Consider the following 52,655-nt stretch of genomic DNA (forward strand, 5'->3'; position numbering starts at 1 on the left):
TTAACCAAAGAAGGCGAAGACGGTGAACTACTGGAAGGGGTTGTATTCGAGCTGCAAGATGCGGAAGAGAATACAATGCAAGAAGGACTGGAAACAAATGCAGATGGAAAACTGCTTATTGATGATCTCACTCCTGGTTCCTATCAGTTAGTGGAGACCGCAACGATTCCAGGTTATGAAATGGATACAACACCTATTTCATTTGATATTGGACTTGGGCAAACAGAAGTTACAGAGGTCAGCTTTGAGAATCCGCTAAGTACAGGTTCTGTAGAATTAACAAAAGTAGGTGAAGAAGGAGATACACTAGAAGGTGCTGTATTCACCTTAGTTGATGAGGAAGGCGAAGAACTAGAAACAGGCCTTACCACCAACGAAGAGGGAATACTAGTTGTCGAGGATTTGAAGCCAGGCAATTACGCATTCATTGAAACGGAAGCTCCTTTTGGTTATCAGTTAGATGCGACACCTATTGAATTTGAAATAGCGTTTGATCAACAAGAAATGCTTTCAATGGAGATGGAAAATAGCTTGACAACCGGTTCTGTTGAATTAACAAAAACAGGCGAAGATGGCAACAACTTAGAAGGTGTAGTCTTTGAGTTACAAGATGCTGATGGAGAAATGCTTCGGGAAGATCTTGTGACCGACGAAAATGGTATTCTAATCATAGAGGATCTTAAACCAGGTAATTATCAGTTGGTTGAAACAGAAACAATTGCTGGCTATGAATTAGATAGTTCACCAATACCGTTTGAAATTGAAGTCGGTCAAACAGAAGTGACAGAAATCAGCTTTGATAATCCATTAAGTACAGGTGCAGTTGAGCTGACTAAAGTAGACGAAGTTGGAGAAAGTTTAGAAGGTGCAGTGTTTGATCTCATGGATGAATCTGGAAATATACTTCAAACGGGATTAACAACAAATGAAAACGGGAAACTGAAAATCGCAGACTTACAACCAGGCAATTATCAACTTGTAGAGACTTCAGCACCTTTTGGTTATACATTAGATAATAAACCAATCCTTTTCGAAATTGACTTTAATCAACAAGCACCATTAACTGTGAACGCTGAGAATGAACGTACAACAAGCTCTGTTGAACTAACAAAAGTTGATGATGAAACAGGGCAAACACTAGCCGATGTGGTCTATCAAATAAGTCAAGATGGAGAAGTGATAAAAGAAAATCTGGTAACCGATGAGAATGGTCAGATATTTGTGGATGGACTCAAACCAGGAACCTATCAATTTATTGAAACGGAAGCGGCTGATGGGTATACGTTGGATCCTACACCAATCGAATTTACGATTGATCTTGGTCAAAGTGAAACCTTAGCTTTATCAACTGATAATTCGATTATCAAAGGAGATTTTGTGTTAACCAAGGTTGATTTTGATAACGCAGAGTTACCTTTAGCAGGTGTAATGTTTGAATTGCAGGATGCTGATGGTAATACGATAAGAGAAGGTCTTCAAACAGCCGAGAATGGGAAACTGATAATTGATGATTTACGCCCTGGTCAATATCAACTTGTTGAAACTGGTCCGTTACCAGGTTATCAAGCACATCCGCCCGTATCGTTTACAATCGGAAAAGGACAACTAGAAGCAAAACAAATAACGATTACGAATAAGCAAGATCGTTCCGGAGTAGAATTGATTAAACTGGATCGTGATAATGAAGATAAAGTCTTGCAAGGTGCGGAATTTATGCTGCAAGATGAAGAAGGCAATATCGTGGCACAAGGCTTGACAACCGATCAAGATGGAAAATTAATCGTGGATGGTCTGAAACCTGGTGTCTATTCCTTCATCGAAACAAAAGCACCCGAAGGCTATATATTGCAAGAAAGCCCGATTGAGTTTACCATCGAGCTAGGGCAGTCTGAACGAACCAAAGTGACAGCCTACAATCAAAAAGAACAGGTAAGTAACGATAGTGATGATGTTAATCAGGAAGAGAGCAACCTCCCGAGCACAGCAACAAACATGTTCAATTATGCATTATTTGGCGGGTTGTTAGTGATTGGCGGAATCTTTGTATTAATGTTCTATCGACGCAGGAAACAATAACTAAAACATACTATCATTAGTAGTACAGACCAAGGACATGGTTTGTACTACTAATTTTTTTATAGAAAAGAAAGTTAAACGGAGATGTATAGTTCCGAGAGCCCAAAAATAGGAGAGTTCTCGAGAGTGCTCTGCGATAAAGAAGAATTGCCGACTGGTGAAACAAGAGGCTTAGTCGCCCTTATGCCCATGAGCGAATATCATCATCGGCTCGTAAACTCACCGTGATTCCTCTATCTCAGTTGGTTCTGAGCCACTACGTTTCTAAGCGGGTGCTTTACTTATAAAGAGAAAGACAATCATCCACAACCCGTGTTACGAACCTATATACCGAAAGCTGAAGCGTAAAACGTCTTCTTGTTGAATGACATCATCAAAATTCACAAAAATTTAATATTTCAATGTAAAGTTCACCTAGTTCATATTCTATAGTGTATGAAAGAAAGCGCATTCAACCAAGGCTTATACTGCATCCACTCAATTTATTACTTCATCAATTTATGGAATTATCAGTGAAATTTTGATCGCACCCGGTTCATTTATAGAACTTTAAACCTATTAAAATTATATCGATGTTATAAATTGTTTAAGAATATGTTAAGTATTGGCCTTTATAATCCAAATTTAGGTAGTGCGACTAACTATATCCTACATGCTTAATAAGTCATAAAATGCTTTATTGTTAGACATGGTGTAAAGATAATGTACTACATTTTTCATGTCAATCATACAATAAGTAAAGTAACTTCTAAGTGTTAGATGCGGAAACATACCGGTTTCGTTTTACAAGTCTGATATGTAATATGTTACCACATAACTTAAGCGTGCTTTAAGGAAAATAGTGATAGTCTTCGCTACCATCAAGCTCATGTGGAGATAGATATGCTTGATATGTATCTTCATTTTGATCAAATCTAGGTGTAGAAAGGAGTTTAATCGTTTAATGACAAGGAAAGTAAGTATTGCTTTATTAGTCGTATTAATGTTTCAGACATTAACAAGTAGTTTCATGTTGCCTTCACAGGCTATCTCGTCTGAAGACACGTCTATCTTTAAAAATATAAGCGTTGTCGATGAAGAAGGCCATTCAGTTGATGCGGAAACAATGCCAGGCAGCGATGTAGAAGTAAGTATAGATTGGTCTGTAGCCGACCTAGATGTAGAAGCTGACAGCACAGAGACAATCACACTTGATTCTGACATTGTTGTACAACAAGAACAAACTAGTAATCTACTTTTTGAAGAGCAACAAGTAGGTAATTATACAGTTGGTACGGATAATACGGTCACGATAAGTTTGAACAAAGTGATCGAAGAATATCCTGAAGCGAGTGGTAATTTTGTTATTTCAGCTGTCACTTCCGATGAACAGCAGGTAGTTAACTCTGAGGAAGAGGTTGTTGAGTCAAAAGGAGAGGAACAAGAAGCTACCACCGATGACAAAGTAACTGAAGAGAAGGACAGTCCAGCGGATTCAGAGGTGTCAGAAGAAGACGCTGAAGAAGAGCAACATGTGACAGCAAACGAGGAAGAAAAAACAGAAAATGCCTCTTCTCCAGAAAAAGAGGAAGAGTCTAAGTCTGAGGAAAATGACACAGATGCTTCGTCTACCTTTGCAGCTTCCAGTGTACAGCCTTTTGCTAATTTAGGTAATATCTTTACCTTTGATTATCTTAAAATTAATGATGAAGACATTAATGATGGAGATATTATTGAAATAGGTGAAGGTACTAAAGCACAACTAGGATTCAAGTGGGATACACAGGGGCTTAATGCAAAAGCTGGCGATACAGCTGAAATACCTCTTTCCGACGCTTTTGAAATGGTTAATACTCCAGAGGCAGACATTATGGTTGATGGAGAGGATGTAGGAACCTATCATGTTGCGGATGGTGTACTAAAATTTGAATTCAATGAAAACATTGAACGTGATAATGTCAATAATGGATTTGTCAATATGGAGTTAGACTTCAATCTGGATAAATTCAGAGACAATATCGAACAAGAGATTAACTTCAATGATAGTGAAGACAATTCGTTAACGGTTATCGCAAAACCAAATGGAGAAGTTAGTGGCATTGATAAGGAAGGACACCCTGACGCTGACCAGGATGCAAGAGAAATCACGTGGACAGTTGATGTTATCAATACGAATGAGGAAGAGATAACCGGTGCAACACTAGCAGACAGCCTTCCCGAAGGTTTAGGCGAAGCTAGAGATTTTGTCATCAATGAGTTGAACATTGGCTATGATGGAGATAAAACAGTTGGTGCTGAAACGTCACAATCAACATCTGTAACTGAAAATGAATTTGAAGTGGAATTGGGCACTATCGCACCTTATGAAGGTTATCGCATTCAATATACTACAACTATTGAAGATTACACTAAAGAGTCGTTTACCAATGAAGCAACATTTAACTATGGCGACGAAAGCTTACCAGCAGATGCTACAGTTGGCGGATTGGAAAGAAGTAATCCAATTGAGAAAGCCGGCTCGCAAATTGGTAACGAGGATAAAATTCAGTGGAGTATAGATGTTAATAAAAATGGAAGTATAATTAGCGATGCTCGTGTAGAAGACAACTTACCTGACGGGTTAACAGTAGACACGGATACTATCGATGTTGTTGAAATTAATCAAGAATGGGGTAATTGGATAGAAGGAGATTCTCTTGAAGGTGAATTTACTGAATTCCCTATCAACTTGGGTGCATTGGGACAAGAGGATGCCTACAGAATTAATTTTGAAACAGATGTTAATTGGGAAGATGTAGAAGATGGCATCTACCAAAAAGACAATGGTTTCTTAAATACGGCAACACTCTATGATGGTGCGGATGAATTAAATGATGATGATGCAACGGTTAATATCGTCAGAGCTCCTGTCCTGCGAAAAGAAGGGACATCCAATGTAGATTATGACGACAAAACAGTTACTTGGACCATTCATGTGAATGAAGCAGGACACCCTGTTGGAGGAGCTGTGTTAACGGATTTAATTCCAGACGGCTTAGCCATTAGTGAAGATGATATTGTTATCACGAACGAAAATGATGAGACGTACTCTCCTGATAACATCAATATTAACCCTGATGCTGATGGTGGAACGGGTGTTGAAATTGATTTAGGAAATGTAGGAACTCAACAGCTTACCGTTACTTATAGAACAGAAATTACCGATTTTACGGTTAATTCTTTTAATAACGGTGTTGGCATGACAGGTGATGGTATCGGTGAGGGTGGAGTGACAAGTGATGCTACAATCCATCCGGCAGGTAACACATATGGTAAGAGTTTTACAGGAATAGACTACGGTGAGAAGACTATCGATTGGCATTTAAATGTCGATCCAAGAAGAGAAGCAATTAACGAATTAGTAATAGAGGATACCTTCCCAAATAAAGGGATGATTTTACTTCCAGATACAGTAGAAGTTACCCATCTAGAAGAACCTCTAGAAGAAGGTATAGATTATACACTTGTACCTAGAACGGAAGATGGTGATGAAGGCTATAATAAAGGATTTACCATCGAGCTTCTAAGTGAGGCATTACCATTAGATGGCAGTCAACTAGAAGTTACGTACCAGACTTCTTATGATCCACAGAAGGAAGTAAATGGTAATACACTTGATCCGTATGTAGGTGATGAACAGGATAGAGTGTATAATAATCACGCTAATTTTACAGGGCAAACCGAAAATGGTAATACTATTGATCAAGACAGAGAAGCAAATACAACTGTAAGAGAGGACTCTTGGAACAGTGGTAAAAAAGAAGGTCAACTCGTACATGATGATGGTGAAGGGAATTTAGTGAATGGTTGGGAAAGCGGATTTGAAAGAAAAATCGCTTGGCAGCTATATACGAACTATCAAGAACAAGATCTTGGATCAGATGTTACCATAACAGATACGTTAGCTTATGAAGGAGAAATCGATGAAAGTAGTATCCAAGTATCTGTTTATAACGTAAATGCTGATGGATCTACTGATATTACAGGACCAGTACTAGACCCAAGCAACTATTCGTTAGAAGTTGATGGTCAACAATTCACCTTAGCTTTTACAGATGGATTTGAAGTAACGGAAAGATATGTTGTAGAATTTACAACCTCCGTACCAGATATTTCACAACCAAATTATACGAATGACGCAACGGTTTCGGTTGGAGATGTGGATTATCCTTATTCATCCACTCTTAACTATGATGAACATGACGACTTCTTAGCAAAAGAAACAGTCGGTGTTGATGGAGATAGTGTTTTCACAGGTGATGAATTAGACTGGGAAGTTAAAGTGAACGAAAGTCTATCAAACATTAAAGAACCTATCATTACTGATACCATTAGTGCAGGGCTTGTTTACGTAAATGACAGCCTTGAAATTGTCAAGTTAGAAGGAACAGAAGAATCCTCTCTAGAAGAAGGGGAAGATTATACGCTTGATGTAACTACAACAGAGAATAATGAGAATGTTTTAACTATTCAACTTACTGATGAATTGAAAGACACCTTAATCTTAAGATATTCAACCGTCGTAACAGAAAAGGACGGTGAAGTTAACAACGCAATCTCATTAGAGGGAAATGCTATAGAAGACAAATCTGTAGAGTCTGCTAGTATGCAAGCAAGAGAATTCTCTAGTGTAGGTGGAGAATGGGCTACGGACAGAGGGGCATTAAGAGTGACTAAAGTCGACTCTGAGGCAGAAGAAGTAATAGCCAACAATGAAGCGACCTTTACCCTTGAATTCGACCTAAATGGTGAAAGACAACAATATGGTGAGTACACGACTGAAAATGGTGTGTTAGAAGTTGGAAATTTACCACTTAGAACCTATTATCTAAAAGAAGTGACGGCACCAGATGGCTATGTTCTATCTGAAGAAGAGAAAGAAATAGTTGTTGACGAAGGCTACGACAATAATGATGAGAATATTGTGAAAGTAGACTTTGAGAACACCAAAGAAAAAGTGGATATCACGGGAACAAAAATGTGGGAAGGCGGACCAAAACCAGCCATTGATTTACAATTGTTTAGAAATGGTGAAGCATTTGGAGAGCCTGTAACTTTGGAAAAGGGCACAACAGAATACACTTGGTCAGATTTAGATCGAACAGATATCGATGGTAATGAGTATGCGTATACAGTAGACGAAGTGGAAGTTCCTGATTATTATGAGAAGACATTATCAGACGATGGTCTAACGATTACAAACAACTTTACAGTGGAAGATAAAAGTATTGACGTAGTGAAAAACTGGAACGATGCTAATAACCAAGATGGTCTTCGCCCAGACTCAATCACAGTTAATTTACTGGCAAATGGGGAAGAAACCGGCCAAGAATTGACTTTAAATGAAGCTAATAACTGGGAAGGAACATTTACTGAATTACTACCAATCGATCAGACTGGTGAAGAGATTGAATACAGCATTGAAGAAGTAGGCGTAGAAGGTTATGAAACAGCAATAACTGGAAACCCTAACGATGGCTATGTGATTACCAATAGCCATACACCAGAGCTGATTGATCTAGCTGGAAGCAAGACATGGGATGACGCTGAGAATCAAGACGGCAAGCGTCCAGAATCTATTACCGTTCGTTTATTAGCGAATGGTGAAGAAGTGAACGATGTGGACGTAACAGCGGAAACAGATTGGGACTTTGCGTTTACCGATCTACCCAAATTCGCAAACGGTGAAGAAATCAATTACACCATTCAAGAGGATGAGGTAGCAGATTATTCAACTGCCATTGACGGTATGAATATTACAAACAGCTACACACCAGAACAAACTAGTATCAACGTAGTGAAAAATTGGGATGATGCTGATAATCAAGATGGTATTCGTCCAGGTGCTATCACAGTAAAATTACTAGCTGATGGGGAAGAAACCGGCCAAGAACTGACTTTAAATGAAGCCAACAACTGGCAAGGCGACTTTACAGAACTGGATGTATATGTAGATGGTGAAGCAATTGACTACAGCATTGAAGAAATAGGTGTAGAAGGTTATGAAACAGCAATAACCGGAACCTCTGACGACGGTTATGTGATTACCAACAGTCATACACCAGAGCAGATTGATCTAGCTGGAAGCAAGACATGGGATGATGCCGACAATCAAGACGGCAAGCGTCCAGAATCTATTACCGTTCGCTTATTAGCTAATGGTGAAGAAATAGAGGATGTTGAGGTAACAGCGGAAACAGATTGGGACTTTGCGTTTACCGATCTACCCAAATTCGCAAACGGTGAAGAAATCAACTACACCATCCAAGAAGATCAGATAGAAGATTATTCAACTGCCATAGATGGTATGGATATTACGAACAGCTACACACCAGAACAAACTAGTATCAACGTAGTGAAAAATTGGGATGATGCCAACGATCAAGATGGTATTCGTTCAGGTGCAGTCACAGTGAAATTACTGGCTGATGGGGAAGAAACCGGCCAAGAAGTGATTTTAAATGAAGCAAACAATTGGCAAGGCGACTTTACCGAACTGGATGTATACGTAGATGGTGAAGCAATTGACTACCGTATTGAAGAAATAGGTGTAGAAGGTTATGAAACAGCAATAACCGGAAACCCTAACGATGGCTATGTGATTACCAATAGCCATTCGCCGGAGTTGATTGATCTAGCCGGAACGAAGACATGGGATGACACCGACAATCAAGATGGCAAGCGTCCAGAGTCCATCACTGTTCGTTTATTAGCGAATGGTGAAGAAGTAGAGGATGTTGAGGTAACAGCGGAAACAGATTGGGAGTTTCCATTTACCGATCTACCCAAATTCGCAAACGGTGAAGAAATCAATTACACCATTCAAGAAGATCAGATAGCAGATTATTCTACTGCCATAGATGGTATGGATATTACGAACAGCTATACACCAGAACAAACTAGTATTAACGTGGTAAAAAACTGGAACGATGCCAACGATCAAGATGGTATTCGTCCTGAATCGATCACGGTGAATTTACTGGCTGATGGGGAAGAAACTGGCCAAGAACTGACTTTAAATGAAGCCAACAATTGGCAAGGCGACTTCACTAAACTGGATGTATATGCAGATGGTGAAACAATTGACTACAGCATTGAAGAAGTAGGCGTAGAAGGTTATGAAACAGCAATAACCGGAAACTCTAACGATGGCTATGTAATTACCAATAGCTATACACCAGAGCGTATTGATTTAGCTGGAAGCAAGACATGGGATGACGCTGAGAATCAAGATGGCAAGCGCCCAGACTCTATCACTGTTCGCTTATTAGCTGATGGTGAAGAAGTAGAGGATGTTGAGGTAACAGCGGAAACAGATTGGGAGTTTGCATTTACCGATCTACCCAAATTCGCAAACGGTGAAGAAATCAACTACACCATCCAAGAAGATCAGATAGAGGATTATTCAACTGTAATAGATGGTATGGATATTACGAACAGCTATACACCAGAGCGTATAGATTTAGCTGGAAGCAAGACATGGGATGACGCCAACAATCAAGATGGCAAGCGTCCAGACTCTATCACTGTTCGCTTATTAGCTGATGGTGAAGAAGTAGAGAATGTTGAGGTAACACCGGAAACAGATTGGGAGTTTGCGTTTACCGATCTACCCAAATTCGCAAACGGTGAAGAAATCAATTACACCATTCAAGAAGATCAGATAGCAGATTATTCAACTGCCATAGATGGTATGGATATTACCAACAGCTATACACCAGAGCGTATTGATTTAGCTGGAAGCAAGACATGGGATGACGCTGAGAATCAAGACGGCAAGCGTCCAGAATCTATTACCGTTCGTTTATTAGCGAATGGTGAGGAAGTGAAGGATGTGAACGTAACAGCGGAAACAGATTGGGAGTTTGCATTTACCGATCTACCCAAATTCGCAAACGGTGAAGAAATCAACTACACCATTCAAGAAGATCAGATAGCAGATTATTCAACTGCAATTGACGGTATGGATATTACGAACAGCTATACACCAGAACAAACCAGTATTAATGTAGTGAAACAATGGAACGATGCGAATAATAAAGAAGCACATCCAGAGTCCATCACTGTTAATTTATTAGCTAATGGAACAGAAGTGGATTCAGTAGAATTGAATGAATCCAACAATTGGCAAGCAGACTTTGTTGCATTAGACATCTATGCAGATGGAGCAGAAATTGACTACACTGTTGTCGAAGAAGAAGTTCACGGCTATGTAAGTTCCATTGATGTAAAAGATAAAAACAGTGTTGTCATTGTTAACAGCCCTAAAAAAGTAAGTGTGGGTGACTATGTATGGTTTGATGAGAATAAAGATGGTCTTCAAGATGACACGGATATTCACATCCAAGGCGTAGTTTTAACGATTGAAGATGAAGATGGCAACCCTGTAACAGATGTTTACGGTGATCCAGTTGGACCAACAACAACAGATGAAAATGGTTGGTATACATTTGATAACTTACCGATTGACAATACGTATACCGTAAGAATTGACAGGGAAGCATCAGCCAAAGCCTTAGAAGGGTATGTACCAACCCTGCCTGAAGCAGGAGATGAAGGTGCAAATGACTCATCTACTTGGTTGGCGACATCTCGTTATCTAACAGAAGATGAAGAACGTGATCCAACGCTAGACTTTGGGTTTGTGAGAGAAGTATCTGAAGAACCAGGAAAACCTGATCCACAAGAGCCAACAGAATCTGAAGACTCAGATAAAGTAGACTCAGCTGATTCAGAAAAAACAAGTAAAGATAAATTGCCTGACACAGCAACAGATACCTTTAACTTGTTAGCAGCTGGCTTCATTCTACTATTCTTAGGCGTAATGTCTATAATCGTAGTTAGACGCAGAAATCAGTCATAAGATCGAGATTACAAAAAGCTCTCACCGTTTTGGTGGGAGCTTTTTAAAAGAAAAAATGTTACCACTGCCAAGGTATTTTTAATGAAATCGCATTATTAATCATTGGATTAGTACAAGTTTTTAAATAGAATCCTACAGCTGAAAGATGTAAAACAAGGTTTTTTTCGTATTGGTGGAGATGACTATCTTAACAAAGAATATACTGAAAAGGTAGCTGCATCGTTGCTAAAAAACAAGGAAAAAATCAAATAGTTTATTATAATAATTTGAAAGAAGTTCAGGGGAGCCCTGTTTGACCGAAATGGCGGTAACTATTAGGAGACACACTATTAAGTGGTCAGTTTAGTCTAACAATAATGGCTAGGTCTAAAGTATATTACAAATGGAAACCTGAACATGTATTTGACAAAAAAATTTATAAAACAGCAATCTTTTTTTGCCTGTCCCCCTCTACAATCAAATACAGCGGATTTTCAGGTGAACAAATAGAAATGCATCTAAAAATGATAAGGGATACATGAAAACAACTTCTTCAAGATTTTGTGGGAATAGATGAACGTAAATTCCTGTAAATGAGGAACTTTTTTAAAAAAAGGTGAAAAATGTTTATTATTGTATTATATTGACAAAATATCATTATTTAGTTACTGTAGAGGTGAATTCACTTAATTAGAACATATAGTACTTGAGTGTTATTACTTCTATACTCCATAATCTATCATTCAAAATTACTATATATTACTTTCGACATATATTGTCAAAAAGCCTTTTATTCAATAGGGGGATAATATAGTTTCTATTTTAAATTGTAGAGAAATTGCTAAAGAGATTACATAAGAAGAAACATGGAACAATATCTCTGGATTAAAGGACAAGGAAAAATGTAGGGATCTTCACATTTTTTCTTTAATCCTACAAAAGTATAAAAATTTTAGTTGTAAATTATTGTGCTACTTTATATGAAATTAGCACAAATAATAATAATATAATTATCGTACGATAATAGCAAAACCACTGAAAAGTGGTGACGCAAAGCTATAGGGGCTAAGGTGAAATATACTCACTATGCCTGCCAGTTGCCGAATACGACGGAAACTCCGTCTATTTTGACGGAGTTTTTGTTTTTTCGGAAGGTATTATTTTAAAGGTGGTGAGAAATATTCGTCTAACTAATAATATCGTTCCAAAAACGTAAAACAAGATGTGAGGTTTTCTTCTTTGGTTTGAGTAAATCGATCTGCAGTTTTCATAATTAATTATATGAAAAAATAGGAGGTTTGATATTAAAAAATTATTCTAATAGTCATATAGAATAATTTTATCTCTATACACCCTTTGAGACATGGTTAAAATAGATTGTTCGTGTGAAATTTGTCTGAATTCATAGAACCTTAGTATCATGATTCCTGCTAGAGTAGTAATATGAAGCTTATTTATTGTGAGTAAATATTAAAGGAGGTAAATTTATGAAAAAAACTTTATCAATGTTTTTAATTGTATTAATGATGTTTTCTCAATTGTCTTCAACATCGGTTCTCTTCGCGGAAAGTGATACGCAAAATCAAGAGAGCTTTGAAATTAGCGTTGGAGAGGGGGCGTCTATCAAAGAAAGTATCATAAATGTAATTTCCCAAGAAAGCATCTATGATAATTTAGAAATCACGTTACCCAAAGATACTTCCTTTAACAAAGAGAAGACAGAAGAGATAACGGAATCAGACGTTGATATATCTTATAATTCTGATTCTCATACTGTGTTAATGGATAATAAAACTAATGCGGAAAAATTAACTAATAAATTAGTACTAAATGATGTACAAGAATCACAGAATAATATAGTTGTAAAGGGCTTTAAGAATGATGAAATGATGGCAAGTCAAGCATATACATTTTCTATTAATCAAAATGATGAAAGTAACCAACAAGAAGAACAATCAAATGAAACAGATAGTACAGACACCACAATTAACACACAATCTGAAGAAGATAGTGAGAACAACGTAAATAATGAAAGTAACTCAAAGGACTCCAACACCCAAGATACTAATGATAAAAAGGTTTCTGAAAGTGAGAAGCTCTCAGAAAATATTGTCACTCCTTTCTCTGGGAATCTAAATGTCGATATTGACATTACACCAAAAAATCCAACCATTTTATCTGGCGATGATGCTAGCTATACACTTACTCTTAAATTTACAGGATCACGCACAGAATACACAGATGCTGAAGTAATGGTAGATTTGCCTATTACAGAATTTTCCGATTTCACACAGGATGTAAGCGAATTAGCTATTGATGGAGTAGTACCAACTTATGATACTTCTAATCAACAACTGATCTACTCCTTTGATTCGATTGACACAGGACGTTCTTATGAGCGATTACTGAAAATTGATACGGAAAATGGCTTTTCACCAAATGGTCATGAATTAGCAGCACAAGCTACATTCCAATCCAATGAACAACTGCCAGTGTCTGATGATGCGATAGTTACCATAGAATCATCCAGTTCAGCTAGTGTCTCGAAACAATATCTAAGTGTTCAAGGGAATGATAACAATATCCCAACACCAGGATCGAAAACTTTATGGGAAATTAAGTTGGAAATTCCTAAAAAAGACATTGGACAGATGTTTCTTAAAGAAGGGTCACAAATTACCATAACTGACCTGTTACCTGATGGTTTATCATATGATTCGATGGACTCAGGACCAAATCCAGTACAGAACGAAGACGAGTTAACTTGGCAATTTGATGCACCTACTATTGAAGAGCAATCTTCAGCAGATACATCATTGTATACCCAAACCCTACAAGTTTGGTTGACAGTAGATCAAGGAACGGCTGATACGACGCAAAATAATCAAGTAGATGTAGATACGACGTATATTGATGATTCTACGTCGACAACATCTGGACAACATGAAGTTGATATAGTAGCTTCAGAAGATGCAAATGGCGAAATTGAGGGTACTTGGTATGTCCCTGTAAATGTTGGACCATCAGATGGTAAAGGTAATATTGCACCAAATGATGATAAAAATCCAAATCCGGTTGTATATGATGATGCACTATTAGGATTTAGTCATGGTATTGCTCCATTACCTGAAAGTGCACAGGGTGATTTTCAAGGGTATACTACTATTTATAGGGTTGATTCCCATTTAACTCTAGAAAAGCTTTCGACTCCTGGAGGATTTGTGTATAGACCAAGTGCTGATTTTCCAGCAGGAATACCATTGGATCAACAACCTCAATTTGATATTTTAGCATCCGTAAATGGAGAAGAAGAAATGCTGATGGAAGATGCGGAGCAAAATCAAACATACACAAGAAATGATCTAGGATTGGAAGAATCAGACCGCGTTAACTATATTAAGTATGATTTTACTTACGCACCGTCAGGTATGTTGAATAATGGCCGACCTAATTATTATTTTGGGGTAGAAGAAGGCTATACCGGTGAAGTAGTGAATAGCTTTAATGTGTATGGAGTAGATGCGGATGGCAATTCTTTTAATTATCGATATCATGAAGATGATAGAGATACGATAGCCGGTCCTCGTAGTGCTACTATTGCACCAATTCCTGATGATCAACCACCAATTGCTTATGTTGATGTAGGATTACTTGATCAAGATGGAGGGGAAATCGTTACAGGAAGCAATCGAATGGAAGTCAAGTTAACGAATTCCAATAGCTCTATTTTAGCGATGCAACAACGACTAGAGACGGTTGTTCTTATGCCACCAGGGGTAACGGTAAATGATAGTCCTAACCCAGAGTATATAGATAAAGATGGATTGTCGACTCAAAATTCTTCCGCTGCGGCTGGAGGTTCTTATGACATATTAAGCAATAACTATAATGATAGTGGTCGGCAACTTGTGGGTATTACGTGGAATGATCATTTATTACGACCTGACAGCAATTTAGCTGCTGAATTAGATGTTACCATTTCAGAAAACACACCTAATCACCTTTCATTTCAAGTGTACGGTTTTTCAGGAGATGAGCAACTAGCGGTACCCGATGGAGAAGGTACTTCGGTTACTGATACGACGCTTGAGACAGATACAGAAGATATAAATGATAGTGGTACATCAGATGAACCAAGATTGAAATCTGGAAATAATTATTATATGCGTGGAGAATATCAAATTGAATCCGAAAAGTTGGTAAAAGGTGAACTAGATGATGCATTTTCATTATTTGGTCAAACAGTACCAGGAGGTGCTATTGACTATCAGTTAACTTTCACCAATGTAAGTGGCAAAGATATTTCTTCCATGACTTTGATAGACGTTTTACCATCTGTAGGGGATCTAGGTATTACAGATAATGTGGACAGAGGAAGTCAATTCACACCTACTTTAACCAGTGAAATAACTATTCCAAGCTCATGGACAGATAGAGTAGATGTAGTATACAGTACGGCGGAAAACCCAAAACGTGATGACCTAATAGAAAATACGAATTATCCTGAAACAACGGAACAACTTAACAATCCTCCAGAGGCACAAGATCCTAACTGGATGGAAGCTAGTGAAGTTAATGATTGGGCGAATATACATTCATTTAAAATTCAATCTAAAAATGATAATGACTGGCTAGATGGAGAAAGTATATCTATTTCATTTTCGATGGAAGCTCCACCTGCCCAAGAAGTATCTGAAGACGTCTTAGATAGAAACATTGAACCAACTTCCCGTGCTGCATGGAATTCTTTTGCTATAGCAACTGATAATGGTCAACCTGTAGAGCCTTTACGTGTAGGAGTTTATATGAACTATACCAACTCCGTTTCTCTTCTTAAAGTAGCAGAAGATGGCACTGCATTAGAAGGAGCAGAATTCAAGCTTCTAGATGAAGCAGGGAATGAACTAGAAACAGGGCTAGTAACTGATGAGAACGGTGAAATTGTTGTAGAGGACCTATTTTTAGGGAACTATGAGTTTGTGGAAACACAAGCACCAACAGGATACCGTCTTGATAGCACACCAATTTCATTTAGTATCGATGTTACACAACAAGATCAACTTGAAATAGTTGCAGAAAATACTCCTGTTCCAGGTTTAGTAGAGCTTTCAAAAGTAGGAGAAGAGGGAGAAGCTTTAGAAGGAGCAGCGTTTACGTTATTAAATGAAGAGGGAGAAGAACTACAAACGGAACTTGCAACCGATGAGAATGGTCAATTGCTAATTGAAGACTTAACGCCAGGTAATTATCAATTAGTAGAGACGCAAGCACCATTTGGCTATGAATTAGATGATACACCGATTCCGTTCGAGATTGACTTTAACCAACAGGAAACCTTGGAATTGACCATGGAAAATGAGCAGTCAACTGGTTCAGTAACGTTAACGAAATCGGGAGAAAATGGGAATTTATTAGAAGATGTGGTATTTGAACTGCAGAATACAGAAGGCGATGTATTGCAAGAAGAACTAACAACGAATGCCGATGGTCAACTGGTAATCTCTGATTTAAAACCAGGTAGCTATCAATTCGTGGAAACTAGTTCTATTACTGGTTATGAATTGGATAATACACCAATCCCATTTGATATTGAACTGGGCCAAACAGAAATGACCGAAGTATCATTCGAAAATCCATTGACTTCTGGTTCTGGGAAATTAACCAAAGTAGGAGAAGAAGGAGAAGCTTTAGAAGGAGCAGCGTTTACATTATTAAATGAAGACGGAGAAGAACTACAAACGGAACTAGTAACCGATGAGAATGGTCAACTGCTAATTGAAGACTTAACGCCAGGTAATTATCAGTTAGTAGAGACGCAAGCACCATTTGGCTATCAGTTAGATGACACACCGATTCCGTTCGAGATTGTCTTTAACCAAGAGGAAACCCTACAATTAACGATAGAAAACAGTTATACGCCAGGTACGTTAGAATTAACCAAAGTAGGGGAAGATGGCGAGCTATTAGAAGGTGTTGTATTTGAACTACAGGATGTAGATGGAAACATCCTGCAGGAAGGATTAACAACGGATGCAGAAGGAAAAATTATCTTGGATGAATTAGATCCGGGTAGCTATCAATTGGTTGAAACTAGTTCTATTCCTGGTTATGAATTGGATAATACACCAATCCCATTTGATATTGAACTGGGTCAAGCAGAAACGACCGAAGTATCATTCGAAAATCTATTGACTCCTGGCTCAGTAGAATTAACGAAAATAGGGGAAGAGGGAGAAGCTCTAGAAGAAGCAGCGTTTACGTTATTAAATGAAGAGGGAGAAGAACTACAAACGGAACTCGTAACCGATGAGAATGGCCAACTGCTAATTGAAGACTTAACACCAGGTAATTATCAGTTAGTAGAGACGCAAGCACCACTTGGCTATCAATTAGATGACACACCGATTCCGTTCGAGATAGTTTTTAACCAAGAGGAAACCCTACAATTAACGATGGAAAACAGCTATATGCCGGGTACGTTAGAATTGACCAAAGTAGGGGAAGATGGTGAGCTATTGGAAGGTGCTGTGTTCGAACTACAGGATGTAGATGGAAACATCCTGCAGGGAGGATTAACAACGAATGCAGAAGGAAAACTTATCTTGGATGAATTAGATCCGGGTAGCTATCAATTGATTGAAACGGAAACTCTTCCAGGTTATAAACTAGATACAACGCCGATTTCGTTTGAGATTGGCTTAGGAGAAACAGAAAGCACACAAGTAGAATTCACTAACCTATTAAGTACAGGTTCAGTAGAACTAACCAAAGTGGGAGAAGAAGGAGAAACTCTAGAAGGAGCAGAGTTCACATTATTAAATGAAGAAGGAGAAGAACTACAAACGGAACTCGCAACGGACGAGAATGGTCAACTGGTTATTGAAGACTTAACGTCAGGTAATTATCAGTTAGTAGAGACGCAAGCACCATTTGGCTATCAATTAGATGACACACCGATTCCGTTCGAGATTGTCTTTAACCAAGAAGAAGTATTAACAGTAACTACGGAGAATAGCAGATCCACCAGTTCGGTTGAATTAACAAAAGTAGATGAGGAAACTAAAGAAACATTACCAGGTGCAGTCTTTGAGCTTAGACAAAATGGAGAAGTCATACATGAAAACTTGACAACAAATGAAAATGGAAAATTATTTGTCGATGATTTAAAGCCTGGAACCTACCAGTTTGTAGAAACAGAAGCTGCTAATGGATATACTTTGGATAGTACACCAATAGAATTCACTATCAATCTTGGCCAAAGTGAGACCTTAGTTTTATCCACTGATAATGCTATTGTCAAAGGAGATTTTGAATTAACAAAAGTTGATTTTGATAATGAAAATCTACCATTAGCAGGCGTTGGGTTTAGTTTGAAAGATGCTGATGGTAATACGATAAGAGATAGTATTATAACAGATGCAGATGGTAAACTCTTGATACAAGATTTACGTCCTGGAAAATATATACTAATGGAAACCGATCCATTACAAGGTTATAACTCTCATCCGCCAATCGAGTTCACTATAGATAGTGGGCAACTAGAAGCTAAAAAAATAATGATCACGAATAAACAAACTCGATCTGGTGTGGAACTAATTAAGCTAGATAGTGATAATGAAGAAAAGGTTCTGCAAGGTGCAGAATTTGCACTTCAGGATGAGGAAGGTAATACGATCACACAAGGTCTTACAACAGATGAAAATGGTCTGATCACCGTTGATCAACTAAAACCAGGAGTATATTATTTTGTGGAAACAAAAGCACCTGAAGGTTATGTACTGGATGAATCTCCAATTAAGTTTACTATTGACAAAGGGCAATCTGATCGAACAGAAGTGAATGCCTTTAATCAATTAGAACGTATAGAAGATGAATCTAATAATGATAGCTTGCCGGCTACAGCTACTAATATGTTCCGCTTTACATTACTTGGTGGCATGTTAGTTATTGGAGGAGTTATCGTGTTAGTATTTTATCGTCGTAGAAGATACTAATCGTAAAAGTCCATAACCCTGAAACCTGACCTAATGAGACAAAAAAGCACCTCTAAGTCACATAAGTGACTGTTGGAGGTGCTTTTCTCATAAAGTGAGACTTCCTATTAGATGTTTAGTTCCATGAATAAGGAAAGCTTTTGCTATAATTAAATGGCAAAAGCTTTTTTCTTTCATCTAGTCCAATCCTACGTTTGTTTAGAGAAGTTGGTCATTGTTGTTTAGTAGTGTTTTTCCATTTCGAATACCAATCTGCAATTTGTGGATCTATTTCCAAGTTTAATTCGGATAAACTTTTTTGTATTTCTTTATATTGATAATCTACTAACATTCGATAATGTAAGGAAGCATATATTTTCATTAATGAAAAGGCAGCATGTTCATCTTCGGGTCTGTTTTTAATAATAGTTAGATACCAGGAAATGGCTTTTTCAAATTGATTGGAAAAGTTATAACAATCTGCAATTAGCTTTGATCGATGTAACCACATCTCTTCGAGTTCAAACCTTTCTCCTTGTAACCAGATATAATCATGTATATTTAAATAACTACCTGCATACAATTGCATGATTTCTTCCTGTTCTTCTAGTGTATCGATGGTAATTTCAGGATTTTCTAATAATTGATTTTTCCATTCTTTTTTATCTAAAATGACATTATGTAATTTTAATAAATAACCATCTCCAATGTTAGTAATTTTGATATAATCGTTAAACATTCGAAGAGAATGGCGAATATTATAGATACTAACATATAGGTGAGAGTATAATTTATCGATGTCTATTTCATTCCAAAGTGCCTCAACTAATTCTGATTTTAATACAACTTTGCTTTCATAATGAAGTAAATATAAAAACAATTCTTTCGATTTTGCAGTTCGCCAACGAATGTCTTCAGGTTTTGTTTTATCACAAAATTGGAAGGTTAGTTCCCCTAAAACATTCACTCGAAGCTTAGTGGAAGGATCACGCAAGTTGCTTTTTATACTAACATTCGTAGTGTTTATTCTTTGAATCGTCTTCTTTAATCGATCAACTGTGACAGGTTTTAGTAAATAGTCTAAAGCATTCATTTCAAAAGCTTCAATGGCGTATTGATTATGGGCTGTAACAAATACGATATGTATGGAAGGATTATATTCTAGTATTTTTTCAGCCAGTTCTAATCCGTTCATTTCTAGCATTTCAATATCTGAAAATACAATATCAATGTCTTTAAGCATATGTTCATGAATGAGAGGTTCAGTTGATGTAAAAAGCACGTCCATATTGTCTAATTGACTTAGCTGATGCGCTAAATACTCTAGTGCTAGTGGCTCGTCATCGAATATACAAACTTTCATAGTAACCTCCTAATGGAATGGTTCTTTAATAGATCAATAAACAACAGAAATTGCTCGAATGTTCTGTGTAGGAAATGGATTAACATTATTGTAATATGATTATTGGTGATTGTATGTCTATTGATAAATCAAATTAAATAGAAAAAAGGTATTTTAAGAAAGGCTATTTAATAGTTGTTGTAATAAGATGAAGAATTCGAGTAGTCAAAACAGCTAGTTGTAGGTAGAGACATTAAAGATAAAAAGGAGATAGAGGCCAAGAACAAAAAGACAAAGGGTTTGAAGTACCAATGGAACCAATTTCACCAGATGGAAAAAGCACTCTACACTTATCACGGTGCTAATCATCCGTAAAACCCTCACTTCAAGGTTCGAGTAAATCAAAGAAGCTAGTGGGGGATAACGGACGCTAACATTCTAATAAGTTTTGCTGAAGTCTCACTTTATATAAGCTAAAATGATTTTCAACTTTATTTCCCTTTGGATGACTTCCAATCATGATACCATTTGTCGATGTCTTTATTAACCGATAAATTAAATTCCTCTAAAGATTTTTTTAGTTGATTATATTGATGTTCAACTAATACTCCATAACCCTTCCATGCATAGATCTTCATTAAAGCAAAATTAACACTTTCATCTTCTGGAACCAAATCTGAAAGTTGAATAAACCAAATCGCTGATTTATCAAAGAAATGGTGCTTATAGTAATAGTTTGCAATTTTGAATGCATGATTCACCCATATTGTTTCTAACCTATATCGTTCTCCCTCAGCCCATAGATAATCATGTTTTTTTAAATAAGTCCCTTTATAATAACTCATGATTTTTTCTTGTTGATCTAATGTTTTTATATCGATTTTGGGAGCTTTATCGAGTTCGTTTTCCCAGACTTCCTTATCGATACTTGTATTATCCAGCTTTAAAACGTAGCCATTTTGAATACTCCGAATCGATATGTATTTATTAAACTCTGATAGTGCTTGTCTAACTTGATAAATGGTGACATATAAGAGAGAGTTAGCCTTATTTACATCCATGTTAGGAAAAAGTAATTCAACTAATTCAGATTTTGAGACAATTTTACTATGATGATGAAGTAAATATAAAAACGTTTCTTGAGCATTAGTGGTGCGCCAAGAGATTATTCTTGTGTCATCACTGTTCAATTGAAATGTAAATTCTCCCAATACGTTAATGGTCAAATGTTTCGCAGATTCGTATGGATTTATACTACTATTTTTTATATATGATTCAATCCGTTTAACCGTCTTTTTCAATCTATTTAATTGAACAGGTTTTAATATATAATCTAATGCATTTAATTCAAAAGCCTGAATTGCATATTTATCATATGCAGTGACAAAAACAATTGGTAAATCAGGCTTTATTTTTAATATGGTTTCTGCTAATTCTAATCCATTGAGGCCTGGCATTTTAATATCAAGAAATATAACATCTGATTTTTTTATATTTTCTGAAACAGCCTCAACATTAGCGTGTGAATATTTACCTATAACATTTACGTTTCTTACTAAATTTAATTGATGCTCTAAAAAATCTAGCGCAAGTGGTTCATCATCAAAAAGTACTATATTCATCTAATAACCCCCAGAATTCTAAAAAAACAGTACTATTAACCTAAACAATAAAAGTTGTTTAGAAATTGTATAGTTTCTAAAGTTACAATATCTTTTGGTTGGTAAAATAATGCTTATTTAGGGGGTTATAGTTATATCATTCAAAAAATTCCGTTATCTGTACAGTGATTATATTACATGATTATTGTCGTTAAATCAAAAAATATTATTATATTTATTGATTCTATTAGAACAGATTTCTGGTTGATTAGTTTTTTGAGGCTAAGCAAAGAACTAGTAAGAAAAGCGCAGAGCCGCCCGTCTAAAAAAAATGTAGCGACTTCAGAATCAACTGAGATAAAGGAATCACGGTCAGGAAGTCTTTTTTATCGTGTGAAGTCGTCTAGTTTCCGGTCGTTCGGAGCTAGACACCTGCGCAAATTTTATGCTTTCTTGTCTAATTAAAAAACCTTCATGTTTATAAACATGAAGGCGATTGGTTGTTCTCTAAGAAATCCTTTTTGGTATAGTCATACTTACTTTTGTACCTTTGCCTTTTTCACTAGTTATTTGTATTCCTAGTCCAAATAGTTTTTCTAATCTTTTATTGGTATTCACTAAACCAATTCCGTTTTCTTTCCCTTCTTGATTCATTATGTCTATTAATTTTGTATCAGACATACCTTCGCCGTCGTCTATGATGTTAATTCGGTATTCCTTGTCAGAATTAATACCTTCAATTTTAATAGTTCCGCCCTTACTTTGCTTCAAAATGCCATGTTTTAGTGCGTTTTCTACTATTGTTTGTATAGATAGAGGTGGTACCTGAATCTCTTCATTTTCTGCTATTTCCCATTCAATCTCAATCCTATCTTGGAATCGTTGTTGATTAATGTAAATATAGGATTGTACTAAATCTAGTTCCTCCTTCAAAGGTACTAATGGCAATGTATTTTTTATATCAAAGCTTTTATATAAATAGTTTCCAAATTCATTTAATAAGGATGTCATTCTATCAACATCTATGATACTTAAAGATGCAATTGTATTTAATGTATTAAAGATGAAATGTGGTTTTATTTGAGCTTGTAACCAAGCTGCTTCCATGCGTAATTGTTTATGAATCGATTGTTTTAAGTCTGTTAAGGCTTGCACACGTGCTTGTAATTCTATGGCATCCACTGGCTTCGCAATATAATCGTTAGCGCCCGACAGAAAACCAGCATATATATCTTCTGGTTGATTTCTAGCTGTTAACAATAAAACTGGCAGTTCAGAAATGGTATATTGTTTTCTGATTTGTTTGGTTAATTCATAACCAGAGATATGAGGCATCATCACATCGCAAATGATGAGCTCCCAATTGTTTTCTGTTACTAAACTTAAAGCTTCACGAGGTTCCGTTGTACTTACAATATGATAATCATTTTCTAATAGATTACTTATTACTTTGACATTGATTGGATCATCATCAATAATTAATAATTTAGGTTGATTACTGTCTGCTGGTTTAGATTCTTCTAATTTTACTGAATGGTCCGTATCATTTATATTCAGCACATTTATATTTGAATTTTCGTTCTTCGTTACCGTCGTAACTAAAGGTATACTAAATGTAAAGGTAGTTCCTTCTCCTATTTCAGAATTAACCTTGATGGTTCCATCATGAAGTTCTACTAATTGTCTAGAAATATTTAGCCCCAATCCTATACCGCCACTATCCGCTTCTACCTTACTCAATTTTTCATAAGGTATAAAAATCCTTTCAAGTTCGTTTTTACTGATTCCAATTCCGGTATCTTTGACAGAAATGATAGCGTATTTATTATCTTCCTTAACGCTTACAGTAATGGAACCAGAATCGGTATATTTAACTGCATTATGAATAAGGTTGAAGAAAATTCGAATGATTCGATTTTCATCCGCATATACAGGTGGAAAAGAAGTTGACACTTCATTTTTCATTTTAATAGATTTATTGTCTGACATAAACTGTACCATTTCCATTACAGCCGATATTACTTGGCGTAAATGGATAGGTTCTTTCTTTAAGTGTATTTGTTTTTCTTTTAACCTTGTAATATCTAGAATATCATTCAAGGTGAATGTTAGCTGGTGGCCGATTCTAACTAACAAATTCAGATTGTTTGTTGTTTCGGCATGCAGCGTTTTTGAGTATTTATTAATAATAGATTGTGCGATATTAATCATGCCATGCAATGGATTTCTAATTTCGTGAGACGTATTTGCCAAAAATTCATCTTTTTTCTTATCTTCTTCGATTAGCTTTGCAGTTTGTTCTTCGGTAAGTTGAACTAAATTAATATGTCTTCTAAATAGTAGAATGGCAATTAATACAATGGAAATAAAGAAATCAAAAGGATAGAATGGAAATTCAATTTGACCAGTCTGAATGGCAGCTCCCCAAACTATATTCGAAGTGTAGCTACATATAAATAGTAATATAAAGATAGCGTTACGATCACCATTACGTAAATGCTTCAGTGTTGTGATGAACATATAGGAGATAGATATAAAATAATATAAATAGAGAATCATCACTAGTGTAACAAAGTGCTCGAATGGAAATAGAAATAAGGTTAGAATAGATAATATTATATTGCTTACAGAAAGTATTCTGATAAAGGTAGTATGAGTTTTATATAAGTGATGAATAAAATGAATTAACACATATAATGTAGTTATAAATATAAACATGAGTAGCCGAAATGAAAACTCAGTACTAAATGGCAATTGAATAAACACTTCATCATCCATTAAGTTTCCGAATGCCAACAACAATAACATAATGCCGAAGTAAAGTAATTCCTTCTGTGACTTCCCTTTTCCTAGAAAGAAAAGTGCAAATGCATAAAGCGCATGTAATAATAAAATAACAATGACAGTCAATTGGAGAAATTCTAAGGTGTTAGTTTCATCGGTTATCGCTTCTTCTGTACCAAAAGAAATAGATTTATTAATTCCCCCGAAAAATGGTATTTCATAATTGGAAGCTTGGATAATAATATTAAGTTCATTGGTATCTTCATTGATGTAGAATAGAGATGTCAGGGGGCCACGAAACGTAGCTGGTTCTTGTTGTTCGCTTGCTGGTCTATTAATGGTAGCTAGTGTATCACCATTTATAATTATATTAGCAGCAGTATGTATATTATTGGTTCGAAGTCCATAAAACTCAGTATTTGTATCCGGTAAAAGAATTTTGAGATGGTAACTTCCATGTCCGTATCCAGAAGAGATAGGATGATCACTATTTAGTTTATCACTCCAGTCACTAGGCACCTCGATTAATGTGTTACCTGTTACGTTAGAATCTGGTATTTCATCTATAAATTGATTGGGATAAAAAGACCATTCACCATTTAGAGAGAGAGTTTCATTGTGGGCGAATTCCCAATCTCTTAGGTCAAGGACACCATTTTCTATTGTAGGTTGACCTGTCTCCTTATGATAATTAATCCATGATAGTCGAAGGGTAATAAGCAAAGATATAAACACCAATAATATGATAAAGATCTTGGTGTATGTTAGCTGATTCTGGTTTGACATTATGGCTTTCACTCCAATTATTATGATAGTACCGATATTATCATAGATAGTGGTTAAATAGAATATACTTGGAAATGGCGATCATTTATAGAAAGGATTTATTATAGTTTCTTGATTTATCACTTTGCTAATCTTCCGTAAAACCTTCTCAAGCTTACTTTCTAATTTTTCTAAAATTCCTTGACAACATAAAAGTTTAATATTAAAGTGTATGTAACGGGTTACATGTAAGGGGATATAAATTATGCCAACGATAAAAGATGTAGCAAAATATGCAAATGTTTCAGTAGCAACTGTATCCAGAGTGCTTAATAAAAAGGGATATGTTAGTAAAGAAGCAGAGGAGAACGTTTTAAAAGCGATAGCTGATTTAAATTATAAACCAAATTCTGTAGCTAGATCTCTTTATCATAAAACATCTAAAATGATTGGGTTATTGATACCGGATATCTCCAATCCTTTCTTTCCAGAGTTAGCGAGAGCGGTTGAAGATGTAGCATTGACCTATGGGTATACGGTTGTCATTTGTAATACTGATGAAGATATTCGAAAAGAAGCACAGTACTTAGAAGCGCTTCAACAAAAATATATTGATGGTTTGATATTAACGACGAATCAACTGAGTGCTGATAATTATGAAAACTTAGGTATTCCACTTGTTGCATTAGATCGACAATTTAGTAATCGGGTACCTACTGTTAGTTCGAAAAACTATGAAGGTGCTAGACAAGCAACTGAATATTTAATTGAAAATGGAAGCGAGTTCATTGCACATATTAGAGGTCCTTATCATGTAAAACCAGCTGATGACCGTTATCAAGGTTTTAAAGATGTAGTAGAGGAACAAGGAATTGCTCATATTGTAGTGGATTGCGATTTTACGATGGCAAGCGCGATGGAAGTTACAGAAGGTTTGTTTGAGAAATATTCAACTATAGATGCAGTATTTGCCAGTAGTGATATTATCGCAGCAGGTGTGTTAAAAGTTGCTAAAAATATTAATAAACGAATACCCGAAGATCTCCAAATCATCGGCTTTGATGGCATACCATTAGGTGAAATGTTAACCCCTGCTTTAACAACTGTTGCACAACCAATCTATAAAATGGGAGCTTTATCAGCAAGATTGTTGATAAAGCAAATTGAAAAAGAACCACTTGATCTAATAAATTATGAAGTTAAAACTACTATCCAGTATAGAGAAACAACAAGGAGTGATACATGATGAAGGAGCCAACGATAACCGTTATCGGGAGTATTAATATGGATTTAGTAACATCTAGTAATCGAATCCCAGACAAAGGTGAAACGATAATGGGTGAGTCTTTCTTTTATAATCCAGGCGGAAAAGGAGCTAATCAAGCTGTTGCATGTGCAAGACTGGGAGCAGAGGTCAATATGTTAGGTTGTGTAGGTGAGGACCCGTTCGGGCAAGTATTAATCGATAACTTAAATAAAGAAAAGGTAAATATCGAAAATGTGGAACCGGTTACCGATGAATATACTGGGGTTGCTACGATTCTAATTAAAGATAATGACAATCGAATTATTGTCACACCTGGTGCAAATTATAGCGTAAATCTAACGTTTATTCAGCAATATTTGGATGTTATTGACCAAAGTGATGTCGTATTATTGCAATTAGAGATACCGTTAAAAACAATTGAATATGTAATCGGTTACTGTTCAGAAAAAGGCATACCTGTGATATTGAATCCTGCTCCAGCACAACGTTTGTCAGCATCTATTTTAGAAAGATGTACTTATCTAACACCTAATGAAACGGAGAAACTAGAAATTACAAATGATGTAGATACCTATAAAGAGAAAATGATTGTTACCTTAGGAGAGAAGGGAATAGAATATTGGTCTGATGGTAATGTTGAAACAGTAACCGGTTACATAGTGGGTGCTGTAGATACAACAGGAGCGGGTGATACTTTCAATGGGGCATTGGCAGTTCAACTGGCTAAAGGGATAAATTTAAAAGAAGCTATTACTTTTGCAAATGCTGCAGCAGCCTTATCTATTCAAAAAAATGGCGCTCAACAAGGTATGCCGACAATGAGAGAAGTTATTGATTTTATAGAAGGAGCAACAGCATCATGAAAAAACATGGCGTTTTAAATAGAGACATATCGATAGCTTTATCAAAATTAGGACATACAGACCGAATTGTTGTAGCTGATTGTGGCTTACCGATTCCGGATCATGTTACATGTGTTGATCTTTCTTTAAAACCAGGTGTCCCCAATTTTTTGGACGTGCTTTCGGTGATGTTACAAGAGATGGCAGTAGAGAAATTTACGTTAGCTGAAGAAATAAAAGTGAAAAATCAACCGTTACAAGAAGCGTTATGGAGACAAGAAATACCTGTTGATTATGTGACTCACGAAAAATTCAAAAAATTAACAAATGAAGCCAAAGTCATTATTCGAACAGGAGAAAATACACCGTATGCCAATGTAATTTTACATGCAGGAGTTATTTTTTCATGAAAGGGGTGTAGTTAATGATTAAAATGAGTGGCATTGAAAAGTCTTTTAGTGGCACGAAAGTATTGAAAGGAGTCGATTTCTCTTTAAAACAAGGAGAAATACATGCACTCATGGGGGAGAATGGTGCGGGTAAATCGACAATGATGAAAATCTTGGCTGGAATTTATTCAAGAAATGAAGGGACTGTTAAAGTAAACGATCAAGAAGTGCATTATACCAACCCTAAGCAAGCTGAGAAAGATGGGATTGCCGTCATTCATCAAGAATTAAATATCCTTCCCGAATTATCGATTGCAGAAAATTTGTTTTTAGGAAATGAACAGACGATCGGCAAGACGGGGTGGATTAAGACTAAAGAGATGAACGAAATTGCGCAAAAACAACTATCCAAGCTTGGGTTACATGTAAAACCGTCGATGCTAGCCAAGCATCTATCAGTAGGACAACAGCAAATTGTCGAAATAGCAAAATCATTACTAATTGATGCAAAGTTTATCATCATGGATGAACCAACTGCAGCCCTTACAGATCGTGAAATAGAAACATTATTCGAAACAATAAATGATTTGAAGAAGCAAGGCGTTTCATTCGTTTATATTTCACATCGTATGGAGGAAATATTTGCGATATGTGATCGAATTACTGTACTTCGAGATGGTGCATCAATAGGTACCAAAGTGATTAAAGAAACGAGTTTCGATGAAATTGTCAGCATGATGGTTGGAAGAGAACTTGGTGAACGTTTTCCCGAACGGAAAGGATCAGCATCTGATGTGAAATTAGAAATAGATAACTTGACTCGTGAAGATGAATTTGATTCCGTCTCCCTTCAAGTCCGTGCCGGTGAAATTCTTGGTATATCTGGGTTAATGGGTGCAGGACGTTCTGAATTAGTAGAAACCATTTTCGGCTACCGTCAACCTGATAAAGGGACGATAAAAGTTAATGGTAGATCTCTAAAAATAAAAGATCCAAGTTATGCGATGCAACAAGGGATAGGATTTGTATCAGAAGACCGTAAATCAAAAGGATTGGTCGTTGACTTTTCTATTCAACACAATTTGAATATGACGAATTTACGTGGATTATCGAAGAATGGTTGGATGCTGCAACAAAAGGAATTAAGCCTTTATGAAAAAATGGTCAAGAAACTAAATATCGTTTCATCTGGTGCTAGCCAACCAGCTAAATCATTAAGTGGTGGGAATCAGCAAAAAGTAGTCATCGCCAAGTGGTTAGCCATTGAGCCCAAGATATTAATCTTGGACGAGCCTACTCGAGGAGTAGATGTTGGTGCCAAAAAAGAAATATATTCTATTATGAATGATCTGGCTGATCAAGGTGTTGCCATCATTATGGTGTCATCTGAATTACCCGAGGTTATCGGGATGAGTACGAGGGTGGTTGTGATGTGTGAGGGTGAACATATGGCAACACTTGAAAGTTCCGAATTATCGGAAGAGAGAATAATGCACTATGCTACAGGAGGAAATAAAAATGCTTGATATAAAAAAGATAAAATCAATGCTCGGTTTACTTGGCCCATTACTTGGTTTGTTTTTTATTGTCGTCATCATTAGTATCTTAAATCCAGATTTTTTATCTGCAACTAACTTGTTAAATGTATTACGACAGGTTTCTATTAATGCGTTGATTGCTTTTGGTATGACGTTTGTTATTTTGACAGGTGGCATTGACTTGTCTGTGGGGTCAATCTTAGCATTATCTGGTGCTGTTTCAGCATCATTAATGGCAGCAGGAGTTGACCCAGTGTTAGCGGTAGTTCTCGGTTTATTAAGCGGGACATTATTAGGTGCGATTAATGGTTTAGTGATTGCAAAAGGTAAAGTTGCTCCATTTATTGCAACGCTAGCTACAATGACAATATTTCGCGGTTTAACCTTGATGTTAACGGAAGGTCGTCCTGTATCAGGTTTAGGTGAGTCAACTTTTTTTGAAATGTTAGGTAAAGGGTACTTCTTTGGTATTCCTGTACCAGCTATTACGATGTTAGTTTCTTTTGTTGTACTCTTCTTAATTTTGAAGAAGACAACTTTTGGTCGCCGTGTTTATGCTGTTGGTGGTAATGAAGAGGCAGCTATTCTATCAGGAATTAGTGCAACTAGAATTAAAATTTATGTTTATTCTTTAATCGGTTTCTTATCAGCATTAGCAGGTATGATCCTGACGTCTAGATTAAATTCTGCACAACCTACAGCAGGTCAAATGTACGAGTTAGATGCAATTGCAGCTGTTGTACTAGGCGGTACAAGTTTGACAGGAGGTAAAGGATGGATTTTTGGTACCTTTATTGGTGCCTTAATCATAGGAGTTCTTAACAATGGACTCAATTTGTTGGGGGTAAGTTCTTTTTTTCAACAAGTAGTTAAAGGTAGTGTCATTCTATTAGCGGTATTACTAGACCGTAAAAATGCTTAAAGGAGTGGAAAAAATGTTAAAGAAAACAATATTATTTTGGATGATCATGGTGGTAGGTAGTGTATTAATGGCATGTTCAACAGAATCACCAGTGGATGAGGAGAGTGGTAATGAGGAAGACGATGGAGAGTTAACGATTGGATTCTCCATTTCAACTTTAAATAACCCATTTTTTGTAACGCTTCAAGAAGGTGCTGAAGCAAAGGCAGAAGAAATTGGCGCTGAATTAATTACAGTAGATTCACAAGATGATGTAGCAAAACAAATTAATGATGTTGAGGATTTAATTGAAAGAGAAGTAGATATTATTATGATTAATCCAACTGATTCAGCATCAGTTGTGGCAGCAGTTGAATCGGCGAATTCAGCAGGTATTCCAGTCATTACCTTAGACCGTGCTGCAGATTCCGGAGATGTTGCTGTTCATGTTGCTTCAGATAATATCGCGGGTGGCGAATTAGCAGGGGAGCTTATGGTAGAATTAGTTGGCGAAGATGCTCAAGTTGCAGAATTAGAAGGAATATCAGGTTCTTCCGCAGCACGTGAGCGTGGTCAAGGATTCCATAATGTTGCGGAGGAGTCATTGGACATAGTAACCTCTCAAACAGCTAATTTTAATCGTGCAGAAGCTTTATCCGTAATGGAGAATATCTTACAAAGTAACTCAGAAATTACAGGAGTTTTTGCTCATAATGATGAAATGGCACTTGGTGCATTAGAAGCAATTGAAGCAGCTGGACGTGATGATATTCATATTGTTGGTTTTGATGCAACAGATGATGCAGTTGCTGCTGTGGAAGAAGATAGAATAGCTGGTACGATTGCACAACAACCAATCAAGATTGGTGAAACAGCTATTCTAGAAGCAGAAAAAATCTTCAATGGTGAAGAGGTAGAAGAATTTGTTCCAGTAGAACTAGAAGTAATTCAATAAATATTAGAAGAATGAAACTACCCGAATTTCATCGAGTTTACGATGTGTTTGGGTAGTTTCTTATTTCACAAATAGTTAAAAAGCATCATATGTAGATGAAAGAGTATGATTTTCCTATTTTCATAGAAGAAAATAATGAATTCACATCACTTAATTCACAAGTATCAAATTCGTGATGTGGAAAGGGAATTTTTTCAAGAAGGAGTAATTGCAGTATAACATGTACAATTATAACTCAAAAGATAGAAATATACATTTAACTCCATTTAGAAATGTCTCTTCTCCCGTTTTCACAAATATAAAATAATAATCCATCTTTTAATAATAATTCTCCATTCAATAAATAAAGGTTAGCTTATAATATTGAGACATACTAACAACTGTTAAGACATTAGATTTCCATTTCATTATTTTGTATACGTTTTCTATCTTGTGGTGCTATATAAAAGGTTTTTGAAAAAACGATCCAACCAAATTAAGGAGCGGAAACAAAATCGTGTATATCTTGAAAGTATAATCGCCCTTTATCTTCTCCTTCTTCAACCTGTTTGTAACCATTATAAGACCCGGTCTAAATTGTTTTTGTATATAAATTGTAAGAATGGTTAGTTGTTAACGCTTACATTATTGTTTAATCTGGAATAGAAACATCTAGCCAATCTAATAAACAGAGAGGAGGAACTGCTTTCATTAACAAATGCTCCAAAATCATATATTGATAGAAGCTGCTGCCAATCGTGACAATTTAAATAATGGAGGTATAATATGAGGCGATTTTTCTATTTCATGCTAAGTTTTGTTATCTGTTTTTTTATTCTGCCTTTGTTTAGTCCGATTGTCAATGCCGCAGACGAAGAGATCACAGCATCCGAACAACAGGTGCCTGCCTTTCCTGGTGCGGAAGGGTTCGGTAAATATACCACCGGCGGACGCGGCGGCGAGGTTTATATCGTAACAAATGTTAATGATTCCGGTCCCGGCTCACTGCGGGATGCCGTGAGCGAGAGCAATCGCACCGTCGTATTTGAGGTGTCGGGCAATATTTTGTTGGATTCTCCCCTTTACATTCAAGGAGACAACATTACGATTGCAGGACAGACTGCACCGGGCGACGGCATCACCGTAACCAATCACTCCACTTATTTCGAAGGAAACAACAATATTATCCGCTACATGCGTTTTCGTATGGGTGACCGGACGGAGTCGGCAGCAGACGCATTTTCCGCACGCAATCGCAGTGACTTGATCGTAGACCACAGCTCCATGTCTTGGGGCGTGGACGAGATCGCCTCGGTTTACGATATGCGAAATGTCACGATCCAGAATTCCATCATCGCTGAAGCGCTGCATATGACGGATCATGACAAAGGGCGCCATGGCTTCGGCGGGATATGGGGAAGCCATTCGTCTTATCTGAATAATATTATCGCACATAATTCTAGCCGCAATCCTCGTTTCAAAGGTACATTGGACAATGACAAGGGGTATGATTTCCGCAATAATATTATTTACAACTGGAACTACTATACAGGTTACGGCGGAAACGAAGCTGATGTGAACGTTGTGAATAACTATTACAAATATGGTCCAGATACGATAATGGATAAGCGCGCGCAAATGGTTGAGCTTCCAGAAGGCAACAGCAACTGGTACATTGACGGGAACTTCGTATATGGTTTTCCTGAAGTGACAGAGGATAACATGCTAGGCATCGTGGAACATCCGACGGCCAATGTTTTGGACGTGCCGGTGGATGTTCCGGAAGCTACGACCCGCACCGCATTGGAAACATTTGATTATGTATTGCAAAATACCGGCGCCACGCTGCCGAGACGCGATTCGATTGATGCACGCATCGTGGACTCTATTCGCAACGGTACAGGCCGACAGATCAACTCGATCGATGAAGTAGGCGGCTGGGCGGATTTCCGCAGTGCAGAAGCGCCTGCAGACTCGAATGGCGACGGGATACCGGATGATTGGGCGGAGCAGCAGGGAGTTGATCCGATGGACGATACTTGGGCGAATCAAGTCACCGAGGAAGGCTATACCAACCTAGAAGTATATTTGAATTCCATCGTTTCAGACGGGCATCACAACCCGGAGATTGCCATCACCTCTCCTTCCATCAATGATATTTATGAGGCCGCGGAAACGGTAACCATCAACGCGGAAGCCAGCGTGGAGAACGCCGAGATTGATAAGGTTGTGTTTTATAATGGAACGGAATTGCTGGGCGAGGTTACTTCCGCTCCTTATGAGTGGAATTGGAGCAATGTGCCTGAAGGTACGCACTTTGTATTCGCCAAAGCATACAGCAGCGAGGGCAGACAAACAGACTCCCAGGTCATTCCGATTCATGCCAATATCACGAATGATATTGCTCCATGGTCATCCGCAGATATCGGGGAAACGGTAATCCCTGGTCATTCCGCGATTGTAGACGGTACTTATGTGGTCAAGGGCGACGGGAACGTGACGGCTGATCAGGATTCCCACCATTTTATGTATCAGAAGGTAAGCGGAGATATTGAAATCACAGCACAAATCCTGAGCGATATGAAAGTTGCCCCTCACAATCGCGAGGGCGTAATGATTCGCGAGTTACTGGATGTCGGTTCACCGCTAGCCATGAGCGGGATCTCGGTGCGTGGCGAGGATCGTGTCGGAGTATTTTACCATCGGGAGGAAGAAGGCCGCGCCGTCGATGAAACCGATCCGATTGTGGGTCCGACCACTCCTTACTGGGTGCGTTTGACGAAAATCGGCGACATGGTTACGGGATATATTTCTGAAGATGGGACGCAATGGCAGCTCGTCTCCTCGATGAAGTTCCCGGATGTGGACGAAGTGTATGTTGGTCTCGCTGTCGATGCGGCGAACGAAGACAATCTGATTTCGAATTTGAATCGGGTAGCCTTCGACAACGTCACCGTTGAACAGCTTCCGCCAGTTCCGCTCTATCCGGAGGAGTTCAGCATTGCCCGGGGCGAGGAAGAATTGTATCTGGAATGGTCGAAAGCAGAAAGGGCGACGGAATATCTCGTGCAGCGAAGCACCGTCAAGGACGGTCCTTATGAAACGATTGCAACCGTTGAGGATGCCGTTTACTACACCGATACAAACCTAGAAGAGGACATGAACTATTTCTACGTCATCCGAGCGGCGAATGAATACGGGGACAGTTCTCTGACTTCAGAGGAAAGAAACGGTGCGTTGTTAAGTGATGAGCCCCTCTATACAAGACTATTAGATGCCGATTTCGAGGACCAGGCCGTCGGAACACGCCCACCGGATGGTTTCGAAGGCAGTCCCGACACGGACAACAATTATGCTAGTGTAGTGGACGTACCGAAGAGTTCTTCCAGCAATTCGTCGGATCAGGCCGTCATGCTTTACGATGACAGCAGCTCGCATACTTATCTCACCCGCAATTTCGAACCGCAAACAGGCAAGATGGTAGTGGAAACCGAATATATGCAGGAAGAGATGAGCACCTTCGGCAGAGCCATCCGCGTCATGGACGGCGACAGAAATAATGTGGAGATATTCACTGGCAACGGAAGAGGATGTGAATATGAATATTGCTGGTATTTCCGTTATCAGGGGGGTGCTGCGCTTATTCCGGAGAACAATCGGTTCTCGCTCAGTGAGTGGTACCACGTCCGTATCGAGATTGATGTGCCGGCGCAAGAATTCTCCCTTTATATTAATGGCGAGCATTCGGGCACTCTTCCCTTTCAGGGTTCCGCATCGCAATTGAATCGGTTTGATTCCCATACTTGGGGCACTTCCGAACAATATCTGGATAATATTCAAATCAGCTCCGCTTCCTTAGAGGCGCCGCAAGCCGTTCAAGCGGTGAAAGAGAACGAATCGACGGTTGCCATTCGCTGGGATGCAGTTGAAAATGCGGACCACTATAATGTTTATCGCCGATTGAATGGGGACCGCTACCATTTAATTGCTGCGGAGGTATCCTCGCTTGAACTCACAGAAGATGTGGAAGGGGATGGAACGTACATCTATGCCGTGGCAGCCTACAACACCGGCAGTGGGGAAGGAAGCTATTCCGAGCCTGTTGAAGTGATCGTGGATGAAAGAGCCCCGACGATCACGATTACCAATGAATCGGACCACCCCGGCAACGAGTTCGACGACATGGCGCCGGCAGGAGAATATACGATCACCGGCTTCCTCAATGAGGAAGGAACCGTTTGGATTGAAGGGCAGGAATGGACAGTGGAAGAGGATCAGACTTTCTCCGCTGTGGTATCACTTCGGCGCGGCAGAAATCGGATTGAAATCAATGCAACCGACCATGCTGGTAATGAAGCCGATCCGGTCGTCTGGGAAGTGGTTGCCGTTAGTGACGACGCTCCTGCTGGAGGGTAAGGCTAGGTTATAATCATCCTTTATTGATTTTAAATGGGGTCCCCCAAAATCGAGAATCCCCTCATTTTGGGGGGCTTTCTTTGTCTTCTGGCGTCGTCGTACCCATGGATTTCAAGCGAAAACCGGTAGTCGACGCCCCACACGATCTCAATATATTGCGGCTTAGAGGGATCGGAATCCCCGTGGTCAATTCTTTTAACATTATCCAAACTCCATAGCTTATCGATTAAAAAACACTATTTGGAAGAGAATTAGGTGGAGATAGAAATGATTGATTAGTAAAGAAAAGCTACATTCCAGGCGTGACAACTTCAGGAATATATGCCATAATAGGGCTGTTGAAATTTGCAACAATTGGAGGATTTGGAATGATTAAGGCACTGTTGATTGCACCTTATTCAGGTTTGGCTGAAATAGCGAAAAAGGCGGCATATCCTGATGATATTCAGTTAGATATTGTGATTGGAAACTTGGATGAAGGGGTGAAAATAGCACAACAAGCTGAAAAACAAGGCTATCAATTAATAATTAGTCGTGGTGGAACGGCAACAATGATACAAGATGCTATTTCCATACCCGTTGTTCATATAGATATTACTGGTTACGATATGCTTCGAGTGTTCACCTTATTGCGTGGACTTGATAGTGGTGTTGCATTAGTTGGTTATTCTAATATCTCAGAAGGTGCTAATACAATTTGCAACATTTTAGAATTTGATGTAAAGATGATAACCATTGAAGATAGAAAAGAAGTTAGAGGGCATTTACAGCAATTGAAGCAAGACAACTATTCTGTTGTAATTGGAGATGTTATTACTGTTCAAGTTGCGGAAGAAGTCGGATTACGAGGTGTATTAATAACATCTGGCAAGGAAGCGTTAATGGATGCAATGGAGGAAGGAAAACGAGTTCATCATTTTTTTCGCAAAGTAAACCGACACTTTAATTACTTTCGTTATACTTTCACCAATACTCCTTTACCTATTGTATTATTAGACCAACAACAAAATATTATCGAAAAAAATCTGAAATTTGACCATGAAATCAATGATCAACAAATATTGAAATCACCTAAAATCACTTTATTAATTCAGCGGGTATTAGCAGGTAAGGGTACACATTGGGCTGAATTAATAGAAGGCGATAATCGCTACGATATTCAAGCGTTTGTTGTTAATGAACGCGAAGGTATTATTGGATTGATTCTCCATGTCTCCTTAATTGAGACAGAAATACAGTCCATTTCCATCTATGATAGTGTTGGTCATGAACCCATTCTTGGGGAAAGTTCCTTTGCTCATAGCTTAAAGGAAAACCTTGGACATTATGTGTATACAGATGAACCTGTGGGTCTGATAGGAGAACCTGGTACAGGAAAGTTTACCTTAGCCAGAGAAATCCATTTTCAACGGTTTGGTCAGGATGCACCCCTTATGTTGATTGATGCCGGAAAGCTAAAGGATACGGAAATGACAATAATCTCGAGAAAAATAAGTCGATTGGACAAGGGGACGCTTGTAATAAAAGACATAGACAAATTAGCTAGAGCGACATCGGAAACTATTGAACAAGTTATTAGTTCGGTGCCCCATTTAAAAGTGATTGTGTTGACGAATCCATCATTGGTTCAGTTAGTAGCAGAGAGTGATTTTTCAGAAGATCTTTATCAAAAAATTACAAAGTATCCGTTACATATTCCACCATTAAGGATGAGAAAAGTAGACATCCGAGCCTATGTTGATTTCTTTATTACGGAGTTTCATACCCATGAAGGAATGGAAACATTGGGAATGAAACGAGAGGCAGTCGAACAAATGCAACAATATACTTGGAAAGGTAATCTAAGTCAATTAAAACAAGTTGTTCGTGAATTATCAATGATGTCAAGTGGAAATTATATTGAAAAATCTCAAGTTGAACAATTGCTAACTCAATATGAGGCAGAAGATAGTAGGGTATCTGAAAATCATGCTTTACCCTTAGAAGGAACATTAAAAGAAATTGAACAACAAGTAATAACTATCGTGTTAGAAGAAGAAAATCAAAATCAATCCAAAGCGGCTAGTCGTTTAGGTATAAACCGCTCGACGTTGTGGCGAAAACTTAAGTTAAAGTAGAAATGATTCCGTTGAAATAGGCCTGGTAATTTCACAAAAGGCCTATTTTTTGTTGCAAAACAAAACATTATTATATCGTTTTAATAAAAAATTGTCGAATACTATTTAAAAAGTGTTGCTTTTTGATGTATTATTTTATATAATAAAAATTGTAAACGATTTACTAAACTATTTTTGTTGCAAAATAAAACAATTGTGATTTTGCGGAGGAGGATTTTACAATGCGAATTAAAGCGACGTTAGAGAAAATACCAGGAGGTATGATGGTTGTTCCGTTATTGCTTGCTGCAATATTAAACACATTTGTACCTGATTTATTAAGAATTGGTAATTTTACACAAGCACTATTCGTGGATGGAGCAAGTACATTAATTGCACTATTCTTACTATGTACGGGAGCTCAAATTAATTTAAAAAGTGCAGGAGTAAGTCTGGGGAAAGGTGCAACGTTATTAGCGACCAAATGGGTAGTAGGTGCTGCTATAGGATTAATCGCTTACACGTTTGCTGGTGAAAATGGGCTTTGGTTAGGTCTTGCGCCGATTGCTATTATTGCAGCAATGACTAATAGTAATGGTGGGCTTTATGTAGCTATGGTTGGTCAATATGGAGACAAAACAGATAGAGCGGCATATTCGTTGCTTGCACTAAATGATGGACCATTTTTCACAATGGTAGCGTTAGCTATATTTGGTACGATGGGGTTTGTTGATGGTATGTTCTCATTCGTATCCTTTATGTCTGTTCTACTTCCAATCATTGTTGGTATGGTATTAGGTAACTTAGACGGAGAAATGAGAACGTTTTTAGATAAGGGAAGCTCGATGTTAATTCCGTTCTTTGCGTTCGCGTTAGGTATGGGAATTGATTTTGGAAGTATTATAGAGGGTGGTTTATCAGGTATCATTCTTGGACTATTGACGGTATTTGTTACTGGAACATTTGGATACTTTGTTTTTAAAGCAATGAAATGGAATCCGATTGCAGGTGCAGCAGAAGGATCTACTGCTGGAAATGCGGTGGCAACACCTGCAGCAATTGCAGCGGCTAGTGCGAGTTTTGCAACACATGTGGATCTTGCAACTGTTCAAGTTGCGGCATCAACGGTAACGTCAGCAGTTTTATTACCAATATATATTGCTTTTTTAGTTAAACGATTAGAGAAAAAAGGTGTACATCTACCAGAAGATTACGCAATTAAAGAATGAGCTTAATAATGATAGAATGAGGGATCAACATGAATAATCTAATAGGTATAATTGCTGATGATTTGACGGGGGCAAATGATAGTGGAGTACAATTAACTGAAAAAGGAATTAAAACTTCTGTTTTGTTTAACATCCCTGAGCATACTCAAGGTTTAGATAGTGGGTTAGTGATTGATACTAATTCTCGCTCTTTATCAAGTCTAGAGGCAAAATCGATAACCAAAAAGGCGACTTTATTTCTGAAAGAAGCTGGCTATCGTTATGTTTATAAAAAAATGGATTCGACACTAAGGGGTCATATCGGTATCGAGTTAAAAGCGCTATCTGAGGTGTATTTACCAGAGTTTGTAATCATAGCTCCAGCCTTTCCTGCTCACGGGAGAACAACCAAGGACGGGATTCATTATGTGAATGGAGTAAGAATATCAGATACCGAAGTTGCAAAAGACCCAAAACACCCAGTTAGAGAATCATATATACCAAGATTGATAGAAAATGAAATTGGTGAGGCAGTAGGTTTATTAACAAAAAAAGATATAACTAGTTCAGTCTTGCGTGATAAATTACAATATTTTAAAGAGGAAAATACTCAGTATATTGTTTGTGATGCAGAATCACAAGAAGAATTACAACAGATGGCACAGCAGATTTTAAGTATTTCTGAAAGTGTCGTTTGGGCTGGATCAGCAGGTTTAGCTGAAGTTCTACCTGAAGTGTTAGGAATTAGTCAACAAGTGGAGACACGTTCATTCCCTAAATCAACAAATGTGTTGACGGTATGTGGAAGTTTATCAGAAGTGACACAGAGCCAAGTGAAATTTGCTGCAGGACAGACTGATGTTACTGCTGTTGTATTGGACCCAGTTCAAATGTTTAAAGATAATTGGGAAACCCTAAGAAAAGGATATATTGAGGATTGTGTTCGTGGAATCGATTCAGGTGATGACATTGTAGTTTATGTTCCATCAAATGAAAAAATACGTAAACAAGTAAAACATGTCGGAAGTGAATTGAATTTGTCCGACAACCAAATTGGAGAGCGAATATCACAAGCGATTGGTGAAATAGTTGCTGGTATTTCATCAAAAAAAGAAAGTCTATCAGGCCTTGTTTTGACCGGAGGCGATACAGCGAAAGATGCCGCTCGTCAGCTAGGTGGAATTGGTTTTCGTTTGATTAAGCAATTAGAACCAGGAATTCCACTAGGAACATTAATTGGTACGGAGAGAGAATTTAAAATTGTAACAAAAGCAGGTGCATTTGGTAACAACCAATCCATTTATAATGCGATGCAAGTATTGAAGGGAGATTTAAATGATGAGTAAGAAACCAATTATAGGTATTACAATGGGAGACGCAGCAGGAGTAGGGCCAGAAGTAATTGTGAAAAGTCTCCAACATAAAGAGTTTTATGAACAAGCACACCCAATTGTTATTGGTGATGCAAAAATGTTAGAACGTGCTGCAGAAGTTTTAAATATTGAAATTAAGGTAAATAAAATCGATCAACAAGCAGTTTTAGCTGAAACTACTTTTGGAGAAATAGAATGTGTGGACTTGGATTTACTTCCGGCAGACCTTCCGTTTGGGGAAGTTTCGGCTGATGCTGGAGACGCAGCATTCCAATATTTGAAAACTGCCATTGAATTAGCGAATGATAAAAAGATTGATGCGATTTGCACAGCGCCACTAAATAAAGAAGCTTTGCACAAAGGTGGTCATATCTATCCAGGCCATACCGAAATTTTGGCGGAGTTAACGAATACAAAGGATTTTTCTATGATGCTATCTTCACCTAAGTTGAAAGTAATTCATGTAACTACCCACATGGGGCTTATTGATGCAATCAACCGTATTGAACCTGAACGTGTTTATAAGGTAATTCGTTTGGCTCATGATACTCTTACTTTGTCAGGAGTTAAACAGCCGAAGATTGGTGTTTGCGGCATTAATCCACACGCAGGAGAAAATGGTCTGTTCGGTAATGGAGAAGAAGAAGAGAAAATCGATCCTGCTATTAAGTCTGCAAAGGAAGAAGGCATTAATGTGGAAGGGGCTCTCCCAGCAGATACATTATTTTTCCGCGCGCAACGTGGTGATTTTGACATTGTTGTTGCGATGTACCATGATCAAGGACACGGTCCAATTAAAGTCCTTGGTCTTGAAGCTGGAGTGAATATTACTGTTGGTCTGCCAATCATTCGCACAAGTGTTGATCACGGTACCGCATTTGATATAGCAGGAAATGGAATCGTTGATGACGGCAGTATGGTTGAAGCGCTACGTCAAGCAATTGAGCTAGCGCCAGAAAAATAATATAAAAATAAAACTGGTCTATGTGAGGATAGACCAGTTTTTTTATTAGGTTGATGAGGCGCAAGGAGTGATAGAAAATTAGCACGCAAGAAGATGCCTTTTTTCGCTCTGAAGAGTCCGGTAGTTGTTGGATAATATTGGATTTCCTCGGAGCTTGCAACAGTGTGAATTCAGTCTTAACGAAAATAACTGCTATTATATAATAAACCCAGATAACAATAAATCTAATAAGAATGAGGAAATATGTGTTTTTAAAACTGATATAACTGACAAATCTTATGAGCAAGGATGAAGATTTGTCACAAAAACTGATATAACTGACAAATCTAGTGAGCAAGGATAAGGATTTGTCATAAAAACTGATATAACTGACAAATCTTATGAGCAAGGATAGAGATTTGTCACAAAAATTGATATAACTGACAAATCTAGTGAGCAAGGATGAAGATTTGTCACAAAAACTGATATAACTGACAAATCTAATCGTATGGAGTGGAGATTTGTTAAAAAAATCAAATCCATTGAATTGAGAATGAGACAACACTAGAAGTGGTTAGACTGAGTGATGAGTGAAGATTTAATGATCGAAGACGAACTAGATTTAGATACTCGTATGTTGGCAGTATACAAGGAGAGCTTTCAGATAAACAATGGTGCTGGTTCGTAGAATTATATTGCGGTGTTTTTGTTGTCTGTGTGATTGCTAGTCCATAAACATCATGGGCATAGGAAGCTGCAGGCTGAACGAAAAAATCCCGATTTCTTAATTAAGAAAGGTACCGACCTCTGAAGTTAGGTTTGCTACTCTAACTTTCGTGGGTCGGTACCCTTTTTGTATTGAAATTCACATCCGGATTTTCCTGACGCTACCACTAAATGATCGTATAAATATCTTGATAAAAATGAAGAACTGTGGTAAATTTATATAGATACACACTGTTAATAAAATTATTTATAAATATCCTTATATTTATTTTACATTATGAAAACCTTTTTAGTCAACCCTTTATTTTTATTTTTTAAAAAGGAGTGTTTGATATGAACGTGGAACTCGCCAGGGGCAGGAACGAGTGGACAGTGTAATTGGTTGATCAGATGAACAATGCTGTCATATGATTTATTTTGGTATGGATCGATAAATGGGAGGGGAAGAAATGAAACCATATGTACTAGAGTTTCGAGAGATCGATAAAACGCAACTTTTGCTTGTCGGAGGAAAAGGGTTAAATTTAGGGGAACTTTCAAAGATTCATGGAATACAAGTGCCAGAAGGATTTTGTGTTACAACAGAAGCTTATCAAAAAGCCCTCGAACAAAACGGAGCCTTCCAAACATTGTTAGATCAACTAACCCTGCTTAAAGTAGAGGATAGAGATCAAATTGGTGAAATCAGCAAGAAGATTCGGAAAATCATTATGGAAGTAGAAATTCCTTCCGATGTTGTGAAATCAGTTGCTCACTATCTCTCCCGGTTTGGCGATGGAGGTGCATATGCAGTACGTTCTAGTGCGACTGCTGAAGATTTACCACATGCCTCCTTTGCTGGTCAACAAGACACCTATTTAAATATTGTTGGAAAAGAAGCCATTTTGCGGCATATCAGCAAATGTTGGGCTTCCCTATTTACGGATCGTGCGATAATCTACCGGATGAAAAACGGATTTGACCACAGTCAAGTTTATTTATCAGTTATCGTTCAAAGGATGGTTTTCCCACAGGCTTCCGGAATTTTATTTACCGTTGATCCGATTACTTCTAACCGAAAGCTACTATCAATCGATGCTAGTTTTGGACTTGGAGAAGCACTGGTCTCTGGTCTTGTATCTGCAGATTGTTATAAAGTACAGGAAGAGGAAATCGTCGATAAAATGATAGCAACCAAAAACTTAGCTATCTATGGACTAAAAGAAGGCGGAACAGAGACAAAGCTTATAGATCCTGATCAGCAAAATATTCAAACACTTACGGACCAACAAATTTTACAACTGGCATGCATCGGGAGACAGATCGAAGCTTATTTTGGCTGTCCACAAGATATCGAATGGTGTTCGGTTGATGATACATTTTATATTGTCCAGAGTCGTCCAATAACAACTCTATACCCCATTCCAGAAACGAATGATCAAGAAAATCACGTCTATGTATCTGTTGGTCATCAACAAATGATGACCGATTCCATGAAACCATTTGGATTGTCTTTTTTCCTTTTAACGACTCCTGCACCTATGCGTAAAGCTGGTGGAAGGTTGTTTGTTGATATCACATATAATCTGGCTTCACCTGACAGCAGAGAAATTTTATTAGATACCCTGGGACAATCCGATCCACTAATAAAAGACGCACTTATGACCATAATAGGGCGAGAAGATTTCATACAATCGGGTGAAAAACCACCTAGTCACAGTGAAAGCAATAGAGATACGTCTGAAAGTTTTCTAGAACAAATCGAAAACGATCCGACAATCGTTTCTGATTTGATTAAGAGTAGTCAAACATCAATAGAAGAGTTAAAACATAACATCCAAACGAAATCAGGATCAGATTTATTTGATTTTATTCTAGAAGATATCCAGCAATTAAAGAAGATCTTATTTGATCCACAGAGTTCAAGGGTAATTAAGGCTGCTATGGATGCTTCATCATGGATCAATGAAAAAATGAACAAGTGGTTAGGTGAAAAAAACGTGGCAGACACGCTTTCTCAGTCTGTACCAAATAATATCACTTCGGAAATGGGTCTGGCGCTATTGGATGTAGCTGACGTGATTCGCCCTTATCCAGAAGTAGTTGATTATTTACAACATGTAAAAGATGAAGAGGATAACTTTTTACATGAACTGGGTAAGTTTGATGGTGGACAGGAAACTCGAGATACCATCTATGCTTATCTCAACAAATACGGAATGCGATGTGCAGGAGAAATCGATATTACAAAAAATCGTTGGAGTGAAAAACCAACTACACTTGTCCCGATGATTCTCAATAACATCAAGGAATTTGAGCCTAATGCTAGCAGTCGAATATTTGACCAAGGACGACAGGAGGCATTGAAAAAAGAACAAGAGTTATTAGGTCGATTAAAGCAATTACCGGATGGTGAACAAAAAGCCAAAAAAACAAAACGAATGATCGACCTAATCCGGAATTTCAGTGGGTTTAGGGAATATCCAAAATACGGCATGATTAATCGCTACTTCGTATATAAGCAGGCTTTACTGAAAGAAGCGGAACAACTCGTACAGACATGCGTTATTCACGAAAAAGAAGATATATACTATCTCACTTTTGAAGAATTTCGTGAAGTCGTAAGCACAAATAAATTGGACTACCAGATCATCAGTAAACAAAAAGAAGCGTACAAATTATATAAGAAACTAACTCCTCCACGTGTTATTACGTCTGATGGAGAAATCATTGCAGGTGAGTACAAACGAGAAAATCTCCCGGCTGGAGCTATTGTAGGTCTACCTGTTTCTTCCGGAGTTATAGAGGGACGGGCACGAGTCATCTTAAACATGGAAGATGCTGATCTAGAAGATGGAGATATATTAGTCACTACCTTTACTGACCCTAGCTGGACACCATTGTTTGTATCCATAAAAGGCTTAGTCACCGAAGTTGGTGGACTGATGACCCATGGAGCAGTGATCGCACGTGAATATGGCTTACCAGCTGTTGTCGGAGTGGAAAATGCTACAAAGTTGATCAAGGATGGACAAAGGATCAGGGTAAATGGAGGAGATGGGTTTATAGAACTGCTATAATGTATTACTTACGGGAAAAACGCTGCAATCAGGACGTACATTTAAGATATAAGGTCAATAGTTAAATAAGTATTATGATAAATGGGGGATGTTTAGTGAGTGAAGAAAATAAAAATCGGGAAGCAGAACAACATCGTGTGAATCATGTGATTGAGGAGATCGATCAGCGACAGGAAAAGTTATATACAAAATTAGCAGGGCTAAAGGAAAGTGTTATCAATTTACGGCAAAACTTCTGGGAAGATGTGAGCGTAAACCTAGAAGAATCTGATGATGTCATCGAAACACACGCAAGTATTAAACAGCAAGCAGAATTATTATCCGAACGAGAGCTATTCCACGGAAAAATAGATGAAGAGTTAAAAACGTTGAAAAAATTAAAAAATAATCCCTATTTTGGACGTATTGATTTTCGGGAGGATGGCGAATCAACTAGTGAACCAATCTATATCGGGATTGCTTCTTTAATGGATCATAATGATGATGATTTCCTTGTATTTGATTGGCGCGCGCCGATTTCCAGTCTTTATTATGATTACTCCTCTGGCAAAGCTCAATACCAAACAATGGATGGCACCATTACAGGTGAGATGACGTTAAAACGACAATTTATGATCCGTAATGGCGCTATTAAAGGGATGTTTGATACGGGAGTCACTATAGGCGATGAATTGTTGCAGCAAGCGCTCGGAAATAATGCCAGTACAACGATGAAAAGTATCGTGTCTACCATTCAAAAAGAGCAAAATAAAATTATCAGGGATGAACAGCATCGCTTTCTAGTTGTCCAAGGTGTAGCAGGAAGCGGTAAAACTTCTGCAGCATTACAACGTATTGCTTATTTAATGTATCGATATCGTGAGACATTAAATAAAGATAATGTTGTCTTATTTTCACCAAACCCGTTATTTAGCAGCTATGTTGCCAATGTACTTCCTGAACTTGGGGAAGCGAATGTACGACAAACAACATTTTATGAATACCTTGTGGACAAAATTGGAAGTAAGCTAACCGTTGAGTCACCATTTCAACATATGGAAGATAAATTAACAGAGGTTCGTGACACGCATTATCATACGAAAAAAGCATGTATTGACTATAAATCAAGTTTAAACTTTAAACAGCATTTGGATGAATACATGTCCAGCTTGACTAAAGACGGATTGCAGTTTAAAAATATCTCATTCCGGAAAGAAGTGCTTGTTACCAAAGAACAAATTCGTGATTATTTTTATTCTTTGGATCCAACTGTTGCCATTCCAAATAAATTGGAACTTGTTGCAAAATGGCTTTTACGTGAAATAAAAAAACAGCAGCAGAACGAAAAAAACAAGGATTGGGTCATGGAGCAGATGGAGTTATTAGATAAAGAGGAATATTTACAAGCACATTACCATATGCAAGCTCAGGATCAAGATGAATTATATGCTGATGAGACGGAGGAAGACTTTCTGCGTGGAAAAGTAGTACAAGAAGCTTTTGCCAGCTTGAAACAAAAAGTGAAGCAATTTCAATTCGTTCATATTTTAGAAACGTATAAGAAGTTGTTTACCGATTGGCCGCTAAAGAATGCACCGGAATATTGGGATGATATAAGAGAGTGGACTAGTAAAGATCTTTCCCAGGGGTACTTGGCATGGGAAGAGGCTACAGCATTTTTATACTTTAAAGTCTGTATATTAGGGGATACTACTGATCGGTCGGTACGCCATTTGTTTATTGATGAAGCACAGGATTATTCTCCATTTCAATTTGCTTATATCAAGGAGCAGTTTCCTTATACGAGAATGACTCTGTTAGGGGATATCAACCAGGCGATCTATACCCATGAGATTAAGGGAAGTCCGCTTGTACCGAATAATGAAGATGGAAGTTACGAGCGAATTGTTTTGACTAAGAGTTATCGGTCAACCAAACAAATCGTGGACTTCACAACATATTTTGCCCCGGAGGGTGAAATGATCGAGCCATTTAACAGGGAAGGTCAGAAACCTGAATTGGTCATCCATCAAGGAAATATTGTTGAGCCATTACTTGCTAAGATAAAGGCATTGCAGGAAAATGGCCATGAAACAATCGCGCTTATTTGTAAGACGCAGCAGGAATGTGATGAGCTACTTGAACTGCTGAGTGATTCGCTATTGGTTACCCAAATAAATGAGAAAACGCGGTCCTATCAAAAAGGAATTTTGTTGCTACCGGTTTATTTGGCCAAAGGGATTGAATTTGATGCAGTTGTTATTCCGAATGTTTCCGAAGCAATGTATGCGGGTGAAGCAGAGCGAACACTTTTTTATACCGCCTGCACGAGAGCGATGCATGAATTAGTGATGTTAACAGATGGAAAACGCTGCCCATTTATATTAGAGGTACCGGAAGATAAATATAAGGTGATAACTGGATAAGGTTTAGGAATCCGTTCAACAATGTGTTGAACGGATTTCTTATGTCTCTGAAAGTTGGCAAAAAAATAAGTACCGTGCCAGTTTCTGTAATATTGAAGAATTGCATTTTTAATTTCTCAATTTAAATTTATAACAGCTGTAGCCCAGACTAGTTGTTTATATCATATCAATAAAGTAATATGGATATGGTAGAACCATTCGGGCTTCTGTATGGGTGAGGTTCGAATGGTTATAATATTTTGATAGAAAGGTTGGCGTAATATGAAGCAAAGGCAAAAGCCATATGAGTTGCAGATTTACGAAGCACTCCTATATCGTAAAGTATTTTCATCTGAAGAAATGAGAAAATACAGGATATTACAGAAAGGATATGAGGGAGAACTTCAGTTTGACCGCTGTGTCGAAAATCTTCCCGGCGAATATCTAAGACTCCGAGACCTCTGGTTACCCCATCGTTATAAATTTTTCCAAATTGATTATGGATTGATTATCAACAATACATTTTTCTTATATGAATTGAAAAATTACAAAGGTGAATTTTTCTATGAAAACGATAAGTTATATCTCACCTCAGGTAAAGAAATTGATGATCCTCTCACACAATTAGCAAGAGCAGATTCGCTATTACATCAGTTACTCCAAGAATTAGACATTCACATCCCTATCCAGTCAGCAGTTATTTTCGTTAACCCTGAATTCACACTGTTGCAAGCTCCGAGAAAGTCCAATATTATTCTGCCAAGTCAATTAAATCGATATCTTCAACAATTATACACTGATTCAAGAGTGGATCCTATTTGTTATAAAATAGCGAAAAAGTTAAAACAAGTAGCATTACCACAATCCCCTTTTCAACAACTACCAGACTTTTCGTTTACAGAATTAAAAAAAGGTCTCCGCTGTCAATCATGCAGACAATTAGAAACAAAAATTGATGGTAAGATGTGTGTTTGTGATCACTGTGGCGAGAAAGAACAATCGCAAAGTGCGATCTTACGTAATATGGAAGAATTACAATTTTTATTCCCTCAATTGAAACTTACAACAGCTGTAGCCCAGACATGGATGGGGATTGAATCTAAAAAAAGAATTCTTTATGTCTTAAACAAGTACTTTTATAAAAAAGGGAAGAAAAAAGGAAGCTATTATATAATAAACCCAGATAAACAATAAATCCATTGAAAATGAGGAAATACGCGTTTTTAAAAACAGATATAACTGACAAATCTAGTGAGCAAGGCTGAAGATTTGTCACAAAAAATGATATAACTGACAAATCTCATGAGAGAGGCAGAAGATTTGTCACAAAAAATGATATAACTGACAAATCTTATGGGAGAGGCTAAAGATTTGTCACAAAAAGTGATATAACTGACAAATCTCATGAGAGAGACTGAAGATTTGTCATAAAAATTGAGAGCAGCCCATAAGCTTAACTCATGGGCTGCTTTATCATTTTATTCTTCGTTTTGCTTTTGGTAGTCTTCGGTATATTCCTCGATAACTTGAGCGCCGCCCGCTTCTTTCCATTTTTCAATTGCTTCATCAAATCCTGCTTCGTCGATTTGACCTAAGAAGAATTGGTAGGCAGCATCCTCCATAATTTGATTGAGTGTCTCGGATTTATCAGCCCATGTTGGAGAGTCTAATGAGGCTGTCGGATCGTGAACCAAGTAATCACTGTTATCTTCATACAATTCGTCTGCTTTAGCACGTGGTTCGTACTCATAGTAACCAGTATAACGGCCATTAGTTTCAGGTTCTCCAATTTCTAAAGGTGTATAAGGTCGGATTTCTTGGTTGTACGTATCTTCATTTTCCTCGATTACTTTTGCAAAATCATCTACTACCTCATAATGTTCTCCTTCAACACCCCAATAAAGCAAGTTAGAACCTTCAGGAGTCATTAAATAATCGAAAAATCCAAGAATTCCTTTTAACTCTTCTTCTGTCTCAATAGATTGTTTCGGGAAAATAAGCATACTGCCATAGCCGGGAATTGCACGAGTTCGATATTCCCCGTCAGGGCCTTCAATGTAATTGTGCACATCTAATTCTACATCTGGATTAATGGCAACTGCATCGCGATGCATTGGTTCCACATCACCCATCGTACCAATATAAACACCCGCTGTACCATTCTTTAACATTTCTTGTTGGTCTGTTTTACTTGTAACGGGAGCATCTTTGTTGATATAACCGTTATCAAACAAACTTTTGAAATAGTCCATTGCTTCACGGTATTCAGGAAACATAAATTGTGGTAAAAGTTGGCCATCTTTTTCTCCCCAGACATTAGGGGCGCCATGCCACGTCGCAAAGTTTTCAAAGGTTCCTAATATTTCACGGTCGGTTATGCCGATCGTGTCATCCTGACCGTTACCATCAGGATCATCTTCAGTGAAAGCTCTCATCATTTCGTATAATTCATCAAGGTTTGTTGGTGCATCAAGGCCTAGTTCCTCTGCCCAGTCTTTGCGGTATATAATTCCTTGTCGAGAAAGAGGGCGACCTGCATAAAGGGTATAAAGCTTACCATCGATCATCGTGTTTTTTAGAATGTTCTCATTTAGTTGGTTTAAGTTAGGGAATTCTTCCAAGTAGGGTCCGATTTCCCAATATTGCCCATCACGCACTGCTTCTTTTTGTTGATCTAATGTCACGTCTTTTAGTAAAAATACATCAGGAAGACTGCTAGTTGCGATTTGTGAATTCAAACTTTCTGCATAATTGTTGTCAGGCACCCAGCGAATATCTAATTCTGTATTTGTAGCTTCTTCTAAAAGTTCTTCCAGACGACTGTCAGGTACCTCTGGAACGTGCAGGTTGAACATCATGGAAATTTCTTGTGGCTCATCGCCATCACCCTTATTATTTGAAGCGCTTTCATTTTCTGAACAAGCAAATAGAAACATTGCTAATGATACAAACATGAAAAAAACCAGTCGAGTTCTCTTTTTAATCATCTTTTGCAACCCCTTTTTTAAAAAAGTGATAAACCAAATAAACAAGCAACCTCAATGAATTAAACGCCCCTCCTTATTTATTACAACGTTGTTATTTTCAGGTAATAACCTGAGTGAAATTATTATATGCAAATTCACCTCGAAAGTAAATAGCAATCTGGAAATTAACTATCCTTCGACAAAAAAATTATCTGGCAACACCCAAAAGAAAACAACCGATCTGTAAATCAGCTATATTGATCGATTGTTTTTTTAGCAGTATTACGCTTCTAATCTATCTATTCTTATTTGTCGATTGTTCATTTCTGATTCTAATAGTTTAATAAATTCTTCGTTGACTTTATGTTTTTTAGCAGCACAATAAAGTTCAACTAACTTTTCGTTAGTAAGAAGTTGCATACTCATTTTTATTCCTCCCGAGTTAATAAAAAATGACTTTCATTACTTTTTATTAAAGGTCATTCAACATCTTCTCTATAAAAAATGTCGAAAGTTCAATATAAAAGTACTAATATGTATGAATTTGTTTAAAAATATACCCTCATTTCTTGTTGAAATAAACAAAAAAATATCAGAATTGTCAATTTATATTAATATATTAAAAAAAATGTTAAAAAAATGAAATTAAGAAATGGATTGTCCCTTTAGTATTTAGTTATGGGTTAAAGTCAAAAAATAACAAGGAGGATAGTAAAATATACCCATATTTCTAGATTACTTAAGGAGGTCAAGAAATGCGTTTAAAAGGTAAAAAGAATATCGATTTTTGTAAAAGAATGAATAATCGACATCGACAAAGAATGTCCAGCACTAAGAAAATGATTGCTGCTTCTGCAGCTGCGGTACTTATAGCTTCTACTACACCAGTAACGATTGATGGATACTTAGGTAAATATATTCCAAGCTCTCAATCCGAAGTGCAAGCTGCTAGTTTGGCTGAGGTGCAATTATTATCAGATGTGGATGTAACTGCAGCTTTAACAGAAAACGCCGACGATTATACTCTGGACTTAGGGTTAACTGGTACAGGTGTAAATGCAGAGCTTATTGGTCCTGAACGAACTGTTGTATTTCATGCGGAAGAATTAGCAGGAATACTAACTGCGGATGAACAAGCGGATGTTTCAGTTGAAATTTTACCCTTAACAATGGCTGATTTACCTCTATTAAATGATGCTATCGGCGGAGTAACTGGTACGCTAACTGATTTAACAACAGCAGTGGTTGAAGAAATTGATACTTTCGTAAGTGATGGACCATTAGATGGACTCGTTGAAGTTAACGGAGTAGCTGAATTAAACACAGCTATTGATAACTTAAACAACCTAGACAGTGCTCTAGCTGATTTATTAGACTATGAAGATCAAGTCACTGCAACGGTGAATGAAGATGGATCAATTGTTGTCAACTTTGGAGATGGTTTAGGTAACCACTTAGAAACAGCAGTACAAGATGTAGTAAACGCAACAATACAAGATGTATTAACTGCCATTGATAATTTAGATGTTGTACTATTAGATGGGGTAGATGATCCATTAGGAATAATCAGTGGGACATTAGATACGTTAGTTTCCACTATTTTGGATCCTTTCAAAGAAGAAGCGGTCTCAATAGTTAGTGGCTTAACAGATGGTTTAGCAGATGGATCTATCGATCTAGCTAATGATCTGGCAGGAGCTCAAATATTAGGTACTACAACAGTAGATGTAACAGCAACCATTTCAAAACCAACTGGAATCAGTGGTGATGTACCTGTTTATGGTGCAGGAATTAGTGATTCTGTTGTTGATGCGGAATTATTAAGTAGTTTAGAAGATGCAGGTACAGTCACATTTAATGAAGATGTAACTGCTCCTGTATTGGATTCCACAGAAATTGATGGAAACAGTACAGATGGGTACATTGTGTCCGGTGCAGGTGATGAGCCAGGTGATACTGTAACAGTGTATAATCTAGCAGATGAACCTGTTGGTGAAGGTGCCATTGCAGCAGATGGAACGTTTACTATAAATGTAGCTCCTGATTTAGTTGAAACTGGGGAAGATTTATCTGTTATTGCTACGGATGAAGCTGGAAATGAAAGTGAACCGGTAGCTGTAGTCGTACCAGAAGACCCAGCCGTTGATACAGATGAAGATGGCCTAACAGATGAGGAAGAAGCAGACTTAGGTACAGATCCAGAAAATGCTGA

23 protein-coding genes and 1 riboswitch are annotated in these 52,655 nt (G+C 37.6%); of the genes, 18 read left to right on the plus strand and 5 right to left on the minus strand.

Features of this window, described 5'->3' with window-relative positions; translation table 11 throughout:
- The 3 genes from BM121_RS20850 to BM121_RS20860 form a co-directional block, all read left to right on the plus strand.
- Nucleotides 1-2,076, plus strand: a 2,076-nt coding sequence (locus tag BM121_RS20850; RefSeq protein ID WP_139220298.1) for a SpaA isopeptide-forming pilin-related protein, incomplete at its 5' end; no start/stop codon positions are given.
- 943 nt (nt 2,077-3,019) lie between these two features.
- Complete coding sequence (locus BM121_RS20855; protein ID WP_091486501.1) at nt 3,020-10,957, plus strand: Cna B-type domain-containing protein; 7,938 nt, start codon at nt 3,020-3,022, stop codon at nt 10,955-10,957.
- A 994-nt stretch (nt 10,958-11,951) separates the two neighbouring features.
- A riboswitch (cyclic di-GMP riboswitch) is annotated at nt 11,952-12,041 on the plus strand.
- 382 nt (nt 12,042-12,423) lie between these two features.
- Nucleotides 12,424-18,930 (plus strand): SpaA isopeptide-forming pilin-related protein, encoded by a 6,507-nt coding sequence (locus BM121_RS20860; protein WP_091486504.1) that lies wholly within the window; start codon nt 12,424-12,426, stop codon nt 18,928-18,930.
- 211 nt (nt 18,931-19,141) lie between these two features.
- Here BM121_RS20860 and BM121_RS20865 read toward each other — a convergent pair whose 3' ends face one another.
- From BM121_RS20865 to BM121_RS20875, 3 genes are all read right to left on the minus strand, one after another.
- Nucleotides 19,142-20,272, minus strand: coding sequence for a response regulator (locus BM121_RS20865; protein ID WP_091486507.1), 1,131 nt, complete (start codon nt 20,270-20,272; stop codon nt 19,142-19,144).
- A 470-nt stretch (nt 20,273-20,742) separates the two neighbouring features.
- Nucleotides 20,743-21,873 (minus strand): response regulator, encoded by a 1,131-nt coding sequence (locus tag BM121_RS20870; protein ID WP_091486509.1) that lies wholly within the window; start codon nt 21,871-21,873, stop codon nt 20,743-20,745.
- Nucleotides 21,874-22,359: 486 nt separating this feature from the next.
- Complete coding sequence (locus BM121_RS20875) at nt 22,360-25,422, minus strand: hybrid sensor histidine kinase/response regulator (RefSeq protein ID WP_091486512.1); 3,063 nt, start codon at nt 25,420-25,422, stop codon at nt 22,360-22,362.
- 244 nt (nt 25,423-25,666) lie between these two features.
- Here BM121_RS20875 and BM121_RS20880 point away from each other — a divergent pair, with 244 nt between their 5' ends.
- The 14 genes from BM121_RS20880 (at nt 25,667) to BM121_RS20945 (ending at nt 48,671) form a co-directional block, all read left to right on the plus strand.
- A complete protein-coding gene (locus tag BM121_RS20880; RefSeq protein ID WP_091486514.1) occupies nt 25,667-26,647 on the plus strand; it encodes a LacI family DNA-binding transcriptional regulator in 981 nt (326 codons plus the stop codon).
- Nucleotides 26,647-27,531 carry a ribokinase gene (gene rbsK / locus BM121_RS20885; RefSeq protein ID WP_091486517.1) on the plus strand — a complete coding sequence of 295 codons (885 nt, stop codon included), beginning with the start codon at nt 26,647-26,649 and terminating at the stop codon, nt 27,529-27,531. The genes BM121_RS20880 and rbsK overlap by 1 nt, the downstream gene beginning before the upstream one ends.
- Complete coding sequence (gene rbsD / locus BM121_RS20890) at nt 27,528-27,920, plus strand: D-ribose pyranase (RefSeq protein WP_091486518.1); 393 nt, start codon at nt 27,528-27,530, stop codon at nt 27,918-27,920. The genes rbsK and rbsD overlap by 4 nt, the downstream gene beginning before the upstream one ends.
- Before the next feature lie 14 nt (nt 27,921-27,934).
- On the plus strand, nt 27,935-29,425 hold the full coding sequence (locus BM121_RS20895) for a sugar ABC transporter ATP-binding protein (RefSeq protein ID WP_091486521.1): 1,491 nt from the start codon (nt 27,935-27,937) through the stop codon (nt 29,423-29,425).
- Nucleotides 29,418-30,359 carry an ABC transporter permease subunit gene (locus BM121_RS20900; protein ID WP_091486523.1) on the plus strand — a complete coding sequence of 314 codons (942 nt, stop codon included), beginning with the start codon at nt 29,418-29,420 and terminating at the stop codon, nt 30,357-30,359. Before BM121_RS20895 ends, BM121_RS20900 begins: the two co-directional genes overlap by 8 nt.
- 13 nt (nt 30,360-30,372) lie before the next feature.
- Nucleotides 30,373-31,293, plus strand: coding sequence for a ribose ABC transporter substrate-binding protein RbsB (rbsB, locus tag BM121_RS20905; RefSeq protein WP_091486526.1), 921 nt, complete (start codon nt 30,373-30,375; stop codon nt 31,291-31,293).
- A 765-nt stretch (nt 31,294-32,058) separates the two neighbouring features.
- The gene (locus BM121_RS20910; RefSeq protein ID WP_091486529.1) at nt 32,059-35,688 is read left to right on the plus strand and encodes an Ig-like domain-containing protein; all 3,630 of its coding nucleotides are present in this window, start codon (nt 32,059-32,061) and stop codon (nt 35,686-35,688) included.
- Between the two features lie 368 nt (nt 35,689-36,056).
- Complete coding sequence (locus BM121_RS20915) at nt 36,057-37,805, plus strand: sigma-54-dependent Fis family transcriptional regulator (RefSeq protein WP_091486531.1); 1,749 nt, start codon at nt 36,057-36,059, stop codon at nt 37,803-37,805.
- A 221-nt stretch (nt 37,806-38,026) separates the two neighbouring features.
- Nucleotides 38,027-39,013 carry a 2-keto-3-deoxygluconate permease gene (locus BM121_RS20920; RefSeq protein ID WP_091486534.1) on the plus strand — a complete coding sequence of 329 codons (987 nt, stop codon included), beginning with the start codon at nt 38,027-38,029 and terminating at the stop codon, nt 39,011-39,013.
- 29 nt (nt 39,014-39,042) lie between these two features.
- A complete protein-coding gene (locus tag BM121_RS20925; RefSeq protein ID WP_091486537.1) occupies nt 39,043-40,338 on the plus strand; it encodes a four-carbon acid sugar kinase family protein in 1,296 nt (431 codons plus the stop codon).
- Entirely contained in the window at nt 40,331-41,329 is a 999-nt protein-coding gene (gene pdxA, locus BM121_RS20930) for a 4-hydroxythreonine-4-phosphate dehydrogenase PdxA (RefSeq protein WP_091486540.1), read from the plus strand. The genes BM121_RS20925 and pdxA overlap by 8 nt, the downstream gene beginning before the upstream one ends.
- Before the next feature lie 1,154 nt (nt 41,330-42,483).
- Complete coding sequence (gene ppsA / locus BM121_RS20935) at nt 42,484-45,093, plus strand: phosphoenolpyruvate synthase (RefSeq protein ID WP_091486542.1); 2,610 nt, start codon at nt 42,484-42,486, stop codon at nt 45,091-45,093.
- 95 nt (nt 45,094-45,188) lie between these two features.
- Complete coding sequence (gene helD, locus BM121_RS20940) at nt 45,189-47,498, plus strand: RNA polymerase recycling motor HelD (protein ID WP_091486545.1); 2,310 nt, start codon at nt 45,189-45,191, stop codon at nt 47,496-47,498.
- A 261-nt stretch (nt 47,499-47,759) separates the two neighbouring features.
- On the plus strand, nt 47,760-48,671 hold the full coding sequence (locus BM121_RS20945; RefSeq protein WP_091486547.1) for a nuclease-related domain-containing protein: 912 nt from the start codon (nt 47,760-47,762) through the stop codon (nt 48,669-48,671).
- A gap of 284 nt (nt 48,672-48,955) precedes the next feature.
- Here BM121_RS20945 and BM121_RS20950 read toward each other — a convergent pair whose 3' ends face one another.
- Both BM121_RS20950 and sda read right to left on the minus strand, forming a co-directional pair.
- A complete protein-coding gene (locus BM121_RS20950; RefSeq protein ID WP_091486550.1) occupies nt 48,956-50,464 on the minus strand; it encodes an extracellular solute-binding protein in 1,509 nt (502 codons plus the stop codon).
- A gap of 261 nt (nt 50,465-50,725) precedes the next feature.
- Nucleotides 50,726-50,869: a sporulation histidine kinase inhibitor Sda gene (gene sda / locus BM121_RS20955; protein WP_091486552.1), complete on the minus strand. Its 144-nt coding sequence runs from the start codon at nt 50,867-50,869 to the stop codon at nt 50,726-50,728.
- A gap of 329 nt (nt 50,870-51,198) precedes the next feature.
- Here sda and BM121_RS20960 point away from each other — a divergent pair.
- Nucleotides 51,199-52,655, plus strand: a 1,457-nt coding sequence (locus BM121_RS20960; RefSeq protein WP_245780873.1) for an adhesive domain-containing protein, incomplete at its 3' end; no start/stop codon positions are given.

Origin of the sequence: Gracilibacillus orientalis, assembly GCF_900114645.1 — a bacterium.
In the GTDB taxonomy this organism is placed as follows: Bacteria; Bacillota; Bacilli; order Bacillales; family Amphibacillaceae; genus Gracilibacillus; species Gracilibacillus orientalis.

Bases quoted from the DNA above. Each gene is read 5' to 3' on its own strand.
- BM121_RS20855 (WP_091486501.1), top strand. From the start codon at position 3,020: ATGACAAGGAAAGTAAGTATTGCTTTATTAGTCGTATTAATGTTTCAG.
- BM121_RS20860 (WP_091486504.1), top strand. From the start codon at position 12,424: ATGAAAAAAACTTTATCAATGTTTTTAATTGTATTAATGATGTTTTCT.
- BM121_RS20865 (WP_091486507.1), bottom strand. From the start codon at position 20,272: ATGAAAGTTTGTATATTCGATGACGAGCCACTAGCACTAGAGTATTTA.
- BM121_RS20870 (WP_091486509.1), bottom strand. From the start codon at position 21,873: ATGAATATAGTACTTTTTGATGATGAACCACTTGCGCTAGATTTTTTA.
- BM121_RS20875 (WP_091486512.1), bottom strand. From the start codon at position 25,422: ATGTCAAACCAGAATCAGCTAACATACACCAAGATCTTTATCATATTA.
- BM121_RS20880 (WP_091486514.1), top strand. From the start codon at position 25,667: ATGCCAACGATAAAAGATGTAGCAAAATATGCAAATGTTTCAGTAGCA.
- rbsK (WP_091486517.1), top strand. From the start codon at position 26,647: ATGAAGGAGCCAACGATAACCGTTATCGGGAGTATTAATATGGATTTA.
- rbsD (WP_091486518.1), top strand. From the start codon at position 27,528: ATGAAAAAACATGGCGTTTTAAATAGAGACATATCGATAGCTTTATCA.
- BM121_RS20895 (WP_091486521.1), top strand. From the start codon at position 27,935: ATGATTAAAATGAGTGGCATTGAAAAGTCTTTTAGTGGCACGAAAGTA.
- BM121_RS20900 (WP_091486523.1), top strand. From the start codon at position 29,418: ATGCTTGATATAAAAAAGATAAAATCAATGCTCGGTTTACTTGGCCCA.
- rbsB (WP_091486526.1), top strand. From the start codon at position 30,373: ATGTTAAAGAAAACAATATTATTTTGGATGATCATGGTGGTAGGTAGT.
- BM121_RS20910 (WP_091486529.1), top strand. From the start codon at position 32,059: ATGAGGCGATTTTTCTATTTCATGCTAAGTTTTGTTATCTGTTTTTTT.
- BM121_RS20915 (WP_091486531.1), top strand. From the start codon at position 36,057: ATGATTAAGGCACTGTTGATTGCACCTTATTCAGGTTTGGCTGAAATA.
- BM121_RS20920 (WP_091486534.1), top strand. From the start codon at position 38,027: ATGCGAATTAAAGCGACGTTAGAGAAAATACCAGGAGGTATGATGGTT.
- BM121_RS20925 (WP_091486537.1), top strand. From the start codon at position 39,043: ATGAATAATCTAATAGGTATAATTGCTGATGATTTGACGGGGGCAAAT.
- pdxA (WP_091486540.1), top strand. From the start codon at position 40,331: ATGAGTAAGAAACCAATTATAGGTATTACAATGGGAGACGCAGCAGGA.
- ppsA (WP_091486542.1), top strand. From the start codon at position 42,484: ATGAAACCATATGTACTAGAGTTTCGAGAGATCGATAAAACGCAACTT.
- BM121_RS20945 (WP_091486547.1), top strand. From the start codon at position 47,760: ATGAAGCAAAGGCAAAAGCCATATGAGTTGCAGATTTACGAAGCACTC.
- BM121_RS20950 (WP_091486550.1), bottom strand. From the start codon at position 50,464: ATGATTAAAAAGAGAACTCGACTGGTTTTTTTCATGTTTGTATCATTA.
- sda (WP_091486552.1), bottom strand. From the start codon at position 50,869: ATGAGTATGCAACTTCTTACTAACGAAAAGTTAGTTGAACTTTATTGT.